67 protein-coding genes and 1 pseudogene (2 of these 68 only partly in view) are annotated in these 54,387 nt (G+C 59.7%); 63 read left to right on the forward strand and 5 right to left on the reverse strand.

The window, feature by feature from the left end:
• From hutU to I6E73_RS03780, 26 genes and pseudogenes are all read left to right on the forward strand, one after another.
• Window positions 1-772, forward strand: partial view of a urocanate hydratase gene (hutU, locus tag I6E73_RS03655; protein ID WP_197123230.1) — the final stretch only. It extends 893 nt beyond the left edge of the window; only the last 772 of its 1,665 coding nucleotides appear in the window; the start codon falls outside the window, past its left edge; the stop codon is at window positions 770-772.
• The gene (locus I6E73_RS03660; RefSeq protein ID WP_197123232.1) at window positions 759-1,616 is read left to right on the forward strand and encodes an arginase family protein; all 858 of its coding nucleotides are present in this window, start codon (window positions 759-761) and stop codon (window positions 1,614-1,616) included. The genes hutU and I6E73_RS03660 overlap by 14 nt, the downstream gene beginning before the upstream one ends.
• Window positions 1,613-2,782: an imidazolonepropionase gene (gene hutI, locus I6E73_RS03665; RefSeq protein WP_197123234.1), complete on the forward strand. Its 1,170-nt coding sequence runs from the start codon at window positions 1,613-1,615 to the stop codon at window positions 2,780-2,782. The genes I6E73_RS03660 and hutI overlap by 4 nt, the downstream gene beginning before the upstream one ends.
• Before the next feature lie 512 nt (window positions 2,783-3,294).
• Window positions 3,295-3,603, forward strand: a complete 309-nt coding sequence (rpsJ, locus tag I6E73_RS03670) for a 30S ribosomal protein S10 (RefSeq protein WP_009773132.1) — start codon at window positions 3,295-3,297, stop codon at window positions 3,601-3,603.
• 40 nt (window positions 3,604-3,643) lie between these two features.
• A complete protein-coding gene (gene rplC / locus I6E73_RS03675) occupies window positions 3,644-4,294 on the forward strand; it encodes a 50S ribosomal protein L3 (protein ID WP_197106462.1) in 651 nt (216 codons plus the stop codon).
• A 5-nt stretch (window positions 4,295-4,299) separates the two neighbouring features.
• Window positions 4,300-4,959: a 50S ribosomal protein L4 gene (gene rplD / locus I6E73_RS03680; RefSeq protein WP_197109484.1), complete on the forward strand. Its 660-nt coding sequence runs from the start codon at window positions 4,300-4,302 to the stop codon at window positions 4,957-4,959.
• Entirely contained in the window at window positions 4,956-5,255 is a 300-nt protein-coding gene (rplW, locus tag I6E73_RS03685; RefSeq protein WP_010203832.1) for a 50S ribosomal protein L23, read from the forward strand. Before rplD ends, rplW begins: the two co-directional genes overlap by 4 nt.
• A gap of 17 nt (window positions 5,256-5,272) precedes the next feature.
• A complete protein-coding gene (rplB, locus tag I6E73_RS03690; protein ID WP_197106460.1) occupies window positions 5,273-6,112 on the forward strand; it encodes a 50S ribosomal protein L2 in 840 nt (279 codons plus the stop codon).
• Between the two features lie 15 nt (window positions 6,113-6,127).
• Entirely contained in the window at window positions 6,128-6,409 is a 282-nt protein-coding gene (gene rpsS / locus I6E73_RS03695; protein ID WP_009773127.1) for a 30S ribosomal protein S19, read from the forward strand.
• 24 nt (window positions 6,410-6,433) lie between these two features.
• On the forward strand, window positions 6,434-6,826 hold the full coding sequence (gene rplV, locus I6E73_RS03700; protein WP_197106459.1) for a 50S ribosomal protein L22: 393 nt from the start codon (window positions 6,434-6,436) through the stop codon (window positions 6,824-6,826).
• Window positions 6,826-7,641, forward strand: coding sequence for a 30S ribosomal protein S3 (gene rpsC / locus I6E73_RS03705; RefSeq protein ID WP_197106458.1), 816 nt, complete (start codon window positions 6,826-6,828; stop codon window positions 7,639-7,641). Before rplV ends, rpsC begins: the two co-directional genes overlap by 1 nt.
• 2 nt (window positions 7,642-7,643) lie before the next feature.
• On the forward strand, window positions 7,644-8,063 hold the full coding sequence (rplP, locus tag I6E73_RS03710; protein ID WP_009773124.1) for a 50S ribosomal protein L16: 420 nt from the start codon (window positions 7,644-7,646) through the stop codon (window positions 8,061-8,063).
• Window positions 8,063-8,395, forward strand: coding sequence for a 50S ribosomal protein L29 (gene rpmC, locus I6E73_RS14820; protein ID WP_197106457.1), 333 nt, complete (start codon window positions 8,063-8,065; stop codon window positions 8,393-8,395). Before rplP ends, rpmC begins: the two co-directional genes overlap by 1 nt.
• A gap of 2 nt (window positions 8,396-8,397) precedes the next feature.
• The gene (gene rpsQ, locus I6E73_RS03720) at window positions 8,398-8,697 is read left to right on the forward strand and encodes a 30S ribosomal protein S17 (RefSeq protein WP_197106456.1); all 300 of its coding nucleotides are present in this window, start codon (window positions 8,398-8,400) and stop codon (window positions 8,695-8,697) included.
• On the forward strand, window positions 8,697-9,068 hold the full coding sequence (gene rplN / locus I6E73_RS03725; protein ID WP_100388198.1) for a 50S ribosomal protein L14: 372 nt from the start codon (window positions 8,697-8,699) through the stop codon (window positions 9,066-9,068). The genes rpsQ and rplN overlap by 1 nt, the downstream gene beginning before the upstream one ends.
• A gap of 2 nt (window positions 9,069-9,070) precedes the next feature.
• Window positions 9,071-9,406 (forward strand): annotated as a pseudogene (rplX, locus tag I6E73_RS03730) (50S ribosomal protein L24); the annotation flags it as partial.
• Window positions 9,407-9,501: 95 nt separating this feature from the next.
• The gene (rplE, locus tag I6E73_RS03735) at window positions 9,502-10,092 is read left to right on the forward strand and encodes a 50S ribosomal protein L5 (protein ID WP_197106454.1); all 591 of its coding nucleotides are present in this window, start codon (window positions 9,502-9,504) and stop codon (window positions 10,090-10,092) included.
• A gap of 73 nt (window positions 10,093-10,165) precedes the next feature.
• Entirely contained in the window at window positions 10,166-10,564 is a 399-nt protein-coding gene (rpsH, locus tag I6E73_RS03740; protein WP_197106453.1) for a 30S ribosomal protein S8, read from the forward strand.
• 6 nt (window positions 10,565-10,570) lie between these two features.
• Window positions 10,571-11,107, forward strand: coding sequence for a 50S ribosomal protein L6 (gene rplF, locus I6E73_RS03745; RefSeq protein ID WP_197106452.1), 537 nt, complete (start codon window positions 10,571-10,573; stop codon window positions 11,105-11,107).
• Between the two features lie 2 nt (window positions 11,108-11,109).
• Window positions 11,110-11,481 (forward strand): 50S ribosomal protein L18, encoded by a 372-nt coding sequence (rplR, locus tag I6E73_RS03750; RefSeq protein ID WP_100388203.1) that lies wholly within the window; start codon window positions 11,110-11,112, stop codon window positions 11,479-11,481.
• Complete coding sequence (gene rpsE / locus I6E73_RS03755; protein ID WP_197106451.1) at window positions 11,478-12,203, forward strand: 30S ribosomal protein S5; 726 nt, start codon at window positions 11,478-11,480, stop codon at window positions 12,201-12,203. The genes rplR and rpsE overlap by 4 nt, the downstream gene beginning before the upstream one ends.
• Window positions 12,203-12,388 (forward strand): 50S ribosomal protein L30, encoded by a 186-nt coding sequence (gene rpmD, locus I6E73_RS03760; protein ID WP_009773114.1) that lies wholly within the window; start codon window positions 12,203-12,205, stop codon window positions 12,386-12,388. Before rpsE ends, rpmD begins: the two co-directional genes overlap by 1 nt.
• Entirely contained in the window at window positions 12,388-13,020 is a 633-nt protein-coding gene (gene rplO / locus I6E73_RS03765) for a 50S ribosomal protein L15 (protein WP_197106450.1), read from the forward strand. Before rpmD ends, rplO begins: the two co-directional genes overlap by 1 nt.
• A 125-nt stretch (window positions 13,021-13,145) precedes the next feature.
• On the forward strand, window positions 13,146-14,468 hold the full coding sequence (secY, locus tag I6E73_RS03770) for a preprotein translocase subunit SecY (RefSeq protein WP_197106449.1): 1,323 nt from the start codon (window positions 13,146-13,148) through the stop codon (window positions 14,466-14,468).
• Complete coding sequence (locus I6E73_RS03775) at window positions 14,465-15,064, forward strand: adenylate kinase (RefSeq protein WP_197106448.1); 600 nt, start codon at window positions 14,465-14,467, stop codon at window positions 15,062-15,064. The genes secY and I6E73_RS03775 overlap by 4 nt, the downstream gene beginning before the upstream one ends.
• Before the next feature lie 82 nt (window positions 15,065-15,146).
• Complete coding sequence (locus I6E73_RS03780) at window positions 15,147-16,154, forward strand: hypothetical protein (protein ID WP_197123236.1); 1,008 nt, start codon at window positions 15,147-15,149, stop codon at window positions 16,152-16,154.
• A gap of 15 nt (window positions 16,155-16,169) precedes the next feature.
• Here the strand turns inward: I6E73_RS03780 and I6E73_RS03785 are convergent, their stop codons facing one another.
• The gene (locus I6E73_RS03785) at window positions 16,170-18,101 is read right to left on the reverse strand and encodes a transcription antiterminator (protein WP_197123238.1); all 1,932 of its coding nucleotides are present in this window, start codon (window positions 18,099-18,101) and stop codon (window positions 16,170-16,172) included.
• Between the two features lie 128 nt (window positions 18,102-18,229).
• Between I6E73_RS03785 and I6E73_RS03790 the strand changes: the two genes are divergently transcribed.
• From I6E73_RS03790 to I6E73_RS03845, 12 genes are all read left to right on the forward strand, one after another.
• Window positions 18,230-18,562: a PTS sugar transporter subunit IIB gene (locus tag I6E73_RS03790; protein ID WP_197123240.1), complete on the forward strand. Its 333-nt coding sequence runs from the start codon at window positions 18,230-18,232 to the stop codon at window positions 18,560-18,562.
• Window positions 18,555-18,821: an HPr family phosphocarrier protein gene (locus I6E73_RS03795; RefSeq protein WP_197106444.1), complete on the forward strand. Its 267-nt coding sequence runs from the start codon at window positions 18,555-18,557 to the stop codon at window positions 18,819-18,821. Before I6E73_RS03790 ends, I6E73_RS03795 begins: the two co-directional genes overlap by 8 nt.
• Before the next feature lie 57 nt (window positions 18,822-18,878).
• On the forward strand, window positions 18,879-20,408 hold the full coding sequence (locus I6E73_RS03800; protein ID WP_197123242.1) for a PTS mannitol transporter subunit IICB: 1,530 nt from the start codon (window positions 18,879-18,881) through the stop codon (window positions 20,406-20,408).
• Between the two features lie 11 nt (window positions 20,409-20,419).
• Window positions 20,420-20,857 (forward strand): PTS sugar transporter subunit IIA, encoded by a 438-nt coding sequence (locus I6E73_RS03805; RefSeq protein ID WP_197106442.1) that lies wholly within the window; start codon window positions 20,420-20,422, stop codon window positions 20,855-20,857.
• Window positions 20,854-21,987, forward strand: a complete 1,134-nt coding sequence (locus tag I6E73_RS03810; RefSeq protein ID WP_197123244.1) for a mannitol-1-phosphate 5-dehydrogenase — start codon at window positions 20,854-20,856, stop codon at window positions 21,985-21,987. Before I6E73_RS03805 ends, I6E73_RS03810 begins: the two co-directional genes overlap by 4 nt.
• Window positions 21,988-22,131: 144 nt before the next feature.
• A complete protein-coding gene (gene infA / locus I6E73_RS03815) occupies window positions 22,132-22,353 on the forward strand; it encodes a translation initiation factor IF-1 (protein ID WP_010203795.1) in 222 nt (73 codons plus the stop codon).
• Window positions 22,354-22,428: 75 nt separating this feature from the next.
• Entirely contained in the window at window positions 22,429-22,545 is a 117-nt protein-coding gene (gene rpmJ / locus I6E73_RS03820) for a 50S ribosomal protein L36 (protein WP_197106440.1), read from the forward strand.
• 194 nt (window positions 22,546-22,739) lie between these two features.
• Window positions 22,740-23,114 carry a 30S ribosomal protein S13 gene (rpsM, locus tag I6E73_RS03825; RefSeq protein ID WP_197106439.1) on the forward strand — a complete coding sequence of 125 codons (375 nt, stop codon included), beginning with the start codon at window positions 22,740-22,742 and terminating at the stop codon, window positions 23,112-23,114.
• 51 nt (window positions 23,115-23,165) lie between these two features.
• Window positions 23,166-23,564, forward strand: a complete 399-nt coding sequence (gene rpsK / locus I6E73_RS03830) for a 30S ribosomal protein S11 (RefSeq protein ID WP_197106438.1) — start codon at window positions 23,166-23,168, stop codon at window positions 23,562-23,564.
• A gap of 163 nt (window positions 23,565-23,727) precedes the next feature.
• Window positions 23,728-24,723, forward strand: a complete 996-nt coding sequence (locus I6E73_RS03835; protein ID WP_129072180.1) for a DNA-directed RNA polymerase subunit alpha — start codon at window positions 23,728-23,730, stop codon at window positions 24,721-24,723.
• Window positions 24,724-24,761: 38 nt separating this feature from the next.
• The gene (gene rplQ / locus I6E73_RS03840; protein ID WP_197106437.1) at window positions 24,762-25,274 is read left to right on the forward strand and encodes a 50S ribosomal protein L17; all 513 of its coding nucleotides are present in this window, start codon (window positions 24,762-24,764) and stop codon (window positions 25,272-25,274) included.
• 73 nt (window positions 25,275-25,347) lie between these two features.
• Entirely contained in the window at window positions 25,348-26,268 is a 921-nt protein-coding gene (locus I6E73_RS03845; RefSeq protein ID WP_197123246.1) for a tRNA pseudouridine(38-40) synthase TruA, read from the forward strand.
• A gap of 45 nt (window positions 26,269-26,313) precedes the next feature.
• Here the strand turns inward: I6E73_RS03845 and I6E73_RS03850 are convergent, their stop codons facing one another.
• Entirely contained in the window at window positions 26,314-27,366 is a 1,053-nt protein-coding gene (locus I6E73_RS03850; RefSeq protein ID WP_197123248.1) for a LacI family DNA-binding transcriptional regulator, read from the reverse strand.
• A 282-nt stretch (window positions 27,367-27,648) separates the two neighbouring features.
• Between I6E73_RS03850 and I6E73_RS03855 the strand changes: the two genes are divergently transcribed.
• From I6E73_RS03855 to glmM, 11 genes are all read left to right on the forward strand, one after another.
• A complete protein-coding gene (locus I6E73_RS03855) occupies window positions 27,649-28,680 on the forward strand; it encodes an autoinducer 2 ABC transporter substrate-binding protein (RefSeq protein ID WP_197106434.1) in 1,032 nt (343 codons plus the stop codon).
• A gap of 92 nt (window positions 28,681-28,772) precedes the next feature.
• A complete protein-coding gene (locus I6E73_RS03860) occupies window positions 28,773-30,287 on the forward strand; it encodes a sugar ABC transporter ATP-binding protein (protein WP_197123250.1) in 1,515 nt (504 codons plus the stop codon).
• 1 nt (window position 30,288) lies between these two features.
• Window positions 30,289-31,305 (forward strand): ABC transporter permease, encoded by a 1,017-nt coding sequence (locus tag I6E73_RS03865; protein WP_197106432.1) that lies wholly within the window; start codon window positions 30,289-30,291, stop codon window positions 31,303-31,305.
• Window positions 31,306-31,313: 8 nt separating this feature from the next.
• Window positions 31,314-32,357, forward strand: coding sequence for an ABC transporter permease (locus I6E73_RS03870; protein WP_197106431.1), 1,044 nt, complete (start codon window positions 31,314-31,316; stop codon window positions 32,355-32,357).
• On the forward strand, window positions 32,354-32,917 hold the full coding sequence (locus I6E73_RS03875; protein ID WP_197106430.1) for an RpiB/LacA/LacB family sugar-phosphate isomerase: 564 nt from the start codon (window positions 32,354-32,356) through the stop codon (window positions 32,915-32,917). Before I6E73_RS03870 ends, I6E73_RS03875 begins: the two co-directional genes overlap by 4 nt.
• 26 nt (window positions 32,918-32,943) lie before the next feature.
• A complete protein-coding gene (locus tag I6E73_RS03880) occupies window positions 32,944-33,693 on the forward strand; it encodes a glutamine amidotransferase (protein ID WP_197123252.1) in 750 nt (249 codons plus the stop codon).
• A gap of 21 nt (window positions 33,694-33,714) precedes the next feature.
• The gene (locus I6E73_RS03885) at window positions 33,715-35,130 is read left to right on the forward strand and encodes a rhamnulokinase family protein (protein ID WP_197123254.1); all 1,416 of its coding nucleotides are present in this window, start codon (window positions 33,715-33,717) and stop codon (window positions 35,128-35,130) included.
• Window positions 35,131-35,190: 60 nt separating this feature from the next.
• Window positions 35,191-35,967, forward strand: coding sequence for a class II aldolase/adducin family protein (locus tag I6E73_RS03890; RefSeq protein ID WP_197123257.1), 777 nt, complete (start codon window positions 35,191-35,193; stop codon window positions 35,965-35,967).
• A 172-nt stretch (window positions 35,968-36,139) separates the two neighbouring features.
• Window positions 36,140-36,586: a 50S ribosomal protein L13 gene (rplM, locus tag I6E73_RS03895; protein ID WP_197106426.1), complete on the forward strand. Its 447-nt coding sequence runs from the start codon at window positions 36,140-36,142 to the stop codon at window positions 36,584-36,586.
• Between the two features lie 41 nt (window positions 36,587-36,627).
• Window positions 36,628-37,116 carry a 30S ribosomal protein S9 gene (gene rpsI / locus I6E73_RS03900; protein ID WP_010203784.1) on the forward strand — a complete coding sequence of 163 codons (489 nt, stop codon included), beginning with the start codon at window positions 36,628-36,630 and terminating at the stop codon, window positions 37,114-37,116.
• A 26-nt stretch (window positions 37,117-37,142) separates the two neighbouring features.
• Window positions 37,143-38,504, forward strand: a complete 1,362-nt coding sequence (glmM, locus tag I6E73_RS03905) for a phosphoglucosamine mutase (protein WP_197123259.1) — start codon at window positions 37,143-37,145, stop codon at window positions 38,502-38,504.
• Window positions 38,505-38,564: 60 nt separating this feature from the next.
• On the opposite strand, the gene coaA is transcribed toward glmM, so the two are convergent.
• A complete protein-coding gene (coaA, locus tag I6E73_RS03910; RefSeq protein WP_231600380.1) occupies window positions 38,565-39,512 on the reverse strand; it encodes a type I pantothenate kinase in 948 nt (315 codons plus the stop codon).
• A gap of 55 nt (window positions 39,513-39,567) precedes the next feature.
• Here coaA and glmS point away from each other — a divergent pair, with 55 nt between their 5' ends.
• The 9 genes from glmS to I6E73_RS03955 all read left to right on the forward strand — a co-directional run bounded on the left by glmS (window position 39,568) and on the right by I6E73_RS03955 (window position 47,044).
• Entirely contained in the window at window positions 39,568-41,418 is a 1,851-nt protein-coding gene (gene glmS / locus I6E73_RS03915; protein WP_197106423.1) for a glutamine--fructose-6-phosphate transaminase (isomerizing), read from the forward strand.
• 8 nt (window positions 41,419-41,426) lie between these two features.
• Complete coding sequence (locus I6E73_RS03920; protein ID WP_197106422.1) at window positions 41,427-41,801, forward strand: holo-ACP synthase; 375 nt, start codon at window positions 41,427-41,429, stop codon at window positions 41,799-41,801.
• A complete protein-coding gene (gene alr, locus I6E73_RS03925) occupies window positions 41,794-42,894 on the forward strand; it encodes an alanine racemase (protein WP_197123261.1) in 1,101 nt (366 codons plus the stop codon). Before I6E73_RS03920 ends, alr begins: the two co-directional genes overlap by 8 nt.
• Complete coding sequence (gene tsaE / locus I6E73_RS03930; protein WP_307784216.1) at window positions 42,891-43,463, forward strand: tRNA (adenosine(37)-N6)-threonylcarbamoyltransferase complex ATPase subunit type 1 TsaE; 573 nt, start codon at window positions 42,891-42,893, stop codon at window positions 43,461-43,463. The genes alr and tsaE overlap by 4 nt, the downstream gene beginning before the upstream one ends.
• The gene (tsaB, locus tag I6E73_RS03935) at window positions 43,447-44,067 is read left to right on the forward strand and encodes a tRNA (adenosine(37)-N6)-threonylcarbamoyltransferase complex dimerization subunit type 1 TsaB (protein ID WP_197123263.1); all 621 of its coding nucleotides are present in this window, start codon (window positions 43,447-43,449) and stop codon (window positions 44,065-44,067) included. The genes tsaE and tsaB overlap by 17 nt, the downstream gene beginning before the upstream one ends.
• On the forward strand, window positions 44,064-44,555 hold the full coding sequence (gene rimI, locus I6E73_RS03940; protein WP_197106419.1) for a ribosomal protein S18-alanine N-acetyltransferase: 492 nt from the start codon (window positions 44,064-44,066) through the stop codon (window positions 44,553-44,555). Before tsaB ends, rimI begins: the two co-directional genes overlap by 4 nt.
• On the forward strand, window positions 44,555-45,664 hold the full coding sequence (gene tsaD / locus I6E73_RS03945) for a tRNA (adenosine(37)-N6)-threonylcarbamoyltransferase complex transferase subunit TsaD (RefSeq protein WP_231600762.1): 1,110 nt from the start codon (window positions 44,555-44,557) through the stop codon (window positions 45,662-45,664). The genes rimI and tsaD overlap by 1 nt, the downstream gene beginning before the upstream one ends.
• 100 nt (window positions 45,665-45,764) lie before the next feature.
• Window positions 45,765-46,043 (forward strand): DUF4190 domain-containing protein, encoded by a 279-nt coding sequence (locus I6E73_RS03950; RefSeq protein WP_197123265.1) that lies wholly within the window; start codon window positions 45,765-45,767, stop codon window positions 46,041-46,043.
• A 74-nt stretch (window positions 46,044-46,117) separates the two neighbouring features.
• Window positions 46,118-47,044 (forward strand): DUF4190 domain-containing protein, encoded by a 927-nt coding sequence (locus tag I6E73_RS03955; RefSeq protein WP_197123268.1) that lies wholly within the window; start codon window positions 46,118-46,120, stop codon window positions 47,042-47,044.
• A gap of 53 nt (window positions 47,045-47,097) precedes the next feature.
• Here the strand turns inward: I6E73_RS03955 and I6E73_RS03960 are convergent, their stop codons facing one another.
• The gene (locus tag I6E73_RS03960; RefSeq protein ID WP_197123270.1) at window positions 47,098-48,288 is read right to left on the reverse strand and encodes a class I SAM-dependent methyltransferase; all 1,191 of its coding nucleotides are present in this window, start codon (window positions 48,286-48,288) and stop codon (window positions 47,098-47,100) included.
• A 123-nt stretch (window positions 48,289-48,411) separates the two neighbouring features.
• Here I6E73_RS03960 and groES point away from each other — a divergent pair, with 123 nt between their 5' ends.
• The 5 genes from groES (at window position 48,412) to I6E73_RS03985 (ending at window position 53,965) form a co-directional block, all read left to right on the forward strand.
• Window positions 48,412-48,708 (forward strand): co-chaperone GroES, encoded by a 297-nt coding sequence (gene groES, locus I6E73_RS03965; protein WP_197106415.1) that lies wholly within the window; start codon window positions 48,412-48,414, stop codon window positions 48,706-48,708.
• A gap of 138 nt (window positions 48,709-48,846) precedes the next feature.
• A complete protein-coding gene (gene rarD / locus I6E73_RS03970; protein ID WP_197106414.1) occupies window positions 48,847-49,791 on the forward strand; it encodes an EamA family transporter RarD in 945 nt (314 codons plus the stop codon).
• A 55-nt stretch (window positions 49,792-49,846) separates the two neighbouring features.
• A complete protein-coding gene (locus I6E73_RS03975) occupies window positions 49,847-51,133 on the forward strand; it encodes an ABC transporter substrate-binding protein (RefSeq protein ID WP_197123272.1) in 1,287 nt (428 codons plus the stop codon).
• A 130-nt stretch (window positions 51,134-51,263) separates the two neighbouring features.
• Window positions 51,264-52,523, forward strand: coding sequence for an ABC transporter substrate-binding protein (locus I6E73_RS03980; RefSeq protein ID WP_197123273.1), 1,260 nt, complete (start codon window positions 51,264-51,266; stop codon window positions 52,521-52,523).
• Window positions 52,524-52,693: 170 nt separating this feature from the next.
• Window positions 52,694-53,965 carry an ABC transporter substrate-binding protein gene (locus I6E73_RS03985; protein ID WP_197123275.1) on the forward strand — a complete coding sequence of 424 codons (1,272 nt, stop codon included), beginning with the start codon at window positions 52,694-52,696 and terminating at the stop codon, window positions 53,963-53,965.
• Window positions 53,966-54,337: 372 nt separating this feature from the next.
• Here the strand turns inward: I6E73_RS03985 and I6E73_RS03990 are convergent, their stop codons facing one another.
• Window positions 54,338-54,387 carry the final stretch of an ABC transporter ATP-binding protein gene (locus I6E73_RS03990; protein ID WP_197106410.1) on the reverse strand. Its footprint extends 688 nt past the window's final position, so the window shows 50 of its 738 coding nt (coding positions 689-738); the start codon falls outside the window, past its right edge; the stop codon is at window positions 54,338-54,340.

Below are 54,387 nucleotides of genomic sequence, written 5' to 3' on the forward strand. Positions count from 1 at the left end.
GGGCTTCCAACGTCAGGGTGCCGAGGTCTTCGACTATGGGAACAACTTGCGCACGGAGGCACTCGCGGCCGGGTATGCCGATGCGTTTGCTTTCCCCGGGTTCGTGCCGGCCTACATTCGTCCATTGTTTGCGGAGGGCAAGGGCCCGTTCCGGTGGGCCGCTCTCAGTGGCGAAGCCAGCGACATCCACAAGACAGACAAGGCGATTCTCGAGTTGTTCCCGGAGAACGAATCGCTCGCGCGCTGGATCAAGCTTGCGGGGGAGCGCGTGCACTTCCAGGGCCTTCCTGCCCGCATCTGTTGGCTCGGCTATGGCGAGCGCGACAAGGCTGGGCTGAAGTTCAATGAGATGGTGGCGTCGGGAGAGCTGGCCGCACCGCTGGCGATCGGTCGCGATCATCTCGATAGCGGGTCCGTGGCGTCCCCGTACCGCGAGACCGAAGCCATGAAGGATGGTTCGGATGCCATCGCCGACTGGCCGCTGCTTAACGCGCTCGTGAACACGTCATCGGGCGCAACGTGGGTCTCCATTCATCACGGTGGCGGTGTGGGCATCGGCCGGTCGATCCACGCCGGTCAGGTCACGATTGCTGACGGCACCGAGCTCTCTGCCCAGAAGCTTGAGCGCGTACTCACGAACGATCCCGGTATGGGCGTGATCCGTCACGTCGATGCTGGCTACGATGAAGCTATTGCGGTCGCTGACGATCTCGGCGTTCGCATCCCCATGAACGAGGCTCCGCTCACGAAGGGTCACAATGCTCAACGCTGATCCGCTGTGGCCGCGTGCGGGGGATTGGCCTTCGCCGGTTGACGACGAGTGGGCGGATGTCGCACTCATCGGTATGCCGACGTCGCGCACGTCACTCTCGCCGACACAGGCTCACACGACTCCCGCTGCGGTTCGTGAGGCACTTCGTCGTTATGCCGCGCTGTCTGATCTTCGGATCGTAGACGCCGGCACCGTGCGCGAGCCTGATCTGAATGAGCAGGGTGCGATTGATGCGGTGGCGCAGTTGCGGGCTGAGCTCGTTATCGCCCTGGGCGGAGACAATGCGGCGACGGTGCCGACGGCGTTGGGGCGGTGGGGTTCAGAGATCGAGTCGGCTGGATTAATCACGCTCGATGCTCACTACGACCTACGAGACGGCACCAGTAATGGTTCACCCGTGCGTCGCCTTCTTGAGGCCGGCCTCGATGGCAGCCGTGTGGTGCAGATCGGTATTGAGCCGCTGGCGAACTCGCTGGCGTACGCCGAGCGGGCGCGCGAGGCAGGAATCACGGTCATTACTCGTGACGAGTTGCGTTCGTGCTCGATGGACGAGGTGATGGCGCAGGCGCTGGAGATTGCTGGCGCGGCGGGCGGGCCTATCCATGTCGACCTTGATGTCGATGTGTGTGATCGCTCGGTCACTCCCGGTTGCCCCGCGTCAGTGCCGGGCGGCATCTCGGCGATTGAGTTGCGCACGGTTGCACGGCTCGCTGGCGCGCATCCGGCGGTCTCCTCGATCGATCTGGTCGAGGTGGATGCCGCCGCTGACGCTCCTGACGAACGAACGGTGCGTCTGGTGGCGCTCTGCGTTCTCGAAGCAATCGCGGGAGTGTCGCTGCGATGACAAGCACGGTGATCGAGAACATCGGGCTTTTGCTCACGCATGATGAAGAGCGTCCCGAGATCTCCGCTGCCGCTCTGGTATTCGACGAGGGCCGGGTGGCGTGGTGGGGTGCTTCGGCCGATGCTCCTGCTGCCGACAGGCGAGTGGATGCCGCAGGCCGCTGTGTCCTTCCTGGTTTTGTCGACAGCCACAGCCACATCCTCTTCGCGGGGGACCGCTCGGATGAGTTTGAGGATCGCATGGCTGGCCGCCGTTACGAGGCGGGCGGAATCCGTCGCACGGTCGCACTTTCGCGCGCAGCGACTGACGCCGAGTTGCTCGCGAACGCGACCGCTCTGGTTGCGGAGATGCGCCGCCAGGGCGCGACGACGGTCGAAATCAAGAGTGGCTACGGTCTGAGCGTTGCAGATGAGGCGCGGATGTTGCGGCTCGCGGCCACGCTCACTGACGAGACCACGTTTCTGGGTGCGCACATCGTCCCCGACGAGTTCGCGGATGACCGGGCGGCCTACGTGCACCTGGTCATGGGCGACATGCTGGAGGCGTGCGCTCCCCATTCGCGCTGGATCGATGTGTTCTGTGACAACGGTGCCTTCACCGAGGCGGAGACGCGCGCCATCATCACGGCCGGGCAGGCTCGTGGCTTGGGCGCTCGTCTGCACGGTGCTCAACTGGCGGAGTCAGGTGCTGTGCAACTCGCGGTCGAGCTTGGTGCAGCGAGTGTCGACCACTGCACCTACCTCAGCGATAACGATGTGCAGGCGCTCGCGGGCAGCAGTACGGTCGCCGGACTTCTTCCCGGTGTCGAGTTCTCCACCAAGCATCCGTTCGTGGATGCCCGACGACTCCTCGACGCGGGAGTGACCGTTGCGCTCGCCAGCGACTGCAATCCCGGCTCGAGTTTCACCTCATCCCTCCCGTTCTGCATTGCCCTCGCGGTGCGCGAGATGGGGATGACGTCGCTCGAGGCGGTGACAGCGGCGACGCTCGGGGGAGCAGAGTCGCTCCGCCGCGATGACGTGGGTCGGTTAGCGGTCGGTGCACGAGCGAATGCCCAGATTCTGGATGCCCCGCACTACCGTCATCTGGCGTACCGGCCGGGGGTCCCCCTGGTCTCCAGCGTCTTTGTGGATGGCGTTCAGGAGTTGGTGCGGCCGTTGGCCTGAGGCTCCCCAAAAGTCCCGCTATCAGGCGGTAGTGGATGCTCACATCGAGGCTTCATGCCGTCGGCAGGACGACGGCGAACAGTGCCGCAAAAATCCGACACGCCCGGGTTGCAGTAAATGCGTGGATGTGACAAACTCTTCTAGTTCAACATTTCGCCGCCACGTGCGTGCGGATCACTTCCAGGCAGTGCATAGTTCCACATCGTATGACCCTCGCAGAGCGTGAGTTATACACCGTGTTGTAGCTAGGCCGCGGGGAGCAGAACCAAGCTTAACCAACTCCCCAATTCGATTCGAAAGAATTCGTGCTGCGGGAGACGCGTGTGCCAGTTCGCTGGCATGTGCTCCTCGCGGCTTCGCGGGTTGGTATCACAAGCAGTGACAGCAAGAACTTGACAGATAAATAGTGGTGCGAAAGCAAAAGTGCTGAGCGTCTTCGGGTGGCAACATCCGGTGTCGAACAGCCCAGGTGCACGCAGTGCAGCCAAAGTACTAAGGGAAGAGAGCCAGTCATGGCGGGACAAAAGATCCGCATTCGACTTAAGTCGTACGACCACGAGGTCATCGACTCGTCGGCACGCAAAATTGTTGACACGGTTACCCGCGCGGGTGCCACGGTAGTAGGCCCGGTGCCGCTGCCCACCGAGAAGAACGTGATTGCAGTTATCCGTTCTCCCCACAAGTACAAGGACAGCCGCGAGCACTTCGAGAAGCGCACCCACAAGCGGCTCATCGACATCATCGACCCGACGCCCAAGGCTGTGGATTCGCTTATGCGTCTCGACCTGCCGGCCGACGTCAACATCGAGATCAAGCTTTAGCTCGCGCAGTTATTGAGCGACAGAGCCGATAAGGAAAATAATGTCTACAACTAAGACGACTAAGGGTCTGCTGGGCACAAAGCTCGGCATGACGCAGGTTTGGGACGAGAACAACAAGCTCGTTCCCGTGACCGTTGTCGAAATCTCCCCGAATGTGGTTACGCAGCTGCGTAGCCCCGAGGTTGATGGATACAGCGCAGTCCAGATCGCGTACGGCCAGATCGACCCTCGTAAGGTCAACAAGCCGCTTACCGGTCACTTCGACAAGGCAGGTGTTACGCCTCGCCGTCACCTCACCGAGATTCGCACCCCTGACGCCGCGGAGTACACCGTTGGCCAGGAGCTCGCAGTCGACATCTTCACCCCAGGCTCGAAGGTCGACGTTGTCGGCACGAGCAAGGGTAAGGGTTTCGCGGGTGTTATGAAGCGTCACAACTTCAAGGGTGTATCTGCAAGCCACGGTTCGCACCGTAACCACCGCAAGCCTGGTTCCATTGGCGCCTCGTCGACCCCCAGCCGTGTCTTCAAGGGCATGCGCATGGCCGGTCGTATGGGTGGTGACCGTGTAACGGTCATGAACCTCGCCGTCCACTCGATCGACCTTGAGAAGGGACTCGTGCTCATCAAGGGCGCTGTTCCCGGTGCTCGTGGCCGTATCGTCTTCGTCCGCAACGCAGTGAAGGGGGCGTAGTACACATGGCTACCTCCATCGACGTCATCGACGCCAAGGGCAAGAAGGTCGACTCTGTTGAACTTCCCGCCGAGATCTTCGACGTGCAGACCAACGTTCCGCTCATCCACCAGGTTGTTGTTGCACAGCGTGCAGCAGCACGTCAGGGTACGCACAACACCCTGCGCCGCGGTGAAGTTTCGGGTGCTGGTCGCAAGCCGTTCAAGCAGAAGGGAACCGGTCGCGCTCGTCAGGGCTCGATCCGTGCTCCTCAGATGAAGGGTGGTGGCATCGTTCACGGGCCGCACCCGCGTGACTACTCACAGCGCACCCCCAAGAAGATGATTGCTGCAGCACTTCGCGGCACGTTGTCCGACCGGGCTCGCGGTGAGCGCATTCACGTCATCGACGCTCTCGCTGTAGACGGCAAGCCTTCGACGAAGTCGGTCTTGGCTCTGCTGAACAACATCGCGCCGAGCAAGAACGTTCTCGTTGTTCTCCAGCGCGAAGATGCAACCAGCCTCAAGAGCATTCGCAACCTCGACACGGTTCACGTCTTGGCTTACGACCAGCTCAACGCCTACGACGTCGTCGTTAGCGACGACATCGTGTTCAGCAAGGGCGCGTTCGACGCGTTCGTTGCGTTCAACACCAAGTCTTCGAATAAGGAAGAGGTCAGCGCATGACCGTCACGTACAAGGACCCGCGCGACATCATCATCGCTCCCGTGGTCTCTGAGAAGAGCTACAACTTGATCGACATGGGCAAGTACACCTTCGAGGTAGACCCCCGTGCGAACAAGACCGAGATCAAGCTCGCTATTGAGAAGATCTTCAGCGTCAAGGTCGACTCGGTCAACACGTTGAACCGCACGGGCAAGACCCGTCGTACCCGTTTCGGTATGGGCAAGCGCAAGGACACCAAGCGCGCCATCGTCACGCTTAAGTCCGGTTCTATCGACATCTTCACGGCTGTCGGCTAGGGACCAAGGAGAAACTAATGGCTATTCGCAAGTACAAGCCCACGACGCCTGGTCGTCGTGGATCCTCGGTTGCAGACTTTGCTGAGATCACCCGTTCAACGCCGGAGAAGTCGCTTCTGCGCCCTCTGCCGAAGACTGGTGGACGCAACAACGCAGGTCGCATCACGACTCGTCACATCGGTGGTGGCCACAAGCGCCAGTACCGCGTAATCGACTTCAAGCGCAACGACAAAGACGGCGTAAACGCCCGCGTTGCCGAGATCGAGTACGACCCCAACCGCACCGCACGTATCGCACTGCTTCACTTTGTTGATGGCACCAAGCGCTACATCGTTGCTCCGAACAAGCTCAATCAGGGCGACATTGTTGAGTCGGGTCCCGGCGCAGACATCAAGCCTGGTAACAACCTCCCGATGAAGAACATCCCCGTCGGTACGGTTATCCACATGATTGAACTTCGCCCCGGTGGCGGCGCCAAGATGGCCCGTTCCGCTGGTGCATCAGTTCGACTCGTTGCAAAAGAAGGCCCCTACGCGCAGCTGCGTTTGCCTTCCGGTGAAATCCGCAACGTTGACGTTCGTTGCCGCGCAACGATCGGCGAGGTCGGCAATGCCGAGCAGTCGAACATCAACTGGGGAAAGGCCGGCCGCATGCGCTGGAAGGGCGTTCGCCCGACCGTCCGTGGTGTTGCCATGAACCCTGTTGACCACCCCCACGGTGGTGGTGAGGGTAAGACGTCCGGTGGACGTCACCCCGTTTCCCCTTGGGGCCAGGCAGAAGGGCGCACACGTAAGCGCAAACTGCCCAGTGACCAGCTCATCGTTCGCCGCCGCAATGTCGGCAAGAAGCGCAAGTAGTAGGAGAGTCAGAAGATGCCACGCAGTCTGAAGAAGGGCCCCTTCGTCGACGACCACCTCCTACAAAAGGTTGTCAAGGCGAACGAAGCCAAGAGCAAGAACGTAATCAAGACCTGGTCGCGCCGCTCGATGATCGTTCCAGCAATGCTGGGTCACACGATCGCGGTGCACGATGGTCGCAAGCACATTCCGGTGTTCATCACCGAAACCATGGTTGGGCACAAGCTCGGCGAGTTTTCGCCCACCCGTACCTTCCGTGGACACGTGAAGGACGACAAGAAGGGTCGCCGCCGCTAACGCGGTGGTGGAGGAGGTAGAGAAATGGTGGAGTCGATCGCACGCGTGCGTCACATCCGCGTGACCCCCATGAAGGCTCGTCGCGTTGTCAACATGATTCGCGGCAAGCAAGCACAGGAAGCACTGGCAATTTTGAAGTTCGCACCTCAGGGCGCGAGCGAGCCGGTCTACAAGTTGGTTGCATCTGCAATCGCGAATGCGCGAGTCAAGGCAGACGCTTCGAACACGTTCCTGGACGAACAGGATCTGATCATCTCGAAGGCTTATGTCGACGACGGTGCAACGCTCAAGCGTTTCCAGCCGCGTGCCCAGGGCCGCGCGTTCCAGATCCTGAAGCGCACAAGCCACATCACGGTCGTGCTGGCCACGCCAGACCACGTCGTTGAAGCCGAGGCCGACAAGGCAGGGAAGAAGTAATGGGACAGAAGGTAAACCCCTACGGTTTCCGTCTGGGAATCACCACCGACCACGTGTCGCGTTGGTTCTCCGACAGCACCAAGCCGGGTCAGCGTTACAGCGACTACGTTGCGGAAGATGTAAAGATCCGCAACCTGCTCAAGTCGAACCTCGACCGCGCAGGTGTTGCTCGCATTGAAATCGAGCGCACCCGTGACCGCGTTCGCGTAGACATTCACACTGCCCGTCCGGGCATCGTGATCGGTCGCCGCGGCGCCGAAGCAGAGCGTATTCGTGGCGAGCTCGAGAAGCTCTCCGGTAAGCAGATCCAGCTCAACATCCTCGAGGTCAAGAACCCCGAGGCTGAAGCTCAGCTCGTTGCACAGGGAATTGCGGAGCAGCTTGCTGCTCGTGTCGCTTTCCGTCGTGCAATGCGCAAGGGTCTTCAGGGCGCCCAGCGCGTTGGTTCGGTCAAGGGTGTTCGCATCCAGGTATCGGGTCGTTTGGGTGGCGCAGAAATGAGCCGCTCAGAGTACTACCGCGAAGGTCGCGTTCCGCTGCACACGCTGCGCGCAAACATCGACTACGGCTTCTACGAGGCTAAGACCACGTTCGGTCGTATCGGTGTCAAGGTGTGGGTCTACAAGGGCGACATCACCAACAAGGAGCTCGCTCGCGAGCAGGCTAACCAGAAGTCGTCGCGTCCAGAGCGTCGCGATGGTGGCGACCGTGGCGGTCGTCGCACCGGTGGCCCTTCGTCCGCACCGAAAGCTGAAGCACCCAAGGCAGAAGCCCCCAAGGCCGACGCACCGGTTGCAGCAGGAGTTGAGGCATAACAATGTTGATTCCGCGTAAGGTCAAGTACCGCAAGCAGCACCACCCCTCCCGTAGCGGCCACGCTACTGGTGGAACCACGGTGTCGTTTGGCGAGTACGGTATTCAGGCTCTGACGCCCGCATACGTTACGAACCGCCAGATTGAGGCAGCTCGTATCGCAATGACGCGTCACATCAAGCGTGGTGGAAAGGTGTGGATCAACATCTACCCCGACCGCCCGCTCACCAAAAAGCCCGCTGAAACCCGCATGGGTTCCGGTAAGGGCTCGCCCGAGTGGTGGGTCGCCAACGTCAAGCCAGGTCGCGTGCTCTTCGAGCTCAGCGGCGTGGACGAGACGACTGCGCGCGAAGCACTCACTCGTGCAATTCACAAGCTGCCCCTCAAGGCACGCATCATCAAGCGCGAGGAGGGCGACGCATAATGGCGATCGGATCCAAGGAGCTAGCCCCTGTCGAGCTAGACACTTTTGAAGACGAACGACTCGTTGACGAGCTGAAGAAGTCGAAGGAAGAACTTTTCAACCTTCGTTTCCAGGCCGCAACTGGTCAACTGGAAAGCCACGGACGTATTCGCGCTGTAAAGCGCGACATCTCCCGCATCTACACGGTTATCCGTGAGCGCGAGCTGGGCATCCGTGCAACCCCCGCTGCCGTCGAGGCTCCCGCTAAGGAGACCAAGAAGCGCAGCACCAAGAAGGCAGACGCCGCGGTTGAGACTGCAGCAGACGCCGCTGACGAGACGAAGGAGGCGTAGTCATGGCCAAGGTTGAAGACAAGAAGACCGCGGAGACGACCGCCGAGGTCGCTCGTGGGTACCGTAAGACCCGTCGCGGACTGGTTACGAGCGACAAGATGGATAAGACCATCGTTGTCATCGTTGAAGACCGCGTAAAGCACCCGTTGTACGGCAAGGTCGTTCGCCGTAACTCCAAGGTGAAGGTTCACGACGAGGCCAACACGGCCGGCGTCGGTGACTCCGTACTTATCAGCGAGACCCGTCCGCTCAGCGCTACGAAGCGCTGGCGTCTGGTCGAGATCCTCGAAAAGGCTAAGTAATGCTTCAGCAGGAATCCCGAGTAAAGGTTGCCGATAACACCGGCGCCAAGGAGCTCCTCACGATTCGCGTTCTCGGTGGCTCAGGCCGTCGTTACGCAGGTCTCGGCGATGTCATCGTGGCAACCGTCAAAGACGCGATTCCTGGCGGAAACGTCAAGAAGGGTGAGGTCGTCAAGGCCGTCATCGTTCGCGTTATCAAGCAGACTCGTCGTCCAGACGGCTCATACATCAAGTTCGATGAGAACGCGGCTGTAATCCTCAAGTCCGATGGCGGAGACCCCCGTGGTACCCGCATCTTCGGGCCGGTTGGCCGCGAACTTCGTGACAAGAAGTTCATGAAGATCATCTCGCTCGCACCGGAGGTGCTGTAGATATGGCAAAGATTCGCAAGGGTGACCTCGTACAGGTCATCAGCGGCCCGACCGAAGAGCGTGGCGGAAGCCGCGGCAAGCAGGGTCGCGTAATCAGTGTTATCGCTGGAAAAGACCGCATTGTCGTGGAGGGTGTCAACTTCGTCACCAAGCACGTCAAGGTTGGCCAGACTCAGCGTGGAACCAAGACCGGTGGCATCGAGACGATGGAGGCATCAATTCACGTGTCGAACGTCGCCCTCGTTGACCCCGAGACCAAGCTCCCGGCTCGTGTTGGCTTTACCGTCGGCACCGATGACCGTGGCAAGACCACGCGCGAGCGCTTCTTCAAGAAGTCGCGCCGCGTAGAGACCAAGAAGTCAAAGGCAGCTAAGGCTGAGCCCAAGGCTTCGAAGAAGGATGCCGAGAAGGCAACCGAGAAGGACGCAGACTAATGACGACGACTGCACCTGCTGCTGGCAAAATCCAGCCGCGCCTCAAGCAGAAGTACCGCGATGAACTTGCGGCTCAGCTCAAGAAGGATCTTGGACTCACCAATGTCCACCAGGTTCCGGGGATCGTTAAGGTCGTCGTCAACACTGGTGTTGGTGAAGCTGCTCGCGACGGAAAGATCATCGATGGGGCCGTCAAGGACCTCACCGCGATCACCGGTCAGAAGCCGTACGTAACTAGCGCTCGCAAGTCGATCGCTCAGTTCAAGCTTCGTGAGGGACAGCCCATTGGCGCACACGTTACCCTCCGTGGTGACCGCGCTTGGGAGTTCCTCGACCGTCTGATCACGCTGGCGCTTCCGCGTATCCGTGACTTCCGCGGTCTGTCGGACAAGCAGTTCGATGGCAACGGTAACTACACCTTCGGCCTCACGGAACAGTCCATGTTCCACGAGATCGACCAGGACAAGATTGACCGCGTTCGTGGTTTCGATATCACTATCGTCACCACCGGTAAGAACAACGAAGAAGGTCGCGCCTTGCTTAAGGCTCTGGGCTTCCCCTTCCGCACCGCTGAGAACGCATCTAACTAACCAAGTAACACCGATCGACCAGGTCGGCCTTCGTGTAACGGATGCCGAAACCAGTTGAGACAGGAAACACATAATGACAATGACAGATCCGGTCGCTGACATGCTGACCAGACTGCGCAACGCCAATTCGGCGCACCACGACAGCGTTTCAATGCCTAACAGCAAGCTGAAGTCGCGCCTGGCTGAAATGCTCAAGGCTGAGGGATACATCCTCAGCTGGAGCACCGAGGACGCTCGCGTGGGCCAGACTCTCACGATCGAACTCAAGTACAGTCCCACTCGCGAGCGTTCCATCAAGGGAATCAAGCGCGTCTCGAAGCCTGGTCTTCGTGTCTACGCTCGCTCGACCGAAATCCCCAAGGTTCTTGGCGGACTCGGTGTGGCTATTTTGTCCACCTCCTCCGGTCTTCTGACCGACAAAGAGGCGACTCAGAAGGGCGTAGGTGGGGAAGTCCTCGCCTACGTGTGGTAACCCAAAATGTCACGTATCGGAAGACTTCCTATTGATGTCCCCGCTGGTGTCACACTCACCATCAACGGCCAGGACGTCACTGTAAAGGGCCCGAAGGGTGAGCTTGCGCTCACCGTCAAGGCACCTATCGCTGTAGCACTCGAAGAGGGTCAGGTTCTCGTAACCCGTCCCGACGACGAGCGCGAATCGCGTTCACTGCACGGCTTGACTCGTACACTCATCGCTAACCAGATCATCGGTGTTACCGATGGTTACACCAAGGGCCTTGAGGTCGTTGGTACTGGTTACCGTGTCACCGCAAAGGGCAGCTCAATTGAGTTTGCTCTCGGGTACTCGCACTCGATCACCGTTGACCCGCCCGCAGGCATCAGCTTCGCGGTCGAGGGCAATAACAAACTAGTTGTCAGCGGCATCGACAAGCAGGCGGTTGGCGAAGTAGCAGCCAACATTCGTAAATTGCGCAAGCCAGAGCCCTACAAGGGCAAGGGTGTGCGCTACGCCGGCGAAGTTGTTCGTCGCAAGGCCGGAAAGAGTGGTAAGTAGACATGGCTCTCGGAACCAGAGGTAAGAGCAAGTCGGCCGCTAAGGGCCGCCGTCACGCACGTCTCCGCAAGAAGGTTGTGGGCACCGAGGTGCGCCCCCGTCTCGTGGTTACGCGCTCAGCGCGTCACGTATTCGTCCAGGTTGTTGATGACTCGAAGGGCGTTACCGTCGCTTCTGCATCGACCATGGAGTCGGACATGCGTACGTTCGATGGAGACAAGACCGCCAAGGCACGCAAGATCGGCGAAATGGTCGCCGAGCGCGCGAAGCAGGCCGGTGTTGAGGCCGTCGTATTTGATCGTGGTGGAAGCCGTTACGCAGGTCGCGTTGCAGCTATCGCCGACGGAGCGCGAGAGGGTGGATTGAACCTGTGAGCGACAACGTGGACAACAAGACAACAAACAAGGAGCAGGCCGTGGCCGCTGAGGCGACTAGCGCCATCTCCGTACCCGAGGTCGTCGTAGACGCCCCCGCGACCGACGTAACGAGCGAGCCCCGCGAGGCTCGTCGTGGCGGCCGTGAGCGTGGACCCGACCGTGGTGGCCGTGGTGGTAACAACAGCCGCGACAACGACAAGAACCAGTTCCTGGAGCGCGTCGTCACCATCAACCGTGTATCGAAGGTCGTCAAGGGTGGTCGTCGCTTTAGCTTCACCGCTCTCGTCGTCGTCGGTGACGGTAACGGAATGGTTGGAGTCGGATACGGCAAGGCTCGTGAGGTTCCTCTCGCGATCTCCAAGGGTGTCGAAGAGGCGAAGAAGAACTTCTTCCGCGTTCCTCGCGTCGGCGCTACTATCCCTCACTCGGTCCAGGGCGAGGCAGCTGCAGGTGTAGTCCTGCTGCGTCCCGCATCCGCTGGTACCGGTGTTATCGCTGGTGGACCCGTTCGCGCCGTACTCGAGTGCGCCGGTATCCACGATGTACTGAGCAAGTCGCTCGGTTCCTCGAACACGATCAACATCGTTCACGCAACGGTTGAGGCACTCAAGCAGCTCGAAGAGCCGCGTTCGGTTGCCGCTCGTCGTGGGCTCGATGCAGAACACGTTATCCCGGCTCGCTTGCTGCGCGCCGAGGCTGAAGCTAAGGCAGGTGTCTGATGGCTGGTCGCCTGAAGGTAACCCAGATCAAGTCCAAAATTAGTGAGAAGCAGAACCAACGCGACACGCTGCGCAGCCTTGGGCTCAAGCGCATCGGTTCCGTGGTTGTGCGCGAGGACAACTCGCAGAACCGTGGTTACGTCAACACGGTTGCTCACCTTGTCAAGGTCGAGGAGATTGACTAATGGCTGACGAGAAAGAAACCCCAAAGAAGGCCGCAGCTGCGAAAGCGCCTGCTGCCAAGAAGGCTGCTCCTGCAAAGGCCGCAGCTGACAAGGCTCCTGCTGCGAAGGCATCCGCCACGAAGGCTCCTGCGAAGTCGACCGCTGCTAAGGCGTCGACCACCACGAAGTCCTCGAGCGATGATGTTGCAAGCCGCCCGCAGGTTCTGAAAATGCACCACCTCCGTCCCGCTGCCGGTGCTAAGAAAGACCGCATGCGTGTTGGCCGTGGTGAAGGCTCCAAGGGTAAGACCGCGGGCCGTGGAACCAAGGGAACCAAGGCGCGTTACAACATGCGCGTTGGTTTCGAAGGTGGAAACATCAACTTCGTAATGCGTGCGCCTAAACTGCGCGGATTCAAGAACCCGTTCCGCGTTGAGTACCAGGTTGTAAACCTCGAAAAGCTCGCGGAACTCTACCCCAAGGGAGGCGACGTAACCGTTGCTGACCTCGTGTCCAAGGGCGCGGTTCGCAAGAACGAAAAGGTCAAGGTTCTTGGTCAGGGTGATATTACGGTTAAGCTGAACGTTGTAGTTGACAAGGTCTCCGGCTCTGCCGAGCAGAAGATCGTTGCGGCCGGCGGTTCGGTTCAGTAACTGTCACTACGACAAACGTTAGTGTCGCGTTCGTCACACCGGTGACAAACGCAGGCAGGTTGAGTGGGGAATCCCGCATTGGGATTCCCCACTCGCCCGTAGTACATAGATAAATCGGAGGCCTTGTGTTTAAAGCTGTCGCGCGGATAATCCGCACGCCTGACCTTCGCAGGAAGATCGGGTTCACGCTAGGCATCATTGCGCTGTTTAGACTTGGCTCCTTCATCCCCGCGCCGTTCGTTGACTTTGGTAACGTCCAGGCCTGTCTCGCAGCTAATGCTTCGAGTGGCGGATTGTATGACCTCATCAACCTCTTCAGTGGTGGGGCGCTCCTTCAACTTTCCGTATTTGCACTCGGAATCATGCCGTACATCACGGCGTCGATCATCGTGCAACTACTTCGTGTGGTCATCCCACACTTCGAAACTCTTCACAAAGAGGGCCAGTCTGGCCAGGCAACGCTGACTCAGTACACGCGTTACCTCACGATCGCTCTCGCGATCCTCCAGTCCACGACGCTGATCACGGTTGCGCGAAGCGGCGCACTGTTCCAGTCGGCTGGTACTCCAGAATGTAGCCAGCTCATCACAAACGATGCGTGGTACGCGATCTTGCTCATGGTGATCACCATGACCGCCGGAACCGGCCTCATCATGTGGATGGGTGAACTGGTCACCGAGCGCGGTATCGGTAACGGTATGTCGCTGTTGATCTTCACTTCGATCGCTGCAACCTTCCCGAGCGCGCTCTGGGGCATCTACGTAGCCAGCGGAATCGAGACGTTCGTTCTTGTGCTGCTCATGGGCATCCTCATTATGGCTGCCGTTGTATTCGTTGAGCAGTCGCAACGACGCATCCCCGTGCAGTATGCAAAACGCATGGTCGGTCGTCGCACCTACGGCGGCAACAACACCTACATCCCGATCAAGGTCAACATGGCAGGCGTGATCCCCGTGATCTTCGCTTCGTCGCTGTTGTACCTCCCCGCCTTGATCGCGCAGTTCAACCAGCCACAAGCTGGCGAAACTTCTTCAGCGTGGGTTGTCTGGGTCCAGAACAACTTGGTCTCCGGCGATAGCCCGATCTACATGATCGGTTACTTCCTGCTCATCGTGGGCTTCACCTACTTCTATGTAGCGATTACCTTCAACCCTGAAGAAGTCGCTGACAACATGAAGAAGTACGGCGGCTTCATTCCTGGTATCCGTGCCGGTCGACCGACCGCAGAGTACCTCGACTACGTCCTGACTCGCGTCACTTTGCCTGGTTCTTTGTACCTTGGCCTTGTGGCAATGATCCCGCTGATTGCGTTCGTAGTCATCGGGGCCAACCAGAATTTCCCATTCGGCGGAGCTAGCATCCTGATTATCGTTGGTGTCGGTCTTGAGACCGTCAAGCAGATCGATTCACAGTTGCAGCAGCGCCATTACGAAGGTTTGTTGCGTTGACACGACTTCTCTTGATTGGTCCCCCTGGTGCTGGAAAAGGCACTCAGGCTGCTCGTCTTGCCGAGATCTACGGCGTTCCTGCAATTTCGACCGGTGACATTTTTCGCAGCAATGTGAAGAATGGCACCGAACTCGGGAACAAAGCCAAAGCATTCATGGATGCCGGCGACAATGTTCCCGACTCGCTCACGAACGCACTGATTCGCGATCGTCTCGAGGAGCAGGATGCCAAGCAGGGCTTCTTGCTCGACGGTTACCCTCGCACGACTGATCAGGTCCGTGAGCTTGACGAATTCTTGGCGACCCACGGTGCCGCGCTCGATGTCGTCGTTGAGCTCGAGGCAGACCCTGACGTTGTTGTGGGGCGTCTTCGCAAGCGTGCTCTCGAACAGGGCCGCAGCGACGATACCGAAGAGGTAGTTCGTCATCGCCTCGAGGTGTACAGCGAGCAGACAGCTCCGCTCGTGAAGGTCTATGCAGACCGCGGCGTGCTCGTAACGATCGATGCTCTCGGTGAAATCGACGCGGTTACCGCGCGAATCACTGAGGGTCTGTTCGATCGCGGCATCTCTGCCACTGATGCGGGTTCTCGCTAGAACTTTGATCGGTGGCTAGCGCCACTAGCAGCTCTGGCTGCGCTGTGCGTTGTTACCCACCCCGACAACAAGGGGCTTGTGGATGTCGAACGATGTGTCGAACTCTCAGCAGGATCCTGAGCCTCTAAGTTCGCATGCCGTAGAGCCTGCGCCTGATGCCGCTACGGTCACTGATGCCGCTACAGTCGCGGATGTCCCTGGACAGCCGTCTCGGCGTCGCGGGCTCATCATCACCGTCGTTGTTCTTGCCCTCGCGTTCGTGGCCGCAGCCGTACTGTTCGTGCTTACCTTTGTTCGCCTTGAACAGGCTAGAGAAGCGATCGAGCAGAAGGATCGTGAGATCGAAGAGCAAATCGAACTCATCGATGAAAAGCAAACCTTCGGTCTCGCAATGGACGGCCTCATGGCGGTCGTCGCCGAGTTCGAAGGCGTGCGTGTGGGGGGAGTGGTGAACCTCGACCGCTATGAGGGTTGGGCGCAGCAGACTTGGAAAGACAGGTGGGATGCGCAGGAAGTGCGCGAGGATTCCCTCCGTGTCGAAGAGGCAACCGTGGCACTCCAAGAGACGCTTGCTGCCGCCGCCACAAACCTCGCCACTAATTCAACCGGCACGACTATGGAATCGGTTACTGATTCCTTGGGTCGCGGTTTCGCTCTCTCTGCTGTCGATGACGCGGACGCGTTGTGTGGGCAGGACGTTGCGGGGTGCGTGACCTCTGATGACCCCTATACGGCGCACTACGATGCGCAGTCCGACCAGCAGCCGTATATGAACACGTGGCAGCGCACAGGGCTCGCCTATCACGAGTACGCCCACGTGTTGCAGTTCACAAACTTCGACGAGACAGAGAAGGCTGTGGAAGCCTTCGTTGCGAATGCAACCGTGGATGCGCCGAAGTACGAGATCATGGCCGACTGCTTTGCTCTCACTTATCTCGACGGCTGGGCGGTCGAGCAAACCGTATGGGTGAGCGAGTATGAGTATTGGGAGCTCGGCGGCTACGGGTATACCTGCAACGCCTCACAAAAGCAGACTATTCGTGACTGGTACGCGGCGATCGCTTTCGCGCCCCGCACTATCTCGCAGTAGCCCGCTTGCCGCGTGCTAGCTTTCGATGCCGCGAACGAGTTCGTCAATAAAGGTGGGAAAGTCGACTGCTTTCTTGACGAGTTGCTGCACGTAATCGCGATCCGAAAATACGGTGACGAACTGATCGAACACCGTCTGGAACGTCGTGCGGCCGGCAGCGCTGAAGGCGATCAAAGCGATGACGTTAACTTTGTTCTCGCCCCACGGCATCGGCGTTTCATTAATGACGATGCTGATCGCGGTGCGATGGGCATTCATGGTCATCGCGTGGGGAACAGCCAGCGTGTCAGTGAACGCTGTCGATGACATACGTTCCCGTTCGATGGCGCCCGTGATGTAGCCGTGGTCGATCACGCCAGCTTCGATCATCCGATGACCGAGGGCAGCGATCATTGCCTCCTCGCTAGGAGCCGTGAAATTGCGCAAGAAAAGCGCAGGGTCGAAGAATCGCAAGAGCTCGTCAGTAAGCTCTCGACGGCGACGTAGACGACGGACGCGACTGATCGTGCGGCGAATCGCATCGACATCGGTTTCGGTCAAGAACGGCTGGATGAGCACGACATTGTCGGCGAACGACCGCAGATCGATTGTCGTGAGCACGAGATCGGTCGAAAGTTCGGCGAGGTCGACATCGGTGCGCGTGATCACGATGCGAAGTTGCAACTCGTCGCCGAGCACTGCTTCAATGCGCTCCCTCAGGATGACGTGGAGATCGTGATAATTGGGGCACACGAGCGCAGCGGTGAGCCGCACTTCGCGTTTCGCTTGACGTTCGAGGTGCGACCCGACATGGAGGGCGATGTAGGAGATTTCATCGTCGTGGATCGTGATGCCCTCATCGCGTTGCACTTCTGCGGCGATAAAGACGGCGAGTTCGTAAATCATGGGGTAGGTGGTCTTGATCGACCGAGTCATGGGATTGCGAGAGTAGGAGAGGTCTTGGGCGCGAAGGATGAGATTGCGCACGTGCAGGGACAACCTCATGATGAAGTCGTCATCGTCAAGATCGATGAGATATTCCTCGCCGACGTGTTTCACAGTGCGGCGCACGCGTGTCGTGAGTTCTTCTAAATCGACATCGGCAGGGGAGTCGGGGCTGGCAGCGCGGGTGATCACGCGCGTTGTGAGCAGCAGCTCGATCTCATTGAGGTCATCTTCGCGCAGGTTCGCACCGAAATGGGAGGTAATGAGCTCCGCAAGGTCGTCCGAGAACGCCGCGGCGTCTGTTGAGTGCACGGGCGCTGTACTCAACGCAGCCGCCGGTTCTGCCTCCGTTGTCTCGGAATCGCGAGGAAGCGTGCGGTCCGCCGCTATCGCGACGTGGAGCAAAACATGGTTGATCCCGTATTCGTTGACGAAGTATCCGTGTGAGTCAAGAAGTTCGAGCAGCGAGGTCTTGAACGAGCGGAGGTCTGACGACTCGAACTCGCGCTGAATACTTTCGAGTTCAAGGAACCCCTGGGACTCTTCGTGGCGGAACATTTTGCTCAACAGGCGGCGCAGGTTCGGCTCGGTGCCCGACAAGATAACGAGCGGTCCTCGGCGGGCGAGGGTCAACCCCGACTCTTCGACTGCAGCCTTGATCTTTCGCAAGTCTGCCTCAATGGTGGACTCGCTCACGAAGAAGCTGTCGGCAAGAGCATGGATGTCGGTGCCTTCAGGGGCATCGCCAAGGCGACGAACAAGATGGTACTGGCGATCGCGGGGGCGTTCTGCCTCGCGATTCGAGGCGCCCTTGAGGAACTCCGCGTAGTTGTCGCGATTGAGGCGATAGCCCGAAGTCGACGACTCGATGACTTCAAGGGGGAGCGCTGAAGACTTGACCGCAGTGACATAACTGCGCACGCTGCGCGTAGTGACGCCGAGCTTGTCGGCGAGCTCGGCAGCGGTAACCCACGCCTCGGCCTGAGCGAGGTAGTCGATGAGTCGTGCGTGGTTGGCGAGCATAAGAACTCCATTCTCGCCTATGAACCTTTCCGCGGGGGCGGAATCTTCTCTATTGGAACTCAGGGGACCTTCCCAGCGAATATAGATACCGAAGGAATTGAGCAGGTTTATCGCGAGGAGGCGATCAGGTGTCAACGGTGCTGGTCTTGTGCGGAGCAGGTGCCTCGAGCACCTTTTTGGCGCACGCACTTCGTCGACAGGCGACTGCTCGCGGACTTCCCCATACCTTCGCCCCCGCGAGCGTTGCAGCGCTGAGCATGCCGCTCACCTCTGTGGATGTCGTGTTGGTGAGCTCCCACGTTGCCGACTTCTTCGATCAGGCAGCAATCGCGGCCAACGCGATTGGTGCGACGGCGATCCAGCTTCCCGCACTGAACTTTGACGCGGCCGGCGCAAATATTGCCCTCGACCTTCTTGGCTCCCTCCCTCAAGTAACGACAGAAAGCAGCAACAATGGCTGAACAGACTATTCGGGTGGCTTCGGCGCACGGGCTTCATGCTCGTCCCGCGTCACTCTTCACGCAGGCGGCAGCTGCCTCCGGCCTCGACATCACAATCGCCAAAGGCGACAAGTCGGTGAATGCCTCGAGCATCCTGAGCGTTATTTCGCTCGGTGTCTCCCATGGCGACGAGGTCACTATCGCCGCTGAAGGCGATGGCGCCGACGCTGTTATCGCCACCTTGACCGAAATTCTCAGTACCGATCACGACGAGAGCTAGTCGTGTTCGGTCGCTTCCCTCGCAGTATCCTCACATCACAGATATCGGAGTAAAACAATGACAACGTCGTCTACGACCGCCAAGAGTGGCGGTGCGCGCGTAGGGGTCCAGAAATTTGGAACCTTCGTTAGCGGAATGGTGATGCCGAACATCGCGGCATTCATCGCTTGGGGCTTTATCACTGCACTGTTCATCCAAACTGGTTGGTTGCCGCTGCTCGGCATCGACCCGGTCTGGGTTCAGCAGCTCGGTGGCTGGAGCCTTGACCCCGAGGTAACGAACACGGGCCTCGTCGGCCCGATGATCATTTACCTACTCCCCTTGCTCATTGCTAACACCGGTGGCCGCATGGTCTACGGAACCCGCGGTGGAGTTATCGGAACTATCGCGACGATGGGTGTCATCATCGGCGCTGGTATCCCGATGTTCCTGGGTGCCATGATCGTTGGTCCTGGTGCTGCATGGGTCATGAAGAAGATCGACTCGATCTGGGTCGGAAAGATTCGTCCCGGCTTCGAAATGCTCGTCGACAACTTCTCCGGCGGAATCGTCGGAATGCTGCTCGCGATTGCTTCGTTCTTCCTCATCGCCCCGATTGTTACGGCGATCAGCAACGGTCTCGAATCCGTCATCGCATTCCTCGTTGACAACGGCCTGCTCCCGCTCGCCAGCGTTTTCGTTGAGCCTGGCAAGATCCTCTTCCTCAACAACGCCATCAACCACGGTGTCTTCACACCACTCGGTACGGCAGAGTCGCTCGAAAAGGGCCAGTCGATCCTCTTCCTCATCGAAGCAAACCCTGGCCCCGGCCTCGGTATCCTGCTCGCCTTCCTGGTGTTCGGTGTTGGCCTGCTGCGCGCAAGCGCTCCCGGCGCCATCCTGATTCACTTCGTCGGTGGTATTCACGAGATCTACTTCCCCTACGTATTGGCTAAGCCGCTTCTCGTTGTTGCTGCAATTGCTGGTGGAGCAACTGGTGTTCTCACGAACGTCATCTTCCAGTCCGGTCTACGTGCTCCAGCATCGCCTGGATCGATCATTGCGGTCATCGCGCAGACTCCTCCTGGAAGCATCGTCGGCGTACTGCTGTCGGTAGTGTTCTCGGCTGCTGTTTCGTTCGCTGTCGCTGCGGTCATCATCCGTGCCGGCCGTAAGCGTGACCTCGAGGCAATGGCTAACGGCGACGACGCACTTGCTGCTGCTGTTGCTAAGAACGCTGCCAACAAGGGCAAGGACAGCTCAGTAGGCGACCTGCTCGGAACCGGTGCTGCTGCTGCTGGCGCAACCGCTGGTGCCGCAACCGCTACGAAGATCCAGAACGTTGTGTTTGCGTGTGACGCAGGCATGGGATCGAGTGCAATGGGAGCAACCGTTCTCCGCAACAAGTTTGCGAAGGCCGGCATCGAGGGCGTCAACGTGACGAACAAGGCAATTGCGAACCTCGATGGTTCGGAAGACCTCATCATCACGCAGAATCAGCTGACAGATCGTGCCACGGAGAAAGTTCCCGGCGCAATTCATGTTTCGGTTGATAACTTCATGAACAGTCCGAAATACGATGAAGTCGTAAACATGGTTAGCGAATAACAGGAGAAATCATGAGCAAGGTACTCGAGCTAGACCAGATCAAAGCGGCTGGCACCGCTCGCACCAAAGAAGAAGCCATCGCTGAGGCGGCGGAGATTCTGATTGCTGCTGGCGCGGTAACGCCCGAGTACCTTGGCTTCATGAAGGCCCGCGAAGAGTTGACATCAACTTTCATGGGAAACTTCCTAGCCATTCCGCACGGCACGAACGAGGGCAAGGACACGATCTTGTCGTCTGCGCTCTCGTTCGTGCGGTACGCGGATCCCATCGATTGGGATGGCAACGAGGTTCGCTTCGTTGTCGGCATCGCAGGCAAAGACGGTGGCCACATGGACACCCTCGCCGCTGTTGCCACGATCTTTAGCGACAATGACGAAGTTCAGAAGCTCATTGACGCGTCAAGCGAAGACGAACTTCTCGCTCTTCTCGCTGAATTGAACAACGCATGAAGGCCGTACATTTCGGAGCCGGCAACATCGGCCGTGGCTTCGTTGGTCTGATCCTGCACAAGGCTGGCTATGAGATTGTGTTTGCGGATGTCGCAGCAGAGCTCATCGACAGCCTCGCCGCCGCAGACAGCTACCAGGTGCACGAAGTGGGCGCGGAGCCCCGCACCGAGACTGTCGACAACTTCCGCGCACTCAACAGCGCGAGCAACGAAGCAGGCGTGATCGAAGAGATCGCCACCGCCGACATGGTGACTACCGCTGTCGGCCCCAACATCCTCAAGTTCGTCGCTCCCTTGATTGCTCAGGCGATCAAGGCTCGCGCTGGTGATCTGCCACCGCTGCAGGTGCTTGCGTGTGAGAACGCGCTCTACGCCACGAACAATCTGCGCGCCGAAGTTGCGGTCGCTGTCGACGCTGAAACGCTCGCCGCGAAAGCGATTTTTGCGAACACTGCTGTCGACCGCATCGTGCCGGCCCAAGATCCTGCTGCCGGACTCGACGTCACGGTAGAAGACTTTTTCGAGTGGGCTATCGAGAGCGCCCCGTTTGGTGACAGCGTTCCCGACATTGCCGACGTGCATTTCGTCGACAACCTTGAGCCCTACATCGAACGCAAGCTCTTCACTGTCAACACCGGTCACGCCACAGTGGCGTACCACGGCTATCTTCGCGGGGCGGAGACACTCTCTGCCGCGATGGCGATCCCCGAAGTGGCGGCGGAGGTTGATGCCGTCTTAGCTGAGACCAGCGCGATGCTCATCGCTAAGCACGGCTTCGACGCTGCTGAGCACGCTGCCTACGTCGCGACGTGCACTCGTCGGTTTAGCAACCCACACTTGCCCGATACTCCCGAGCGCGTTGGCCGTAGTCCGCTGCGCAAGTTGTCGCGCAACGAGCGCTTCATCAGTCCTGCCAGCGAACTGGCAGCATCCGGAACGACTCCTCACGCGATCCTGCGTGCGGTCGGCGCCGCGATGCAGTTCAACGTGCCAGAAGACCCCGAAAGTGTGCGGATGCTGGAGCTGCGGTCATCCCTGACGGCCCCCGATTTCGTGACTGAAGTGATGGGACTTCGCGAGGGCGATGCTCTCTATGACGCTTCCGTCGAAACGGTTAGCGCGCAATCTTAGCCCCAACTTGGTGAAACGCCCGGGATTAGCGTAGGCTTTCTCTTTGGTGTTTCAGGCCGATTTTTTCGCGCCTTGGCTTTCTCGAAAGTCACTCACCACAATCTACGCAGACCAGCGAACCCCACTTATAGCGACGAAGAGGCTATGGCCAAAAAAGACGGTGTCATTGAGATCGAAGGAGCAGTAGTCGAGGCTCTGCCCAACGCGATGTTTCGTGTTGAGTTGACGAACGGCCACGTTGTGCTCGCGCACATCTCGGGCAAAATGCGACAGAACTACATTCGAATCCTTCCGGAGGACCGTGTAGTTGTAGAGCTGAGCCCGTATGACCTGACTCGCGGCCGCATCACCTACCGCTACAAGTAGACCGCGCTGGAAAGTAACGTCCACGGTGCCCTTGCGGGCTAGTGGAACGACGACAGCGATTCACAAGGAAAAATAATGAAGGTTAACCCCAGCGTTAAGCCCATCTGCGACAACTGCCGCGTAATTCGCCGCAACGGTCGCGTCATGGTTATCTGCAAGTCGAACCCGCGTCACAAGCAACGCCAGGGCTAAGGTTCGCGAGCAGATCGCACAGTTGCACGGGTGGGGCGAGCAATCGTCACACACCGCAGCGCACATAACTAAATACAAGAACTAGCAACACCAGATCTGAGACTTGTGAGAACGAGAAACAGGGACACCACCGGTTGGAGGCCGGTGCACAGGTGCTGTTACAGACCTCCACTCATCAAACAGGAGAAGCCACTATGGCACGTCTAGCAGGCGTCGACATCCCACGCGACAAGCGTGTAGAGGTCGCACTGACTTACATTTACGGTGTTGGCCGCACGAGGGCACTCAAAACCCTCGCCGACACCCAGATCAGCGGAGAGATCCGTGTTCAGGATCTCACCGATGACCAGCTCATCGCGCTGCGCGACTACATCGAAGGAAACTTCCAGGTAGAAGGTGACCTCCGCCGTGAGGTTGCAGCAGACATCCGCCGCAAGGTTGAAATCGGAAGCTACCAGGGTATCCGTCACCGCAAGGGACTGCCCGTTCACGGTCAGCGCACGAAGACCAACGCTCGTACCCGCAAGGGCCCGAAGCGCACCGTAGCCGGCAAGAAGAAGGCCCGATAGACCCTGGGTTCAACCCCAGTGTCGTCGCCATCAACGTTTTAGGAGAAAACAATGGCAGCACCAAAATCGGCCGCTCGTAAGCCGCGTCGTAAAGAAAAGAAGAACATTGCTGTGGGCCAGGCTCACATCAAGTCAACGTTCAACAACACCATCGTGACCATCACTGACCCCACCGGCGCAGTTCTTGCCTGGTCGTCGTCAGGTGTCGTTGGCTTCAAGGGTTCGCGTAAGTCGACCCCTTATGCCGCACAGATGTCTGCTGAGTCGGCTGCACGCCAGGCTCAGGAGCACGGTGTCAAAAAGGTTGACGTTTTCGTCAAGGGACCGGGTTCGGGTCGCGAAACTGCGATTCGCTCGCTGCAGGCCGCTGGCCTCGAAGTGGGTTCGATCAACGACGTAACACCGCAGACGCACAATGGTTGCCGTCCGCCCAAGCGTCGTCGCGTTTAGTTTCACGCCGTACTAGCGGGGCAACTCGTTAGTGCTGGCGTCGTGGCGAGGGCCCTAGTGGCCCTCGCTCACAGTTCCAGCGCACAACTCAATACAACGTCGGGCCAGCCACCCGTCGCCCACAAGTGTCATATAGCGGACACTTCGCCGAAAGGAATTACCAGTGCTGATTGCACAGCGTCCCACCCTTGCTGAGGAGAACATTTCCGAATTCCGTTCACGGTTCGTTATCGAGCCGCTCGAACCTGGTTTCGGTTATACCCTCGGAAACTCACTCCGTCGCACCCTTCTTTCATCGATCCCCGGAGCAGCTGTCACCAGCATCCGTATCGATGGAGTTCTTCACGAATTCAGCACCGTCGCCGGTGTCAAAGAAGACGTCACTGAGGTCATCCTTAACATCAAGAACCTCGTAGTCTCCAGTGAGCACGACGAGCCGATCACCGCTTACCTGCGCAAGCAGGGTGCTGGTGAAGTTACCGCAGCGGACATCTCAGCACCTGCCGGTGTCGAGATCCACAACCCGGAACTCGTCATCGCAACGCTCAACGACAAGGCCAAGTTTGAACTTGAGCTGACGATCGAGCGTGGCCGTGGCTATGTCACCGCAACCCAGAACCGCAGCGAGTTCAGCGAAGCCGGCCAAATTCCGGTCGACTCGATCTACTCGCCCGTACTCAAGGTCACCTACCGCGTCGAGGCAACTCGTGCCGGTGAGCGCACTGACTTTGACCGTCTGGTTGTAGATGTTGAAACCAAGTCGGCAATCACCCCTCGCGATGCAGTGGCTTCGGCCGGTCGCACGCTGACCGAACTGTTTGGACTCGCTCGCGAGCTCAACACGGCAGCAGAGGGTATTGAGATTGGTCCTGCACCGGTTGACGCCGTGCTTTCGACCGAACTCAGCATGCCGATCGAAGATCTTGACCTTTCGGTACGTAGCTACAACTGCCTCAAGCGCGAAGGCATCAACACCGTAAGTGAACTGGTTGCTCTGTCGGAGACTCAGCTCATGAACATCCGTAACTTCGGTCAGAAGTCGGTTGATGAAGTGCGCGACAAGCTCGTCGAGATGGGACTGTCGTTGAAAGACAGCGTTCCCGGATTCGACGGAGCACACTTCTACGGCGGATACGCCGACGACGAGACCAACGCTTGAGCCACTGGCTCGAAACTTTGACACTGGAGAATTAGAAAATGCCTACACCTACTAAGGGCCCGCGTCTCGGCGGTGGACCGGCGCACGAGCGCCACATGCTTGCCAACTTGGCCGCAGCCCTGTTTACTCACAAGAGCATCAAGACAACGGAAATGCGCGCCAAGCGCCTGCGTCCCGTTGCTGAGCGCCTGATCACGTTCGCGAAGAAGGGTGACTTGCACAACCGTCGCCGCGCGCTCGGAATCATCGGCGACAAGACCGTCATCCACGAACTCTTCACGGTCATCGCACCGCAGGTTGAGAACCGCGATGGTGGCTACACCCGGATCACGAAGCTTGGATTCCGCAAGGGAGACAACGCTTCGATGGTTCAGATGGAACTCGTTCTTGAGCCCGTAACGCCCAAGAAGAAGGCTCCGAAGGCTGCCGCTAAGGCTGAGCCCAAGGCTGCTGCAGAAGAGCCCGCCGTAGAGGAAGCTCCCGTCGAAGAAGTAGCAACCGAAGACGTCGCCGTCGAGGATGCTGCTGCAGAGACTGCAGAAGAGAAGTAACTTTCTTCGTTCGAGAAAACCCCGGCTCCGCTTCGTGCGGGCCGGGGTTTTCTTCGTGAAATAGGGTTGGACTATGACTGAAACGGCACCCGCCATCCCGGCGCTAGAGTCGGATGCCGCGCCCTTTGCTCGTCTGCGACTAGATATCGCCTACGACGGTACGAATTTCTTTGGGTGGGGCAAGCAACCTGTGCTGCGCACCGTGCAAGGCACCATTGAAGACGCCCTGGCCGTCATCTTTCGGCGGTTTGGGGTTACACCGCAACTGGTCGTTGCCGGACGCACGGATGCTGGCGTACACGCGACAGGCCAAGTGGCTCACCTTGACCTCACTGAGACTCAGCTGCGCAGCCTCGACCGCCCGCGGCGCGGCAACATGGGCGGCCGGCGGTATGACGGACCGGCCTCTCTGGCACGACGGATCAATGGCATCACGGGCCTTGAGTCCGACATCTTTGTTACCCAGTCAGTGATCGCGGCGGACGGGTTCGATGCCCGATTCTCGCCCCTCTGGCGACGCTACGAGTACCGTATTGCCGACAATGAGTCACCGCGCGACCCACGTCAACGCAATCACACACTCTGGTACCCGGCCACGCTCGACGTGGACGCGATGAATGTGGCGGCGAAAGAGCTCCTCGGGCTCCACGATTGGGCTGCCTATTGCAAGCCCCGCGAAGGTGCCACGACGGTGCGCAGCCTTGAGCGATTCAGCTTTATCCGCACCGATGAGGGCATCATCCTCGCTGAAGTGCGCGCCGATGCGTTTTGCCACAGCATGGTGCGGTCGCTGGTGGGAGCCGGAGTCTTTGTGGGACAGGGCAAGATTGATGCTTCGCGCCCTGCTGACATCCGCGATGAACGTTCGAAGGGCAGCGAATACAAGGTCATGCCTGCTAAAGGACTCACGCTTGTCGAGGTCGGTTATCCGCCAGATGAAGAACTGCACGCGCGTGCAGAACTCACGCGATCACGTCGTGAGTTGATCGACTAGCCACCGCTGTTGCTGGCTGCGCCGCCGCTGTTGCCTCGTGCCACGTCAGTGCTGCGCGGGCGCCCGAAGGTCGGTGGAACGTCGCACGACGAGCTCGGGCGGGAGGACCTCTTGACGGTGGGTGTGGGAATCTTCTCGCGCTGAGTGCTCAATGAGCAATCGTGCAGCGCGCGTGCCGAGTTTGTCGATGGGTTGGCGCACTGACGTGAGCGGCACAACCCAGTCGCGGGCGAAGTCAATGTCGTCGTACCCGACGAGCGCAACGTCCTCTGGCACGCTAAGCCCCGCGTCGATAAGTCCGCGGTAGACGCCGAAGGCGAGCATGTCGTTTCCGCAAAATACGGCGTCGGGGGAGTCTCCCTCGAGAAGTAGTTCTGCTGCTCGTCGACCATCTTGGATGCCGATCCCTGACGTGCTGACTTCGATCAACGACACTTCCGGATCCATGCCGGCTGCAATGATCGCTTCGCGTGCGCCCTGGGCGCGATCGGCGAACTGACGGAGCCCGGTTGGTCCTCCGACGACAGCGATGCGGGTGTGGCCTAGCTGCAGCAGGTGTTCGATTGCGAGGCGTCCGCCTGCGACGTTGTCGACGGAAATGGAGCAGTGTTCTGGGCCGCCGTTGTAATCGAGCAACACGACGGGCAGATCGCCGGGGAGGTCTTTGTAGGGGTCGGCGTCTTCGTCGAGGCTCGCAGGTGCCAGTAGTACGCCGCGGACTCGCTGGGCGGCCAACATCGCGAGAAGTCCGGACTCGCGGGTGGTGTCCCCTTCGGAATTGCAGAGCATCACCACGTGGCCCGATTCGCGAACGGTGCGCTCGATGACGTGCGCGGCTTCCATGTAGAAGGGGCTTTCGATATCCAGAACGACAAGCCCGATGACGTTGCTGGAGGCTCCCGTGAGCACGCGGGCTTGCTGGTTGGGCACGAAGCCCAGTTCGGCAATCGCTTTCTCTACGGCGGCGCGGGTGCGCGGGTGGACGGTGTCGGGTCGGTTGATCGTATTCGACACGGTGCCGGTCGAAACCTGGGCCAGCGCGGCGACATCGCGGATCCCGGCGGGCGACTTCGATGTCGCAGTGTCGGGGGTACTCATGGATTGCTCACTTCTTGTGCATGGTTCGGGTGCTGCAGGTTTCTCACTCTAAGGGCATTGCTCGGGTGCGCCGCGTAAGGGTGCAGTCGAGGTTCTCGTAATCGCATCGTTGTGATCATCTCTGCCTAGCGGTTGCATATCGGTATTTGTCCAGTGTACGTTTGAACCGCTTTAAAAAATGAACCGGTTCAAAATTCTCGACCGGGCGCAATGACGCGAAAGTGCTGAGGCTCTAGGCGCTGCGTCCGCGCAACACTGCACTCACACCAAAAGGAGAAACACATGAAGCAACGTCGCTTTGCAGGCCTCGCGATCGGTCTCGTGGCCGTCGTAGGACTCGGCCTCGCCGGATGTTCCGCTGACGCCGACACTTCCACCGCATCCGGGGAAGACGCCTACACAATTGTTATCGTCCCCAAGGACTCGACTAACCCGTGGTTCGTTCGCATGGAAGAGGGCGTCAACAAGTTCGCCGCTGATTCCGGCAACGATGTTTACCAAAAGGGCCCCGCTGAGACGGATGCCACACTGCAGGTTCAGGTCATCCAAGACCTCATCGCTCAGGGTGTAGACGCTATCGGCGTCGTACCGGTTGACCCGGGAGCACTTGAGACCGTCTTGAAGCAGGCCATGGACGCCGGCATCGTTGTTGTCACCCACGAAGGTGCCAGCCAAGAAAACACGATGTACGACATCGAAGCCTTCAACAACACCCAGTACGGCGCATTCATCATGGACAACCTCGCTGAGGCAATGGGCGAAGAGGGCACCTACGCCACGATGGTTGGCCACGTAACGAACGCTTCGCACAACGAGTGGGCCGACGGTGCGGTTGCTCGTCAGGCTGAGGCGTACCCCAACATGACGCTGCTTGCTGCCGAGCCGCGCGTTGAGTCGCAAGACGACGGAGAGGTCGCCTACCAGGCTGCCAAGGAGCTCCTCAAGAAGTACCCCGAAGTAACCGGCATCGTCGGAACCTCGTCGTTTGACGCTCCTGGTGTCGCTCGTGCGATCGAAGAACTCGGCCTCACCGGCAAGGTCTTCGTCAGTGGAACCGGTATGCCGGCCGCTAACAAGTCGATCCTCGAAAAGGGCCTCGTCAAGACGCTGACCCTCTGGGACCCAGCAGACGCTGGTTACGCTCTGGCATCGCTCGCCGAGCAGATCCTCGATGGTGAAGACATCGCCGACGGTGTAAACCTCGGAGTCACCGGTTACGAGAACATGACGTTCGCTGAAGGTAGCGACAAGGTTCTCGAAGGTAACGGCTGGGTAGTTATCGACAAGGACAACGTAGATAGCTTCGGCTTCTAAGCAGTCCCGTTTTCGCGATCAGGGCAGAGCGAACATCCGTTCTGCCCTGGTCGCACCCCCACGATTTATTCACGCGCGGAAAGGACCGGACGATGGTAGATAACGTCATCGCGGTACGCGATATCGGTAAGGCTTTCGCTGGCGTTCAAGCGCTTGATGGCATCACCTTAGAGATCGCTCCCGGAGAGATCCACTGTCTCGCCGGAGAGAACGGCAGTGGCAAGTCCACGCTGATCAAGGTCATGTCTGGTGTGCACGCCCCCGATACCGGAACCATCGAACTGAACGGCAAAACGTTCTCGAAGCTGTCGCCCATCGAGGCGATCTCGAACGGTGTTCAGGTCATTTATCAAGACTTCTCCGTTTTTCCGAACCTCACGGTGATGGAAAACCTGGCGCTCAACGCCGAACTCGCCGCCCACCGCACTTTCGTGAGTTGGAAGCGGATGCGGGCCGTCGCCGAAGAGGCGATCGCCAAAATCAACTTCACGATCGACCTTGACGAAAAGGTCGGCCAGCTTTCTGTCGCGCAGAAGCAACTCGTTGCTATCTCCCGCGCTCTCATGAGCGACGCAAAACTCATCATCATGGATGAACCAACGACGGCTCTGACGAAGCGAGAGGTTGACGCGCTCTTCGCCATCATCCTCGATCTCAAGGCCCGGGGAATTGCGACGCTGTTCGTGAGCCACAAGCTCGATGAAGTCTTCGAAATCAGCGAACGCTTCACGATCATCCGCAACGGTAAGTCAGTTATCACGTGCTTGCCGGAGGAACTCGATCACGCGACGTTCTCGCACCACATGACTGGTCGTGAATTCGACGACAACCATTTCGTTCCCGAGCACGTCTCGGACGAACCCATCCTCGAAACCCGCGGCCTCGGCGTCAACGGCGCCTTCGCAGATGTCGATCTCACTCTTCGCAAAGGCGAGATCCTAGGAATCACCGGGCTGCTTGGTTCTGGGCGAACGGAACTCGCGCTCTCGCTCTTCGGTGCGAAGCCCGCTGACTCTGGTGAGATCCTGATCAATGGCGAAGCCGTCGATGTGAACAGCGTTCGCTCCGCCATCGCCCACGGGATTGGTTACGTTCCCGAAGACCGCCTCACAGAAGGTCTCTTCCTCGAGCGTTCCATTAGTTCTAACATCGTGATCTCCGAGCTCGATTCGTTCGTCTCGAAGTTGGGGGCACTCGATCAGCGCAAGGCGGATGCTGAAGGCCAACGCTGGGTAGACGAACTCAAGATCGCGACTCCCAACCCTGCTAACGCGGTGAACACTCTTTCGGGAGGAAACCAGCAACGCATCGTGCTGGCGAAGTGGCTCGCTACCCACCCGAAGATTCTGATCCTCAACGGCCCAACGGTCGGAGTAGATATCGGGTCGAAGCACGACATCCATCGCATCTTGCGCACACTTGCGAGCGAAGGTCTCGGCGTCATCATCATCTCCGATGACATCCCTGAGGTCATCCAGAACTGCAACCGGGTCATGGCGATGAACGCAGGACGAATCGTGGCGGAAATCGACCCGCGCACGACGACCGAATCCGAGCTCGCCGAGCTCATGTCGAAAGACCCGAGCACTGTTGACGGGAAGGGCTGAGATGGCCAAGTTAGTGCGAAAGCTCACTAAATCAAACGAGTTCTACCTCTTGCTCGTGATCATTGCCGTGAGCATTGTCATCCAGTTGCGGAGCGGTCAGTTCTTCTCCGCTAATAACCTGGTCGACCTTGCGAACGCGATGGTTGTTCCCGGCATCTTTGCGGTTGGCGCCTTCATGGTGCTGGTGGCCGGCGGAATCGATGTTTCGTTTCCGGCGCTGGCTTCGCTCTCGGTCTACGCGACCACCCGCGTGCTCGTGGATGCGGGCTATTCCGGGGGAGTCTGGCTCCCGTTCCTGCTAGTCATTGTGGTTGGCGCGATCCTCGGAGCGTTCAACGGACTCTTCACCTCGAGGTTCGTGGTGCCCGTGCTCATCATCACTCTCGGTACCGCGAGCGTCTTCTCCGGAGTCATGCAGGGCGTTTTCAAGTCGGTGCAGATTCCGAACCTGCCGCAGGGGATGAGTGACTTCGGCCGGTCAACACTGTTCGTGGCGACAAACCCCGAATCTGGGCTTACGTCCAACATGCCGATGGCCTTCCTCATCTTGGTTGCTGTTGTTGCCGTTGCCTTCGTCGTGATGAGATACACCACTTTTGGCCGTGGTCTCTACGCGATTGGTGGTGACGAAAGTGCTGCCGCTCGTGCCGGCTTCAAGGTGCGCAAGATCAAGTTTTGGCTCTTCGTCATCGTGGGAATCATCGCGAGCCTCGCCGGACTGGTGCGTACGAGCATGATGGACCAGATGCATCCGACGAACCTGCTCGGTATGGAGCTCATGGTCATCGCGGCGGTCGTGCTCGGCGGCGCCTCCATTACAGGAGGAACCGGAACACTGACCGGCACGATGCTGGGAACGCTTCTGATCGTGATTGTGCAAAACAGCATGATCTTGGTCGGCATCCCCACCTTCTGGCAAGGCTTCGCGCTCGGCACCCTGATCCTCGTCGGAACAGGTATCTCGGCCGTGCAACTCACCCGATCACGCAAACGCGCACCTGCGCTGGTTCAAGGATAGGGACGGCAATGTCAGCTCTTACGACTCTTACGCCTCTTCGGGATCGCCTCACTCGCGATCCGCACGTCACGCGCCTCGCCGTGATTCTCGTTCTGCTCTTGACGTTCTTCATGCTCGTCAAGACCAAGAACTTCTTTGGAATCGCGACGTGGCAGTCGATGGCTGTTCAGTTCCCCGAGTTCGGCCTCATGGCTCTCGGGGTGATGCTCACCATGATCATTGGAGGAATCGACCTCTCCGTGGTCGGTGTCGCCAACATGACGGCCATTGGCAGTGCGACCCTCATGATGTCAATCGCGCCCACCGGCGCCGACAGCCCCCAGGGCTACTTGGCTGTTGTCGCGGCGATCGCGTTCTCGCTCATTGTGGGAGCGATAGCCGGCGCCTTCAACGGGTTCTTGATAGCCAAAGTGAAGATCCCCGCCATTCTGGTGACGCTCGGAACATTCGAGCTCTTCACCGGTATCGCGGTCATCATCACGGGAGGAAAGCCCGCAAGTGGCCTTCCCGCGCAGTACGGCGAGATCATGGCGCAGCGCGTCTTCGGGATCATCCCGATGCCGCTCATCATCTTCATCCTTGCCACTGTCGTGATCGCTCTGATCATGTACAAGACAGCATTCGGCACCAAGCTCTACATGCTGGGATCGAATGAGACGGCGGCACGGTTCAGTGGGCTCAAGACCGACAACCTCATCATCCGTACCTACATGACCTCGGGCATCTTTGCTGCCGCTGCCGGTCTCGTGATGCTCGCCAACTACAACTCGGCGAAGGCTGACTATGGCTCCACGTACACCCTGCTCGCCGTGTTGATCGTGGTGTTGGGTGGCGTGAACCCGAACGGTGGATCAGGGCGACTGTCTGGCGTGATCCTCGCGGTCGTTGTGCTGCAGGTTCTCTCCTCGCTGCTCAACACTTTCCCGAACATCAGCAACTTCTACCGCCCGCTGATCTGGGGTGGAGTGCTGCTTCTCGTCATCGTGGTGAATCAATGGACTAAAAAGAACAGGCTCTCTCGTCTGTTCGGTGTGAAAGGAAACAAATCATGAAGCTAACCAAGGACCGCCATGTAGTTGTGGGCGCTGACTTTGCCGGATTCCCGCTCAAAGAGGCCGTCAAACGCCACTTGGAAGCACGGGACTGGACCGTCACTGACCTGACGCCAACGCTCGACGACATCCCGATGTACCACCGTGCCGGTTTCATGCTCGGAGCCAAAATCGCCGAGGGCGAGTTCGAGAAAGCTCTCGCGTTCTGTGGCACCGGAATGGGCATCCACGTTGCTGCCAGCAAGGTGCCTCACGTGCACGCCGCCGTCTGCGAGAGCGCTCCGGCAGCTCTTCGTGCAGCCACGGCCAATAACTGCAACCTCATGGCCATGGGCGCCTTCTACATTGGCCCGCGCCTCGGAATGGCGATGGCGGATGCGTTCCTTGAGAACAACTTCGGTGACGGTTACGAAGACTGGGAAGGCTTCGCCGACTACCACATGGTCGGTTACGAAGAATGCGAAAACTTCGACTACCAGGCGTACAAAGACAACGGCTTCGAGGTCGTAGGGGAACGCAACGTTTCCATGGGGCCTGAGCCTCGCGGCCTCGCTTACTAACCGAACGAATAGCCACAGGGAGAGACATGGCGAAGGTATTACTCGCAGGAGAGTCATGGTCGACGACGTCGATCCACACGAAGGGCTTTGACTCTTTTGTCACTTCCGCATACGCCGAAGGGGCAGATGACTTCATCGCTGCGCTGAAGTCAGCGGGTAACACTGTTGAATTCCAGCCCAACCACGTTGCGGCCGAACAATTCCCGACTACCGCTGAGGAACTCAGCCAGTACGACGTCGTCGTGCTCAGCGATATCGGCGCTAACACGCTCTTGCTGCCCAACGGCGTCTTTGCCAAGGGCGAGCGGATTCCTCATCGCCTCGAAGTATTGGCGAAGTGGGTGCGCGACGGCGGATCGCTCTTGATGGTTGGCGGCTACCTCAGCTTCCAAGGCATCGAAGCGAAAGCGAACTACCGCAACACAGCTCTCGCGAGCATTCTTCCCGTCGAAATGGAAATCGGCGACGATAGGGAAGAGACTCCGCAGGGCGTCGAAGCGACCTCACTGGGCGATCACCCCGCGACCGCAGGGCTGCCGACCTCCTGGCCAGCAGTGCTCGGTCATCACCGTTTGGTGGCACGGGGCAGCGCGCAGACCCTTGCGACCGTCGGCGACTTTCCCCTTCTCGTCGTGGACGGAGAAGGGTTAGGTCGTGTCGCGGCCTTCGCCAGCGACATGGGCCCGCACTGGTTGCCGACCGAGTTCTTGGAATGGGACGGCTTTGCCCCCATGTGGAACCAGCTCATCTCGTGGCTCGCTCGCGAGTCAGACTAAGCACGGGGCGAGTGAGATTTGATGGTGGGCCATGTTGTTGCTCTCGATTGTGGCGCGACTAGCGGCCGAGTAATTCTGGGTGAAGTCGGCCCCAACCAGCTGCGCACGGCAACGCACGCGCGTTTCGCTAACCGTCCGGTGAGCGTGCGCGGCCGACTGCACTGGGATGTGCTCTCGCTATGGCAGGGCGCGCTCGACGGACTCACCTCCGCGATCCGTGAAGTGCCGACCATTTCGTCGATAGCGACCGATACGTGGGGCGTCGACTACGGACTGCTGCGCGACGGGCAATTGCTCGGCAATCCACGGCACTACCGCGATGAACGAACCGGCGCCGCGATCGAGAACGTGGAGTCGATGAGCTCGCAGGCTGAGCAGTACGCGGCAACGGGCATCCAGTTCATGCCGATCAATACGATCTACCAACTTGCAGCCGACGCGGCAGAAAATCGGCTCGAGCTAGCTGACACTGTTCTTCTCATGCCCGACCTCTTTACGTACTGGCTGAGCGGGACCAGTATCGCCGAGACCACAATGGCCTCAACGACCGGACTGCTCGATGTGCACACTCGGCAGTGGAGCGACAGTCTGCTTGACGTCGCCGGAGTGCGGCGCGAACTGTTGCCCGAGCTCGTGATCCCGGGTACTCGCGTTGGCGAGCTGGACGCGGATGTCGCTACCCAAGTGCGCGCAGAGTCACCCATCGAGGTGATTGCGGTTGGCTCGCACGATACGGCGTCGGCGGTGACGGCGATTCCGATGCAACCGGAGACGGCAGCATTTATTTCGTGCGGAACGTGGGGACTGGCCGGTGTCGAGTTGGAGAGCCCCGTTGTTACCGAGGCGGCCCGTACCGCTGGATTCACCAACGAGGTCGGCGTCGATGGACGCATTCTTCTCATGCGTAACGTCATGGGGTTGTGGATTCTGAGCGAAGCAGTGCGCCAGTGGGAACGCGACGGTGAAGCGATCAGTTTGCCCGAACTTATTGAGGCAGCCTCCGCTGTCTCCGACGCGATGCCCGTAGTCGACGTCGACGATCCTCGATTCTTGGCGCCAGGCAATATGCCTCGACGGATCACTGCGTGGTGCACAGAACGCGGCATCCGCCCACCGAGCAATCGCGCCGAAATGGCCCGCTGCATTATCGAATCACTCGCCCAAGCTTTCGCGGACGCCGTGCTCAGCGCTGGCTCGCTCGGCGACGTCCCCGTAAAGACGATCCACATCGTTGGCGGCGGATCCCTCAACCGTTTGCTGTGTCAGCGCACCGCCGACCGCGCGGGAATCCCCGTTCTCGCGGGCCCGGTCGAGGCGACAGCACTCGGCAGTGTCCTAGTTCAAGCTCGTTCGATGGGGCACATCTCGGGCAGTCTCGACTCGCTCCGTGATCTCGTACGACGCACGCATCATCCCGTCAGCTATATGCCTCGCTGACGCCGCAACTTTCTCTGAATTCGCCTCACCCCTGAATTCGCCCAACAAAGGACTGAAAAGATGACCGCACGAATTGCTCCCGACCTTGTTAGTGCCGACCTACTGGGACTCACCACCCGCCTCGGCCTGCCCGCGCGTGACCTCGTAATTCTCGCTGAAGGCAACACGAGTGAACTGATTGCTGATGGCACGATTATCGTCAAGACGTCGGGTTCATCGATGCAGAACGCAACGGCAGCAAACTTTGTCAGTGTCGAAATCGAGCCTCTCCTCGAGGTGCTGCGTGATCCGAATGCCAGCCAGGACCGGTTGACAGCCGAACTGGATGCCGGTGAGGTCGGCGGTCAGCGGGTGCGGGCATCCATTGAGACTCTCATTCACGTTGCGGTGCGCGCGTATGCCCCGGCGCGGTACGTGGCTCATACCCACCCGACCGCTGTTGTATCGCTACTCGCGAGCGTTCACGCGGAGACTTCATTTGCGGATGCGGTCTACTCTGACGAACTCATGGTCTTGGGTCGCAGCCTCTACATTCCTTATGCTCAGCCCGGTATCGAGCTCGGCCAGCTGTTCCTCACGCGACTCGGTGAGCACGTTGAGCAGCATGGTGAGGTGCCGTCGTTGATCCTGCTCGGCAACCACGGAATTGTTGCCATCGCTGACACGGCGGAGGGTGCTGAAGCGATTTCCCTCATGGCTGTGAAAAGTGCACGGGTGCGTCTCGGTGCATTGCAAGCCGGCGGAATCGCTAGTCTGAGTGCGGAAGCGACCGCCCATTACTTCGACCGCCCCGACTTCCGTGAGCGGCGCGCTGCCCTCACCGGCACCACCAAATAGTCGCATTGGCGTTTGCCGCCGGGCCGCAGTTCCGCTAGAGTTGACCCTTGGTGTCTGCACTATAGGGTGCGACATCCGATCATGAGCCCTCCAACCGGCATTGTTTCTTCTGAAACAACCATCGGAGCGGGATTCACGAACACCTCACTCGATCAATGAAAGCAGCACTATTGTGACGCGTACATATTCGCCCAAGCCCGAAGACGTCAAGCGGGAATGGGTCATCATCGACGCCGCCGACATCGTTCTCGGCCGTCTCGCCAGCCACGCAGCCATCTTGCTCCGTGGAAAGCACAAGGCCACCTTTGCTCCTCACATGGACATGGGTGACTTCGTCATCATCATCAACGCTGAGAAGGTTGCCCTCACCGGTTCCAAGCTCGCGCAGAAGAAGGCTTACCGCCACTCCGGTTACCCGGGTGGGCTCACGGCCACCACGTACTCCGAGCTGTTGGAGAAGCACCCCACGCGCGCCGTTGAAAAGGCCGTCCGCGGAATGCTCCCCAAGAATTCACTCGGTCGCGCTCAGCTGTCCAAGCTGAAGGTTTACGCGGGTACTGAGCACCCTCACGCTGCTCAGCAGCCGACTCCGTACACCCTCACCCAGGTCGCTCAGTAGCGCCCGCGCTTTACTAAGCAAAGATAAAAGGACTTATTACAGTGGCTAAGATCGAAGATTCAATCACCGAGGGTGCACCCGAGTCGTACACGACCGAGTCGGCAGCAGTTGAGGCGCCAAGCGCACCTCGCCCCGTTCTCACCGTTCCCGGCGCAGCCGTCGGACGTCGCAAGCAGGCAATCGCCCGCGTGCGTCTCGTTCCCGGTTCGGGCACCATCACGGTCAACGGCCGTGAGCTCGCCGAGTACTTCCCCAACAAGCTTCACCAGCAGCTCATCAACGACCCGTTCAAGGTCCTTGACCTGCTCGGCGGTTACGACGTAATCGCACGCATCACCGGTGGCGGCCCCTCGGGTCAGGCCGGCGCACTGCGTCTCGGTATCTCTCGTTCGCTCAACCAGATTGACGAAGAGAACAACCGTGCGATCCTCAAGAAGGCTGGCTTCCTTACCCGTGACGCTCGCGTCAAGGAGCGTAAGAAGGCTGGACTCAAGAAGGCCCGTAAGGCTCCGCAGTTCTCGAAGCGCTAACCCGCTTTCCCTGCTAGCGGCAACGCATGGCACGTCTTTTTGGTACAGATGGTGTTCGCGGATTAGCGAACAGTGATCTTACTGTCGAGCTTGCACTCGGCCTGGCTCAGTCGGCAGCAGTCGTACTGGGTCAGGGTCGAGTTGCTGATGGTCGGCGCGCTTCAGGCCGCCGTCCCGTCGCAGTTGTTGCACGCGACCCCCGCGTATCCGGCGAATTCATTTCCGCCGCAGTATCCGCGGGGCTCGCGAGCTCGGGCGTCGATGTCTTCGACGCCGGAGTAATTCCCACCCCGGCAGCAGCGTTCCTCGTTGCCGATTTCAAAGCCGACCTCGGAGTCATGATCTCCGCGTCGCACAATCCCGCCCCCGACAACGGAATTAAGTTCTTTGGTCAGGGCGGCACGAAACTTCCCGATGAGGTCGAAGACCGCATCGAAGCAGCCCTCGCCGCACCGAGCCTGGCTCCCACCGGCATCGAGGTTGGTCGCATCCGCCGGTTCGCCGATGCTGAAGATCGTTACGTCGTCCACCTGTTGTCGACGCTGCCCAATCAGCTAGCGGGCATCCACGTCGTTCTCGACTGCGCTCATGGCGCCGCGGCCGGCGTCTCACCGCAGGTATTCACGGATGCCGGTGCCAAGGTCACCGTGATCGGTGCAGACCCCGACGGCATCAACATCAATGAGGGCGTCGGCTCGACGCATCTCGACAACCTTGCCTCGGCAGTCCTCGCTCACGGTGCCGATGTCGGCATCGCCCACGACGGTGACGCTGACCGTTGCCTCGCCGTGGACAAAGAGGGCAACATCGTCGATGGCGACCAGATCATGGCAATTCTTGCTGTCTCGATGGCCGAGCGTGGTGTGTTGCAGGACCGCACACTCGTCGCGACTGTCATGAGCAACTTGGGGCTCCGCCGCGCAATGGCTGAGCACAACATCAGGATGCTCGAGACGAAGGTCGGCGACCGCTACGTGCTCGAAGCTCTGGGAGAGCATGGGCTGTCCCTTGGTGGAGAACAATCTGGCCATGTCATCATGACCAAGTTCGCTACCACCGGCGACGGCATCCTCACTGGTCTTCATCTGGTGGCCGAAATGGCGCGCACCGGCAAAACGCTGGCTCAACTGGCCGCTGTGATGACCGTCTACCCGCAGGTTCTTGTGAACGTTCGCGGGGTTGACCACCACTCGCTCGGCTCCAACGCCGCTATCGCTGACGCGGTTGCTGCTGTGGAAGCCGAACTGGGTGACACGGGGCGCGTACTTTTGCGGGCATCTGGCACCGAACCCATGATCCGCGTCATGGTTGAAGCCGAGCACCACGAGGTCGCTCAGCAGATGGCGGATCGTCTTGCCGCCGTTGTGCTCGCTCAACTCGGCTACTAACGAGCGTTCTCACGGCACGTCGTCGTTACATGCGTGTGCACCCGGCGTGACCGCAATTCTCTAGGTCTTGCGCAGCAAAACCTTTGAGACTGCATGGTCGGCATCCTTGCGAAGAATGAGCGATGCCCGTGGTCGTGTGGGGCGAACGTTCTGGATGAGGTTGGGCTCGTTGGTGCGCTTCCACACTTCCTGAGCGCGTGCGCGGGCTGCACTCTCGCTGAGGTCGGCAAAGCGGTGAAAGTAGGATCGCGGGTTGCTGAATGCACCGCGCTGGAGCCTCAGGAAGCGCTCTTCGTACCAGTGCGCAATGTCGCTCGTGCGGGCATCCACATAAATGGTGAAGTCGAAGAGGTCACTGACGGCGAGGCTATTTCCCGCGCTTGGTGGTTGCAGCACGTTGAGGCCTTCGACGATGAGTACGTCGGGTTTGCGCACAGTCACGGCCGCATCCGGAATGATGTCGTAGGCCAGATGAGAATAGAAAGGGGCGCGCACCACAGGCTCGCCGGCTTTGATCTTGCTCACGAAGCGGAGCAGCGCTCGGCGGTCGTAGCTTTCAGGAAACCCTTTGCGTTCGAGGATGCCGCGGCGTTCGAGTTCTGCGTTGGGGTGCAGGAAGCCATCGGTGGTGAGGAGTTCGACGCGTGGTGTGCCTTCCCAGCGGGAGAGCAACTCGCGGAGCAGCCGGGCGATCGTGGACTTTCCGACGGCGACCGACCCTGCGACACCAATGACAAATGGGGTGCGCCCGGTGGATGCTCCCAAGAACTGGGTGGTCGCGGAGTGCAGCTGTTGGGCGTTCTCTGCATACAGATTCAAGAGGCGACTGAGGGGGAGATACACCTCAGCAACTTCGGTGAGGTCGAGTTCGTCGCCGAGTCCGCGCAACTCAATGAGCTCCGCCTGGGTCAGGGGAACTTTCATTTTCGGGGCAAGTTCAGCCCAATCGCTCCGATCGATTTCTAGAAAGGGAGAGATGTGACCGTGTCCGGAGCCATGTTCATGCATCCCGAACATCCTATCTGCGCACGGATACCCAGCTTGGGGAACTAAACTCGTCTCCATGTGTGGAATCGTCGGTTACGTTGGTAACGAAAAAAGCCTTGAGGTTCTCCTCGGCGGTCTAAAGCGTCTCGAATACCGGGGTTACGACTCCGCCGGTGTTGCAATCATTGATGAGGCTGGAGTGCTCGGAACGCGCAAGCGTGCCGGCAAGCTGCAGATGCTCTTGGATGACCTCGAAGCCGAGCCTCTGAGCAACGGCGCCACCGGTATCGGCCACACTCGCTGGGCGACCCACGGTGGCCCCACCGATGTGAACGCGCACCCGCACTTGAGCCGTGATTCAAAGCTCGCGCTCATTCACAACGGCATCATCGAGAACTTCTCTGAGCTGAAGAACGAGCTGCTGCTTGAGGGCGAAACTTTCATCAGCGAGACCGACACTGAGGTGGCGGCGCTGTTGGTTGGGCGCGAGTACGACAAGACGGGTGACCTCACTGCAGCGATGCAGAGCGTTGTTGCGCGTCTCGAGGGTGCCTTCACTCTTCTTGCCGTGCACCAAGACCAGCCTCGGGTTGTTGTCGGCGCTCGCCGCAACTCGCCCCTCGTTATCGGTTTGGGCGACGGCGAAAATTTCTTGGGCTCTGACGTTGCGGCTTTCGTGGAGTTCACCCGCCGCGCGGTTGCGATCGGCCAGGACCAGATCGTGACGATCCGTCCTGACTCCGTTGATGTCATCGACTTCGATGGCAACCCTGTTGAGGTCGAAGAATTCGATATCGCGTGGGACGCATCAGCATCCGAAAAGGGTGGCTGGTCGAGCTTCATGGCTAAGGAAATCAGCGAAGAGCCGGATGCCGTAGCCAACACCATTCTTGGTCGTGTTCAGGATGGGCTGGTCAAGCTCACCGAATTCGAGCCCCTCGGAGACGATGTCATTGCGAACATCGACCGAATTGTCATCATTGCGTGTGGAACCGCGGCCTACGCGGGAATGCTCGGCAAGTACGCCATTGAGGCGTGGGCGCGCGTTCCTGTTGATGTTGAGCTCGCTCACGAGTTCCGCTACCGCAACCCGATTTTGACGGACCGCACTCTCGTGATCTCGATCAGCCAGTCGGGCGAGACCATGGACACGCTGATGGCGGTCAAGTTCGCTATGGAGTCCGGCGCGAAGGTTGTCTCGGTGTGCAACACGCACGGCGCAACGATTCCGCGTGAATCGCACGCTGTTGTCTACACGCACGCTGGTCCTGAAGTTGCTGTGGCATCCACGAAGGCTTTCGTTGCCCAAGCGACCGCGCTGTACTTGATTGGTCTGCACATCGCGGGCGTGCGCGGCACGCTCAGCGAAGAAGAGATTCGCGACAATGTGACCGAGTTGCAGGCTATTCCCGACAAGATCTCTGAGGTCTTGGTGACCTCGCAGTCGATCAAGCAGCTTGCGCACTGGATGACGGATACCCAGTCGGTGCTCTTCCTTGGTCGCCACGTTGGCTACCCGATCGCGCTCGAGGGTGCACTCAAGCTCAAGGAGCTCGCGTACATCCACGCTGAGGGGTTCGCCGCAGGCGAGCTCAAGCACGGTCCGATCGCGCTCATCGAGCCCGGTCAGGTTGTCTTCGTGATCGTTCCGAGCCCGCGCGACCCCAACTCCTTGCACAAGAAGGTTGTCTCCAACATTCAGGAGATTCGTGCTCGGGGCGCTCGCGTTATCGCGATTGCCGAAAAGGGCGACGCTGCAGTGCTGCCGTTCGCCGATGAGGTTATTCCGATTCCGTTGGCTGGTTCGTTCTTTGAACCGCTGCTTGCTGTCATTCCGTTGCACATCTTCGGCATGGAGCTTTCTGCTGCGAAGGGACTCGACGTCGATCAGCCTCGCAACCTCGCGAAGTCTGTCACTGTCGAATAGGTTTCACCGTGATTGTGGGGATCGGTGTGGATGTCGTCGATATCGCCCGCTTCGAGCGAGCGTTGCAGCGCACACCGACCCTCACATCGCGCCTGTTCTCTGAGAGCGAACAGCTCAAGGATGGCAAACCTCGCCCCCTGCGCTCGCTGGCAGGGCGTTTTGCGGCGAAAGAAGCACTCATTAAGGCGCTCGGCGACTCTTCCGGAGTGACCTGGCACGACATGCGGGTGGTTTCCGATCAGCTCGGTAATCCTTCGCTTGAGCTCCACAATTCGACCAAAGCCATTGCCGAACGTCGCGGAATAACCTCGGTGCACCTGTCGATGAGTCACGACGCCGGAATCGCGATCGCCTATGTCATCGCGGAGGCACACCATGGCTGATCTTCGACTCGCCACCATCAACACGGCGGCCATCACCCACAACGTTGCGACCCTGCGTGCGCTCGTTGCGCCGGTGCAGGTGATGGCTGTTGTCAAAGCCAATGGGTACGGCCACGGTGCTATCGAGAGTGCCCGTGCGGCTCTCGCGGGAGGCGCCGACTGGCTCGGCGTTGCTGACCTGACCGAGGCCTTTGCCGTGCGCGGCGCCGGCATCGACGCTCCGCTGCTGGCGTGGTTGCACCAGCCGGGGGCAGCGTTTGGCGAAGCGGTTCGCGCGAATATCGACCTCGGCGTGAGCAGCACCGAGCAGCTGCATGAGGTTGCCGCGACATCCGATACTGCGTTCGTGCATTTGAAAGTCGATACAGGCTTGCATCGCAATGGCGCTTTCTTGGAAGAGTGGCACCAGTTCTTCGAAGCGGCGGTTGTTCACGAGCTCGCGGGTCGCATTCGCGTGCGGGGTCTGTGGAGTCACCTCGCCAATGCGGGCGTCGAGCACGACGCTGACCAGATTGAGCAGTTCTCGGCCGCGGTCGCGATGGCAGAGTCAGTAGGGCTCCGCCCCGAGCTGCGTCACCTGGCCGCATCAGAGGGCGCGATCAAACATCCTTCTGCTCGTTTCGATCTCGTTCGTGTCGGCATCAGCAGCTATGGCCTGTCGCCCGCCGACGACGTGGATGCCGCGGCTCTTGGCCTTGTGCCGGCAATGACTCTCAGCGCTCCTGTCGTGTCGGTGAAGCGAGTTACGGCCGGTTCTGGGGTTTCCTATGGTTATGCCTATCGCTGCGAGCAGGACACGACGCTCGCGCTCGTGCCACTTGGCTACGGCGATGGTGTTCCTCGTCACGCCTCCAATCGCGGGCCGGTTTCCATCAACGGTGTCGTTGGTCGGGTCGCGGGGCGAGTTGCGATGGATCAGATTGTTGTCGATATGGGCGATGCGAACGTTGCGGTCGGCGACCGGGCAATTCTTTTCGGTGACCCAGCACAGTCGGTTCCGACAGCGGATGACTGGGCTGCGGCCGCTGACACCATCAATTACGAAATCGTGACCCGCATCGGTTCTCGTGTTACCCGCAGGTATGAGTCGTGACCACGCTGACAATCGCTTCTCCCGACAGCATGGCCGAGCTCGGGGCCATTATTGCCGCGCAACTCGTGGCCGGTGATCTGGTGATGCTCAATGGTGAACTTGGCGCGGGAAAGACAACGCTGACGCGGGCGATCGGGGAGACTCTCGGCATTCGGGGCACGGTCACGAGCCCCACTTTTGTTTTGGCGCGCACGCATCCGCGACTCGACGGCTCGGGAGCAGAAGTCTCGCACACCGAGGCGCCTCCGCTCGTGCACGTGGACGCGTACCGCCTCGGTAGCGCTGTTGAACTCGACGACCTCGACATCGACTTTGAGGCATCCATCGTCGTTGTCGAATGGGGTGCAGGCCTGCTCGATGGAGTGAGTGAGAGCTGGCTCACGGTCGATATTGTGCGCCCGGTGGGTGCTGGGGCGGCAGATGAAGTTGCCGCTGCAGGCGGCGACAGCGCCGCCGTCGATCACACCGATGACTTTGCCGAAGAAGCAATCGAACCACGCACCGTTACCGTGACCGGAAACGGCCCGAGGTGGGCAGACATGGAGTGGCTTAATGCTGTTAGCGATTGATACCTCGGCGGGCACGAGTGTCGCGATTGTTGACGCTCAGGGTGTGGTGCATGCGGAACGTAATTCATCAGATACTCGCAAGCACGCTGAAGTGGTTGGCGACTTCATCCACGGCTGCATTGCCGACGCTGGGTGCGCTGTAACCGACCTGACCGGTGTCGTGGCGGGAATGGGCCCAGGGCCCTTTACCGGCCTGCGGGTGGGCATCGTGGCGGCTCGAGCGTTTGCGTTCGGCGCTGGCGTGCCTGTGCTGCCCGTTGTGACCCACGACGCGATCGCCCTCGGCGAAACGGAACCGATCGTTGTGGCGACCGACGCCCGTCGCAAAGAATTTTACTGGTCGACCTATGAAGGGTCGGATGCCGCGGGCTTGCCCGTGCGCGTTGCTGGGCCCGCGCTCGCTCCTGCCTCCGAGCTCGCCGCGAGCGTTCCGAATTTCGACCACTTTCAGCTGAGGGACTCGGAGCCTGTGCTGGCCTCGAACCTGGCTCGCCTCGCGTTTCTGCTGCGCGAACACAATCGTCCTTTCGCTGGCGAAGAAGCGCTCTACTTGCGTTCGCCAGACATCACGCTCTCTGCAGGGCCGAAACGAGTGACCGCATGAGCTGGCAATTGCGCCGCGCTACAGAGAGCGACCTCGACGGCATTATGGCCATCGAGCACAGCGAGTTCGCAAACGACGCGTGGTCGAGCGACATGATGCGTGCCGAGATTCGCGACAACCACGGGTACTACGTGATCGCGCACCCGGTGGGGGAACCTACGGTGGTGACGGCCTATGCAGGTTTACGGTCACCCTTTCGGTCGCCGCAAGCGGACATCCAGACGATTGCTGTTTCTTCGGATGCCCGCCGCCAAGGCATCGGCCGGGCGCTCATGCATGCGCTCATGGTGGAAGCTCGTGATCGTGGGGCGAGCGAACTCTTTCTCGAGGTGCGCGACGACAATCCTTCCGCGCAGCGCCTGTACGATTCGCTCGGGTTCGAGCGTATTGCGGTGCGACCGAACTATTACCAACCGGATGGGGTTGATGCCATCGTGATGCGACTCACTATTCCCGAACCTAAGCTTTCACCGGCGGTGGGCGCATGATGACGAATTCAGTGCCAGCGGTAGCAAGCTCTCCCCTTTCGGGACAGCTTCCCGCCAACACCACGAATCCCCTTGTGTTGGGTATCGAGACGAGCTGCGACGAGACCGGCATCGGTATCGTGCGTGGCAACCATTTGTTAGCCAACGTGATTTCATCATCGATGGATGAACATGCCCGCTACGGGGGAGTGGTGCCGGAGGTTGCGGCCCGCGCGCACCTCGAGGCGATGCAACCGGCGTTGGAGCAGGCGCTCGCCGAAGCCGGCGTTGAGTTGTCAGAGCTAGATGCGATTGCGGTCACGAGTGGTCCGGGGCTTGCAGGCGCGCTCATGGTCGGAGTCGCGGCTGCGAAGGCGCTCGCGGTGGCCACGGGTAAACCGCTGTATGCGGTCAATCATTTGGTGGGCCACGTCGGCGCGGATGTTTTGCGTGACGATGGAACTGAGATTGAACTTCCCACGATCGCGCTGTTGGTGTCTGGCGGCCATACGTCGCTGCTCGAAGTGCGTGACCTGGTCTCTGACGTTGAGCTCCTCGGCGAGACGATCGACGATGCTGCGGGCGAGGCTTTCGACAAGGTCGCGCGTTTGCTCGGCTTGCCGTATCCGGGCGGGCCGCACATCGACCGTGTGGCGGTGGGAGGCAACCCGAAGGCGATCCGTTTTCCGCGGGGACTCACCCATGCCAAAGACGTTGACCGTCACCGCTACGATTTTTCGTTCTCGGGCCTCAAAACGTCGGTTGCTCGGTGGGTTGAGCGCGAGCAAGACGCGGGTACCGATTTTTCGATTGCGGATGTCGCAGCGAGCTTCCGCGAGGCCGTCGTTGATGTTCTCCTCACCAAGGCCGTCGCAGCCTGCGTTGATCGCGGAGTTCCTCGCCTCTTGCTTGGTGGCGGAGTCGTGGCGAATGCGCGAGTTCGCGAGCTCGCTCGGGAGCGTTGCGCGGAGGCGGGGATCGAATTGCGCATTCCGCCGTTGTCGCTGTGCACTGACAACGGGGCGATGATCGCAGCGCTGGGTGCCCAACTGATTATGGCAAGCAAAGAACCCTCAACTTTGGGCTTTAGCGCTGATTCGACGCTCCCGGTCACCCAAATTCAGGCGTAACACTGGCGAGGAATCTGGGTGTGCTGCGTTGACAGGCTTCTTTCAGGCTGAGAATATAGGTGCGCCGGTTTCGGCATCATCACCAAAGGAGACCTTCGTCATGTCAGAACCCACGCCTTACGCCGCATCGCCCGCAGGCGCGCCGGTTGCCAAATGGAACGTCCTCTCGATCATCTCCCTCGTGACGTCGGTTCTCGGCCTCAGCCTCGTCGGCATCATCCTCGGGCACATCAGCCTGAGCCAGATCAAGAAGACGGGTGAGCAGGGCAACGTGCTCGCCATCATCGGCCTCATCCTCGGATACCTCGGTTTCGTTGTCTTCCTCTTCCTCGCCATTGGCTTCGTCGTCACTCTCGGCGCTGTAGGAACCTCGTACTAAGTAGCAACGCACGAAAGGGCCCGCACGCGAGTGCGGGCCCTTTTCTGTGGGGAGAGTCTTGCTAAAGTGTGCGCATGGCTACCAACAACTCAGACGACTCAATTCCGTCGATCTCAACGCCCGGCGCGTCCTCAACTTCCGGCGAGCCCCTGGCGAAGGCCACTCCCTCAGCTAAGAAGCCCGCAGCGAAGAAGTCGACTACCTCCAAGTCGACCACTGCGTCACAAACAACTCCCGCGGCCAAGGTAACCGCCGCGCCGAAGGTCAGCGCGACAAAGCCCGCGACTGCAAAGCCCGCGACTGCCAAGCCCGCGACTGCCAAGGCCAGCACCGCTAAGGCCAGCGCGACAAAGTCGACAACGGCCAAGGCGGCAACGACGAAAGCCGCGGCAACTAAGGCTGCAGCGGCCAAGACGACCGCTGCCACGACTGCAGCGGCTAAGACGGCGAAGGCGAATGAAGCGGTAACGCCCGTCGCCGAGACCACGGCCCCCGAAGTTGCTGGCACTGCTTCGGCTAGCGTGCCGCCCGTTCCTCCGGCGCCGAAGGCCGCAGCGGCCGCGCCCGCCGCGAGCACTGCAGCGAACGCTCCTGCTGATTCGTCGACGACACCTGCTCCTGTAGCTCCGGCTGCTAGCGACCCCTACGCTGCGCCGAGCGGAACTCCGGTTCCCGGCTACGCTGGCGCCGCTACTCCTGGGCAAGCATCCTTCACGCCCGTGCCCGCCGGTCCGCCACAGGGACTGTCGATCGCTTCGATGGTTACCGGAATCGCAGGAATCATCTTCCTGTTCGTCGGTTTGGGCTTCTTGCCTGCCGCCGCCGCAGTCGTCCTGGGGCACATCGCGCAGAAGAAGCAGAAGTATGCCCGGCCGTTCTGGTTGACCGGTCTCATCACGGGTTATGTCGGAGTCGGGCTGAGCATCATCATTGGGCTCGTCGTCGCAGCGGTATTCTTTCTGCCGTTCATGCTCATGGGTGGAAACGACTACCGTTTCTAATCGCCACTCTCCGCTGAGCTTCTCGCTCACCCGTTGCGGCGAGAAGCTCTGCATCAGCGTGCAGCAGGCGTGACGCGCTGCGCAAGCAGTGCGCGCCGCTTGCCAGCAACGCGCGTCAGAATCAAGGTCGCGCTGTTCTCGCCCTTGAGCGAGAGTGACGTTCTAAAAGTCGCGGGGTCGATATCGACCCCGCGCTTTTTGATTTCCAGGGTGCCGATCTTGCGCGCCGCCAGTTCCTTTTTGAGTGAGCGCTTGTCGAGAGTGAAGTCCTCGACGATCTCGAAGCAGGTGGCGAACGGGCTCGCGACAGCGGCATCCGCACTGAAGTAGGCGATTGAAGTGTCGAGCATGCGCCCGTTCAGTTGTCGTGCGAGATCCCCGATGAGGCGCGCGCGGATGACAGCGCCGTCGGGTTCGTAGAGAAACTGCCCGAGCTCTCCCGCGGGTTCGTCTTCGCTGTCAGCGGCTGCCGTGAGTTCAGCGGTGCCGTGGTCTCCGATCACGAGGGCTGCTCGCCGGATGCCGGGGCGGGCGACAGCCCCAAACCAGAGTCCGAGCTCAACAACTTCGCGCCCAACAGAGATCCACTGGGCTTCGGCGGTGCCGGGGATGAGGTCGCGGTCGATTCCGGGGCCGAGTTTGATGCCGGTGGGGTAGCGCTCGGCGAGACCGAACGCAAAGTCGAGGGAGGGCGTCCAGTCGGCGGGGTTGGTGAGGCGCACTCGGGCGTCGCGGCGGGCAGGGTCGAGGTAGACACCGTCAATGCCAGCGAGGTCGGCGGTTTCGGCATCGCCATGAACGACCTGAGCGTTGCTCCAGGGTGCAAGGTTGAAGCTGGCAATAGCGGCGGTGGTTTCGTCACGCTCAACGGCGGTGACGTTGATCTCGAGGGCCGCGATGGCGAGCGCATCCGCTCCAATGCCGCAGCCGAGGTCGGCCACCCATTTCACGCCGGCCTTCGAGAACCGACCGGCGTGCTGGGCGGCAACGGAAAGGCGAGTTGCTTGTTCGAGGCCAGCCTCGGTGAAGAGCATCCGGTCGGCAAACGGGCCAAACTTGCTGGCCGCTTTCGCGCGAAGTTTGGATTGGCTGAGCACGGCGGCAACTAGGCCGGGGCTGTGGCCGGCCTTGCGAAGCTCTGCGACGGTGCGCACGATTTCGTCACTCGAGTGCCAGGTCGGCAGCGAGTCCAAGAGGCGAAGGCCCTCGGCTGAAAGTAGCTCGCGCAATTCGCTCTGATTCATTCTCTAACCGTATCCGCATCTGTATTGGCACTCACGTTGATCGAGTGCCAACCAAGCCGTATAGTTGATCTGGCACTCCCGTACGGAGTGTGCCAGCCCAAGCACTTTAGAAAGAGGTCAAACGTGTCGGTGTCCATTAAGCCGCTCGAAGATCGCATTGTTATCAAGCAGGTCGATGCAGAACAGACCACCGCGTCTGGGCTCGTCATTCCTGACACTGCGAAAGAGAAGCCCCAGGAGGGTGAAGTAGTCGCTGTAGGTCCCGGTCGTATCGACGACAACGGAAACCGCGTGCCGCTCGACATCGCAGTTGGTGACAAGGTCATCTACTCCAAGTACGGCGGAACCGAGGTGAAGTACGACGGAGAAGACCTTCTCGTACTTTCGGCTCGCGACGTTCTCGCTGTCATCGTTCGCTAAGTAGTCTCTCGCTCACGCGAAACTAACTTTCTCGTCTCCCGTTCGCGGTGAGGCGTTTCGAAAGCCCAGGGCCTCGGCTCTGGGCTTTCGTCGTTCCTGGTGGCTTTCATGGGCAGCATCCGACCCTAGGATTTAGTAGTGACCTCCACTTCTTCGGCGACTGATCGCGTCTCGCCTAGCGGCCTCGGCTTTGCTATTTCTGCCTACGTCCTGTGGGGCGCGATGCCGATCGTGTTTTTCTCGCTCAAAGAGTCGGGAGCGATCGAGATTGTCGCGTGGAGAATCGTGCTGTCGCTGGTCTTTTGCGCGGCACTTTTGGTGGTCACGCGGGGATACGCACGGGTCATGGCGATCGTCCGCGATCGTCGTACCTTCTGGATGTTGGGCTTGGGCGGCGCCTTTGTCGTCGTCAACTGGCTCATTTATGTGTACGCGAGCCTGAACGGCCACATTGTGGAGGCTGCTCTCGGCTATTTCACGAACCCGATTGTCACGGTGCTGCTCGGGGTGCTCGTGTTGCGCGAGCGCCTTCGCCCGCTGCAGTGGGTCGCTCTGGCAATTAGTGCGCTCGCCGTTCTCGTCTTGGCCATCGGCTACGGCAGCTTTCCGTGGATCGCGTTGGGCCTCGCTTTCAGCTTCGGTCTCTATGGGCTCGTGAAGAAAAACGTGGGTCCGAAGGCGGATGCCGTGGGCGGCCTCGCCGTCGAGACCGCCTTTCTGACGCCGGTTGCGATCGTTGTTCTGCTCGTGCTTGCGGCCAACGGGCAGCTCGCGGCGGGCACTGCGGGCCCGGGACACCTCACTTTGACGCTCTTTTTGGGTGCCATCACTGCGATCCCATTGATTCTGTTTGCTGCTGCAGCGCGGCGTTTGCCGCTCACCTACATGGGCTTGGCCCAGTACTTGGCACCGATCCTCCAACTCATTGTTGGCGTCTTTGTTTTCCATGAGGCGATGCCGCCAGAGCGCTGGTTGGGCTTCGCGATCGTCTGGGTGGCGCTCGCCATTCTCACGTATGACCTGTTTCGGCACTCTTCTCGCACGCGGCTCGGTTCAGCCGCTGAAGCTCCGGGCGCACCGTAGTATTCCTCTGAAGGTGCGTGATCGCCCGAGATTGGGCACCGAGAGAGGTAAATCAATGACGAGGTTTCGCACGACTCGGCGTGTGATTGTGGCGGCAACTATCGTTGTGGCTGTCGCAGCGTGCAGTTCACCGACGCCGACGGCAACGCCGGTTGCGGCATCAACGCCAACGGCAACTCCCGCTCCGGTCGTGACGCCGACGGGCGATGGCGTTCTTCGCATTGGAACGATCTTTCCCACCAGTGGCACATTCTCCTTCTTGGCTGCAGCACAAAAAGCGGGTGTTGCGGCAGCGGTGAAAGAAATAAATGCTGCCGGGGGAGTGAACGGTGAGCCTGTCGAGATTGTGGCGGTCGATTCGGGCGAGGCTAAGAACGCGAAGCTGGAATCAGGTTTCAAGACCCTGGTGTCAAAGGATGTCGACGTGGTGATCGGCCCATCATCGTCGGTGCTGGCGCAGCGAGCAATCCCGCTCGCACTGGATGCGAAGATCCCTCTCATCTCGCCCGCCGCGACGCTGTCGAGTCTCGACGACGTTTTCGACGACGGGTACTTTTTCCGCACCATTCCGGCCTACGACCAGCAGGGCTATGCGCTCGCTGAGGCTTTGGCTGATGGCGACACAACGCAGAGAATCGCTTTTGTCTATGTCGACGATGAGGAGGGCGTAGCGCTGCACGACACCTTCGTTGAAGCACTCGCCGAGTACGACACCGAACTCGTCGCGGACGAGGTCTTCACGAGTTCAACGACGAAGTTCGACACGATCACCGCCAGCGTGAAGAAGGCAGAACCCGACATCGTGGTGATTGGGTCGACCTATGAAACTGAGAAGGCAACGAAGGCCGCCATCGAGAAGCTCGTCGCGGCCGGATATAAGGGGTCGGAGCTCTGGCTCACCTCGCTGAACACGGGCGACTATTCGCAAGCGTTCAAGAACGGCACGCTCAAGGGCGTTCGCGGGGTGATTGAAGGAGTTCAGCCGTCGAAGACCTTCACCGCTACGCTCAAGGCCACCAACTCGAAGTTGACAACCTACCGCTACGGGGCCGAAGCGTATGACGCCACGATGGTCGCGGCGCTCGCTGCAATCGTGGCGGGGGACGATGCGGGTGAGGCCATCGCCGGTTCGCTTTACGATGTCTCGAAAAGCGGTGTGAAATGTCTGAGTTTTGAGGAATGCCTCGAAGTGCTCAAGACCACGAACGACATCGACTACGACGGTGTTTCTGGCCCCGTGAACTTCACTCCTGGTGGCAACGTAGAGCCCGCATTCTGGGGTTACTACACTTATGACGGCGAAAATAAGTTCGTCTATAAGACTGGCTCAATCGTCGGCTAGGTCGAGTGCCGCCCGGATTGGGGGCGAGATTGTGCCCATAAATGGCCCGCTCGGAGTTCTTCTTTTCAGCATTGGCCAGTACCGTAACAATGCCGCTCTCTGTTGGGGGTGGTAGATAGGAGCGACTGTGATGACATCCATGCCCTATGGATCACGCGTGTCGTTGCGAACCCGACGCGGGTTCACGGCAGTTGCAGGCGTTATCGCTGCGGCCCTTGTGTTGAGCGGATGCTCGGCCGAGGCGCCGGTTGAAGAGACCCCTGCGCCCAAAGATTTGACTCTCACCGTCGGAGCCTTGGTGCCCGAGTCGGGAGCGCTCGACAAATTCGGTCCGGCAGTGTCTGCTGCGATCGCGTTGGCTGCTCAAGATGTGAATGATGCCAATGCCAAGCTCACGGTGAACGTGGAGTCGGCTGATTCCGGCGACTCCACGGGAACGACCGCTGAGGATGCCGTCACGGAGTTGCTCGCTGCTCGCGCAACAGTGATTATCGGCGGGCTCTCCAACGGTATTTCCAAGAAAGTGATCGACAAGATCACGGAAGCGGGCGTTGTCGAGATCTCGCCGGCGAACGATTCTCCTGACTTCTCCAACTACGGTGACAACAACCTGTACTGGCGCACCTCGCCGTCCTGCGCGCTCGAAGGCACAGCATTGGGCAACGAGATGGCAGAGCGTATTGGTGAGGGCTCGATTGCGATCCTCTCCGAGGACACCCTGTGTGAACCGCTTCTCCCGCGTGCCTTGAGTGAGGCATTCTTACGTGGTGGTGGCGAATTACTTTCGCAAGAGATGATCGATGAGAGCGCTATCGATCTCGATGAGCAGATCGATCGAGCGATCGCAGCTAAACCGGATGCCGTAGCAATCGTGGGTTCAAAGCGATCCGAGAAGATTGCCAAGGCTTTCATCGCTGCCGGTTACTCGGGCGACCAGCTGTTCTTTACCGGGCTATCGCTCGGCGAGCGTGGCTCGGGATTCGCGGCGGGCAGCCTGACCGGTTCCATCGTGACGCATCCGGGGCTTGATGTTTCGACGATCTCGGACTTCACCGATCGACTGCTGGAAATCAACCCCAGCCTCAAGGACTTCAGCTACGCCGCTGAGAGCTATGACGCGGTCATCCTCGCGAGCTTGGCGGCCTTGGCCTCGCAGAAAATTTCGGGAGAAGCACTTTCGAGCAAGCTGCAAGAGGTCTCTGGTGGCAGTGGTGACGGCGAAGTGGCGACAACATTTGCGGATGCCGCGAAGATTGTGCTCGATGGGCGCACCGTTGATTACGACGGTGTTTCAGGCCCGATAACCCTCAATGACAATGGTGATCCACAGGGCGCCATCATTGGGATTTACCAGTACGGTAGCGACAACGTGTACACCCGGATTAACTGAGAAACGCCCTTGTTTCTCAAAGTCTACGAATGGTAACGATTCCCAAGAGCGTTACAAGGCTGTAGTACAGACGTATTGTGCGGATGTGCCGGGTGGGCATAGCTTGACAGTGTGGTGACACGGTAGTGCCACATTTGATTCCTGAACACATTCGAAACGCAAGGAGCAACATGAGCGTATTCGCGAAGGCTACGGCCTCCCCATCACGGTCCAAGCGGACCCTGTTGAGCGGTCTCGCAATCGTCGGTGCAAGCGCACTGGTATTGGCTGGCTGTGCTACTGACGGTGGAGAAACCTCCACTGGATCCGAGGGTGGCGAACTGTCCCTCAAGCTTGGAACGGCACTGCCCGTAACCGGTAACCTCGCATTCCTCGGCCCGCCCGAGATCGCAGGAACCGAGTACGCAGCGTCGCAGATCAACGAAGCCGACGCTGGCATCCAGATCGACCTCATTCAGGGCGACTCCGGTGACACCGACAACAAGGCATACGAGACTGAAATCCCTCGCTTGCTCGGTGAAGACGTTTCCGCAATTCTTGGTGCAGCATCCTCGGGTGTTTCGCTTCAGTTCATTGACCAGGTTGTTGGCGCTGGAGTAATCCAGTTCTCGCCGGCAAACACCTCGGCCGCATTCACGACGTACGACGACAAGGGCCTGTACTTCCGTACCGCTCCTTCCGACGTGCTTCAGGGTGAGGTTCTCGGTAACCTGATCGCTGGCGATGGTCACGAGACCCTCGGCATGATCGTTCTCAATGACTCCTACGGAACCGGTCTTGCCGGCTACACGCAGGAAGCATTCGAAGCCGCCGGTGGTGAAGTTGTTTCACAGCCCACCTACAACACCGGTGACACCACGTTCGATGCTCAGATCTCTGAAGTTCTTGCTTCTGACCCTGACGCCATCGCACTGATCACGTTCGAAGAAGTTTCGACCATGCTTCCGAGCATCGTCAGCAGCTTCCCGGCGGAGAACCTCTACTTCGTAGACGGTAACCTCGCCAACTTCGGTGACGAGTTCGCTGCTGGAACCCTTTCGGGCGCCAAGGGAACTCTGCCCGGCCTGAGCGTCGACACGATTGCTGACTTCACGTCGGCCGTCAACGACTTCTGGGTCGAATCCGGACAGCCTGAGCTCGAAGAGTTCAGCTACGCAGCAGAGTCCTACGACTCGGTAATCCTTCTTGCTCTCGCATCGCTCGCAGCCGGTTCCACCGACTCCGCAGCAATCGCTGAGAAGCTTCAGGAAGTATCGGGTGGTTCGGGCAACGGCGAGAAGTGCACCACTTTCGCTGACTGTGCAGAAATCATCAATGGCGGCGGAACTGCTGACTACGACGGCATCTCTGGTCCGATCACCTTCGATGAGCTCGGTGACCCCACCGAAGCTCAGGTTGGTATCTACCAGTACGGTGAAGACAACACCTACAGCGCTTACTAAACCTCTCCGAGAGTCACTCTCGCAGAGAACGTAAGTTAGCTCAGAGAAAGGCCCCAACCCTCACCGGGTTGGGGCCTTTTTCGTGCGCTCAGCGTTCGGACGACGTGTTGAATCTCTTTCACGGAAGCCTCCAACTGTGAACCAAACCTGAAACAGCGTCAGGAGTCGTCGTGTGGACGCGAAAGGGCTGTGCGTGAATATAAACCCGCTGAGGGGTGCAAACGCGGCTTAGCGGGCAGCGTGGCGCTCTCTAGCTCTATGGTGAGCCGTGAAGCTGAGCTGCGGAGCCGATGGGAGGGCCGTTCCTTAACTCAGTGATGCCCCGTCCGGACGAATCCGGGCGGGGCATCAGGTGCTGCGAAGTGCTGGTGGCTAGGTGCCGAGGGTTCCGAGGTAGAGGCCAATAACCTTGGGGTCATTGA

Origin of the sequence: Salinibacterium sp. SWN248 (assembly GCF_015864575.1) — a bacterium.
In the GTDB taxonomy this organism is placed as follows: domain Bacteria; phylum Actinomycetota; class Actinomycetes; order Actinomycetales; family Microbacteriaceae; genus Rhodoglobus.

Coding starts and splice junctions, on each gene's coding strand:
- I6E73_RS03660 (WP_197123232.1), top strand. CDS start 759: ATGCTCAACGCTGATCCGCTGTGGCCGCGTGCGGGGGATTGGCCTTCG.
- hutI (WP_197123234.1), top strand. CDS start 1,613: ATGACAAGCACGGTGATCGAGAACATCGGGCTTTTGCTCACGCATGAT.
- rpsJ (WP_009773132.1), top strand. CDS start 3,295: ATGGCGGGACAAAAGATCCGCATTCGACTTAAGTCGTACGACCACGAG.
- rplC (WP_197106462.1), top strand. CDS start 3,644: ATGTCTACAACTAAGACGACTAAGGGTCTGCTGGGCACAAAGCTCGGC.
- rplD (WP_197109484.1), top strand. CDS start 4,300: ATGGCTACCTCCATCGACGTCATCGACGCCAAGGGCAAGAAGGTCGAC.
- rplW (WP_010203832.1), top strand. CDS start 4,956: ATGACCGTCACGTACAAGGACCCGCGCGACATCATCATCGCTCCCGTG.
- rplB (WP_197106460.1), top strand. CDS start 5,273: ATGGCTATTCGCAAGTACAAGCCCACGACGCCTGGTCGTCGTGGATCC.
- rpsS (WP_009773127.1), top strand. CDS start 6,128: ATGCCACGCAGTCTGAAGAAGGGCCCCTTCGTCGACGACCACCTCCTA.
- rplV (WP_197106459.1), top strand. CDS start 6,434: ATGGTGGAGTCGATCGCACGCGTGCGTCACATCCGCGTGACCCCCATG.
- rpsC (WP_197106458.1), top strand. CDS start 6,826: ATGGGACAGAAGGTAAACCCCTACGGTTTCCGTCTGGGAATCACCACC.
- rplP (WP_009773124.1), top strand. CDS start 7,644: ATGTTGATTCCGCGTAAGGTCAAGTACCGCAAGCAGCACCACCCCTCC.
- rpmC (WP_197106457.1), top strand. CDS start 8,063: ATGGCGATCGGATCCAAGGAGCTAGCCCCTGTCGAGCTAGACACTTTT.
- rpsQ (WP_197106456.1), top strand. CDS start 8,398: ATGGCCAAGGTTGAAGACAAGAAGACCGCGGAGACGACCGCCGAGGTC.
- rplN (WP_100388198.1), top strand. CDS start 8,697: ATGCTTCAGCAGGAATCCCGAGTAAAGGTTGCCGATAACACCGGCGCC.
- rplE (WP_197106454.1), top strand. CDS start 9,502: ATGACGACGACTGCACCTGCTGCTGGCAAAATCCAGCCGCGCCTCAAG.
- rpsH (WP_197106453.1), top strand. CDS start 10,166: ATGACAATGACAGATCCGGTCGCTGACATGCTGACCAGACTGCGCAAC.
- rplF (WP_197106452.1), top strand. CDS start 10,571: ATGTCACGTATCGGAAGACTTCCTATTGATGTCCCCGCTGGTGTCACA.
- rplR (WP_100388203.1), top strand. CDS start 11,110: ATGGCTCTCGGAACCAGAGGTAAGAGCAAGTCGGCCGCTAAGGGCCGC.
- rpmD (WP_009773114.1), top strand. CDS start 12,203: ATGGCTGGTCGCCTGAAGGTAACCCAGATCAAGTCCAAAATTAGTGAG.
- rplO (WP_197106450.1), top strand. CDS start 12,388: ATGGCTGACGAGAAAGAAACCCCAAAGAAGGCCGCAGCTGCGAAAGCG.
- I6E73_RS03780 (WP_197123236.1), top strand. CDS start 15,147: ATGTCGAACGATGTGTCGAACTCTCAGCAGGATCCTGAGCCTCTAAGT.
- I6E73_RS03785 (WP_197123238.1), bottom strand. CDS start 18,101: ATGCTCGCCAACCACGCACGACTCATCGACTACCTCGCTCAGGCCGAG.
- I6E73_RS03795 (WP_197106444.1), top strand. CDS start 18,555: ATGGCTGAACAGACTATTCGGGTGGCTTCGGCGCACGGGCTTCATGCT.
- I6E73_RS03800 (WP_197123242.1), top strand. CDS start 18,879: ATGACAACGTCGTCTACGACCGCCAAGAGTGGCGGTGCGCGCGTAGGG.
- I6E73_RS03805 (WP_197106442.1), top strand. CDS start 20,420: ATGAGCAAGGTACTCGAGCTAGACCAGATCAAAGCGGCTGGCACCGCT.
- I6E73_RS03810 (WP_197123244.1), top strand. CDS start 20,854: ATGAAGGCCGTACATTTCGGAGCCGGCAACATCGGCCGTGGCTTCGTT.
- infA (WP_010203795.1), top strand. CDS start 22,132: ATGGCCAAAAAAGACGGTGTCATTGAGATCGAAGGAGCAGTAGTCGAG.
- rpmJ (WP_197106440.1), top strand. CDS start 22,429: ATGAAGGTTAACCCCAGCGTTAAGCCCATCTGCGACAACTGCCGCGTA.
- rpsM (WP_197106439.1), top strand. CDS start 22,740: ATGGCACGTCTAGCAGGCGTCGACATCCCACGCGACAAGCGTGTAGAG.
- rpsK (WP_197106438.1), top strand. CDS start 23,166: ATGGCAGCACCAAAATCGGCCGCTCGTAAGCCGCGTCGTAAAGAAAAG.
- rplQ (WP_197106437.1), top strand. CDS start 24,762: ATGCCTACACCTACTAAGGGCCCGCGTCTCGGCGGTGGACCGGCGCAC.
- I6E73_RS03845 (WP_197123246.1), top strand. CDS start 25,348: ATGACTGAAACGGCACCCGCCATCCCGGCGCTAGAGTCGGATGCCGCG.
- I6E73_RS03850 (WP_197123248.1), bottom strand. CDS start 27,366: ATGAGTACCCCCGACACTGCGACATCGAAGTCGCCCGCCGGGATCCGC.
- I6E73_RS03855 (WP_197106434.1), top strand. CDS start 27,649: ATGAAGCAACGTCGCTTTGCAGGCCTCGCGATCGGTCTCGTGGCCGTC.
- I6E73_RS03860 (WP_197123250.1), top strand. CDS start 28,773: ATGGTAGATAACGTCATCGCGGTACGCGATATCGGTAAGGCTTTCGCT.
- I6E73_RS03865 (WP_197106432.1), top strand. CDS start 30,289: ATGGCCAAGTTAGTGCGAAAGCTCACTAAATCAAACGAGTTCTACCTC.
- I6E73_RS03870 (WP_197106431.1), top strand. CDS start 31,314: ATGTCAGCTCTTACGACTCTTACGCCTCTTCGGGATCGCCTCACTCGC.
- I6E73_RS03875 (WP_197106430.1), top strand. CDS start 32,354: ATGAAGCTAACCAAGGACCGCCATGTAGTTGTGGGCGCTGACTTTGCC.
- I6E73_RS03880 (WP_197123252.1), top strand. CDS start 32,944: ATGGCGAAGGTATTACTCGCAGGAGAGTCATGGTCGACGACGTCGATC.
- I6E73_RS03885 (WP_197123254.1), top strand. CDS start 33,715: ATGGTGGGCCATGTTGTTGCTCTCGATTGTGGCGCGACTAGCGGCCGA.
- I6E73_RS03890 (WP_197123257.1), top strand. CDS start 35,191: ATGACCGCACGAATTGCTCCCGACCTTGTTAGTGCCGACCTACTGGGA.
- glmM (WP_197123259.1), top strand. CDS start 37,143: ATGGCACGTCTTTTTGGTACAGATGGTGTTCGCGGATTAGCGAACAGT.
- coaA (WP_231600380.1), bottom strand. CDS start 39,512: ATGCATGAACATGGCTCCGGACACGGTCACATCTCTCCCTTTCTAGAA.
- glmS (WP_197106423.1), top strand. CDS start 39,568: ATGTGTGGAATCGTCGGTTACGTTGGTAACGAAAAAAGCCTTGAGGTT.
- alr (WP_197123261.1), top strand. CDS start 41,794: ATGGCTGATCTTCGACTCGCCACCATCAACACGGCGGCCATCACCCAC.
- tsaB (WP_197123263.1), top strand. CDS start 43,447: ATGCTGTTAGCGATTGATACCTCGGCGGGCACGAGTGTCGCGATTGTT.
- rimI (WP_197106419.1), top strand. CDS start 44,064: ATGAGCTGGCAATTGCGCCGCGCTACAGAGAGCGACCTCGACGGCATT.
- tsaD (WP_231600762.1), top strand. CDS start 44,555: ATGACGAATTCAGTGCCAGCGGTAGCAAGCTCTCCCCTTTCGGGACAG.
- I6E73_RS03950 (WP_197123265.1), top strand. CDS start 45,765: ATGTCAGAACCCACGCCTTACGCCGCATCGCCCGCAGGCGCGCCGGTT.
- I6E73_RS03955 (WP_197123268.1), top strand. CDS start 46,118: ATGGCTACCAACAACTCAGACGACTCAATTCCGTCGATCTCAACGCCC.
- I6E73_RS03960 (WP_197123270.1), bottom strand. CDS start 48,288: ATGAATCAGAGCGAATTGCGCGAGCTACTTTCAGCCGAGGGCCTTCGC.
- I6E73_RS03975 (WP_197123272.1), top strand. CDS start 49,847: ATGACGAGGTTTCGCACGACTCGGCGTGTGATTGTGGCGGCAACTATC.
- I6E73_RS03980 (WP_197123273.1), top strand. CDS start 51,264: ATGACATCCATGCCCTATGGATCACGCGTGTCGTTGCGAACCCGACGC.
- I6E73_RS03985 (WP_197123275.1), top strand. CDS start 52,694: ATGAGCGTATTCGCGAAGGCTACGGCCTCCCCATCACGGTCCAAGCGG.